The sequence below is a fragment of the Subtercola sp. PAMC28395 genome, from assembly GCF_018889995.1.
Classification (GTDB): Bacteria; Actinomycetota; Actinomycetes; order Actinomycetales; family Microbacteriaceae; genus Subtercola.
The window spans coordinates 2,232,353-2,290,023 of record NZ_CP076547.1 but is presented as its reverse complement, the minus strand read 5'-3'; the positions used below and the strand labels follow the sequence as shown (position 1 = coordinate 2,290,023).

Here is a 57,671-nt window from a genome sequence, read left to right as displayed (position 1 = left end):
GTCCATCTTGATCAACCCGAGCGACTCGCAGGCCGGGTAGTCGAACTGCGTGACGATCTGGCCGTCCTGTTCGCGCTTCATGATCGGGATGATGTCGATCAGGGGGTCGCTCGACATGATCACGCCGGCCGCATGAACGCCCCACTGGCGCTTGAGGTTCTCGATGCCGACGGCTGTCTCGAAGACCGTGCGCGCCTCTGGGTCGGCCTCGATGACAGCCCGCACATCGGCCGCCTCTTTGAAGCGTGGATGATCGCGGTCGAAGATTCCCGAGAGCGGAATGTCTTTGCCCATGATGGGCGGCGGCATGGCCTTGGTGAGCTTCTCGCCCATGCCGTAGGGGAACCCGAGAACGCGCGAGCTGTCTTTGAGTGCCTGTTTGGCCTTGATCGTGCCATAGGTGACGATCTGCGCCACGCGCTCGTCGCCGTACTTCTCGGTGACGTAGCGGATGACCTCACCGCGGCGCCGGTCGTCGAAGTCGACGTCGAAGTCGGGCATAGACACGCGGTCGGGGTTGAGGAATCTCTCGAAGATGAGCCCGTGACGCAGCGGGTCGAGGTCGGTGATGCGCATGGCGTAGGCAGCCATCGATCCGGCACCCGAGCCGCGGCCCGGGCCCACGCGGATGCCGTTGTTCTTGGACCAGTTGATGAAGTCGGCGACCACGAGGAAGTACCCGGGAAAGCCCATCTGCACGATGACGCCGACCTCGTAGTCGGCACGAGCCCTCACCTCGGGTGAGATACCGTTCGGGTACCGCTCGACGAGGCCCTTCTCGACCTCCTTGATGAACCAGGTGTCTTCGGTCTCGCCTGCTGGCACTGGGTACCGGGGCATGTAGTTCGCCGCGGTGTTGAAGGCCACCTCGCACCGCTCGGCGATGAGCAGGGTGTTGTCGCACGCGTCGGGGTGATCACGGAAGATCTGGCGCATCTCTGCGGCACTCTTCAGGTAGAACTCGTCGGCATCGAACTTGAACCGGTTCGGGTCGCTCAGGGTGGAGCCCGACTGCACGCAGAGCAGCGCCGCGTGGCTCGTGGCGTCGTGGGCGTGCGTGTAGTGCAGGTCGTTCGTCGCCACCAGGGGCAGGTCGAGGTCTCCCGCGAGCCGCAGCAGGTCGCTCATGATCTGTCGCTCGATGCCGAGCCCGTGGTCCATGATCTCGCAGAAGTAGTTCTCGGCCCCGAAGATGTCGCGAAAGTCGGCGGCCGCCTTGACGGCCTCGTCGTACTGCCCGAGACGCAGCCTCGTCTGCACTTCGCCAGACGGGCATCCGGTCGTAGCGATCAGGCCGTTGGAGTACTCGGAGAGCAGTTCGCGATCCATCCGCGGCTTGAAGTAGTAGCCCTCGAGCGACGCGCGTGACGACAACCGGAACAGGTTGTGCATGCCGGCCGTGTTCTCGCTCAGGAGGGTCATGTGGGTGTACGCGCCGGAGCCCGACACGTCGTCGCGCCCCGAGTTCGGGCCGCCCCACTTCACCCGGGTCTTGTCGCCCCGGGCCGTGCCGGGCGTGATGTAGGCCTCGGTACCGATGATGGGCTTGATACCGGCCTCGGTCGCCGTCTTCCAGAAGTCGAACGCACCGAAGACATTGCCGTGGTCGGTGACCGCGACAGCGGGCATTCCCTGCTCGACTGCCGCTTCGATCAGGGGTTTCACCCGTGCGGCACCATCGAGCATGGAGTATTCACTGTGCACGTGAAGATGAACAAATGAATCGCTCTGGGGGGGCACAGATTCTCCGGCTAGCTGTCGAGGTCGAGGGATTCAGTTTACCCTCCGGCAGCGAGACTCAGTCGGCCCGGAGTACATCCAGCGCGTGTTGCAGGTCTGCCGGGTAGGTCGATTCGAACGACACGTACTCCCGCGACGATGGATGCTCGAAACCGAGCTTCAGGGCGTGCAACCACTGCCTTTCGAGCCCCAGCCGGGCCGAAATGGTGGGGTCGGCGCCATACATCGCATCGCCGACGCACGGGTGACGCTGGGCCGCCATGTGCACACGGATCTGGTGCGTTCGGCCCGTCTCCAGGTGGATCTCGAGCAGCGATGCGCTCGGGAACGCCTCGATCGTCTCGTAGTGCGTCACCGACGGTTTACCCGAGGCGACGACCGCGAACTTCCAGTCGGATCTCGGGTGGCGGCCGATCGGTGCGTCGATCGTGCCGGCCAGAGGGTCCGGGTGACCCTGGACGACCGCATGGTAGATCTTGTCTACCTCTCGATCGTGGAACAGTCGCTTCAACCAGGTGTAGGCGTCTTCGCTCTTGGCGACAACCATCAGGCCGCTGGTGCCCGCATCGAGTCGATGCACGATGCCGGCACGCTCGGCCGCACCCGACGTGGAGATTCGAAAGCCCGCAGCGGCCAGGGCGCCGAGAACGGTCGGGCCGGTCCAGCCCACGGAGGGGTGCGCCGCCACCCCGACGGGCTTGTCGATCACTACGATGTCGTCGTCGTCGTAGATGACGGTGAGGTTCTCGACCGGCGTCGGGATGATGCGCACCTCTTCCCGGGGCGCCCAGCTGACTTCGAGCCAGCTGTCTGACCGGAGTTTGTCGGATTTGCCGAGCACACGCCCGTCGACACTCACTCCCCCGGCGTCGGCGACCTCTGCGGCGAAGCTGCGAGAGAATCCCAGAAGTCGGGCGAGACCGGCATCCACCCGCATGCCGTCGAGGCCATCAGGCACCGGCAGTTGGCGTGACTCCACGACTAGTCGCGCCCCGTCGTGTCGGCTTCGGTCGTGTCGGATTTGTCGCTGGGAGAAATGACGAACGGCTCAGCCGCCGATTCTGGCGCGGGATCGGTTTCGCGTACGGTCTTACGACCGTCGAGCCCGATCCCCCGGATTGTCTGAATCAGGAAGAGCACCATGGCGGCGCAGATCGCCACGTCGGCCAGGTTGAAGATCGCCGGCAGGAGGGGGATCTTGACGAAGTCGACCACGTGGCCGATTCCGAAACCCGGCTCCCGGAACAGCCTGTCAGTGAGATTGCCGAGTACACCACCGAGCAACAGCCCGAAAACGACCGCCCAGCCGACAGAGCGGATCCGACGCGCAAACCAGACGATGAACACCAGCACGGCCACGGCGAGAACCGAGAAGATCCAGGTATAGGCGCTGCCGATGGAGAACGCAGCGCCGGAATTCGTGACATAGAAGAACTGCACCAGGTCACCGAGAACCGGCACGAACTGGTTGAGAGGCAGATGGGTGACGACCAGATACTTCGCAATCTGGTCTACAGCGAGAACACCCAGCGCCACAATCACAAGAAGGGCCAGCGCCCGGGGGCTGACCCTTCTTACGTGACGTGAATCTGAACTGGCGTTCGCCGTCTCTTCGCTAGGCTCCAAAACTCGAGGCGCCCGAGGTGGCCGAAGCACCCTCTGAACTGTCGGAGTTGCTGGAATCGAGGTCGTGGAGCTGGCCCTCGATGTAGCTGCGGAGCTTCTGGCGATATTCCTTCTCGAAGGAGCGCAGCTCATCGATGCGGTGCTCGATGCCCGCCTTCTCCTGGTTGAGCTTGGCGAGTTCGGTGCGCTGCTTAGTCTCTGCCTCGGCTACGAGTCGGGCGGCCGTGGCCTGGCCCTCTTCGATGAGAGCGGCGCGCTTGTCTTGGCCCTCCTTGACGTGCTCGTCGTGCAGGCGACGGGCAAGCTGCAGAAGGCTCGTCGTGCTTGAAGCATCGTCTGTCTCTGCAAGCGGAGCCGCGGCGACCGGGGCAGGCGTCTCGTCGACGACCTCGACGACGGCAGTCTCGTCGGCAACAGCGGGAGCTGCGGTCTCTTCTGCAGCCTCGGCGCTGCTCTCAGATGCCGCGGCCGGCACAATGCCTGCACGAAGTTCTTCGTTCTCGGAAATCAGACGGCGAAGTTCTACCACGACCTCATCGAGGAAGTCATCGACCTCATCCTGGTCGTAGCCCGCACGGAACTGGGTTTGCGAGAAGCGCTTGTTAACAACTTCTTCTGGAGTTAACGGCATGTTCTTCCACCTTTGAACTAATTGGACTGTACTTGTTGGACTGTCTGGAATCTTAAAGACCGTCGAGGAAACGTTCGGCGTTTCACAAACTACGATACATGGGTCACGCAATCAAGCGGACGTAGCTCGTGATCGAAAGCAGAATGACCACGAGCAACATCACGATGCTCCAGCCGAAGTCGAAGGCGACGGGCCCCACCCGCAATGGAGGGATGACGCGCCGGAAAAACTTGATCGGCGGATCAGTGACCGTGTACGCGACTTCGGCGAGCACGAGGACAGCACCCTGCGGCCGCCACGAGCGCTGGAAGCTCCTCACGAGGTCAAGAATGAACCGGCCCCACATGACGAAGAAGTACAGGAGCAGCGCGAAATACGCGATGGTGGCAAGAATGGCGACGAAGGACACCCGTCAATTATGACTGGACGAAGAACGACGATTCTGCACGTGTCTCAGTAACGGCCTCACCCGACACCGAAACGTGCGACGGGGAGAGCAGGAACACCTTGCTCGTGACGCGTTCGATCTTGCCGTAGAGGCCCTGAGAGAGACCACCGGCGAAGTCGATCAGACGACGAGCGTCGGCATCGGTCATCTGGGAGAGGTTGATGATGACGGGAATGCCCTCGCGGAAACTCTCGGCAATGACCTGCGCGTCTTTGTACTGCTTCGGGTGAACAGTGAGGATTTCATTCATTTCGAGAGGCACCACATTCTTCTGCGCGGAGTTGGACCCCGCGGAGTTTCGACGGAGGGGGGTAACCGGTGCCCGGTTGCCGTTGTTGCCCGTGCTGTGCGCAGCGGCGCTGGCTGCTGAAGGCACAGGGGAGGAGGCCTGCGGGTGTGCGACATGCGCCACCGGTTGGGCTGCGGAGTCTTCGTATTCGAGCTCTTCGTCTGCGAGCCCAAGATAGACCATCGTCTTGCGTAGTGGATTGGCCATTTCGAATCCTCCGGGATTGTCGTGCGGTTGCCTGCTAGAAGATTAACCGGCCACGGCTCTGATTCCGGTGATTGCAGAACCAATTCGAAGGTGTGTCGCGCCTTCAGCGATGGCTTCGGAATAGTCGTGCGACATTCCGGCAGAGATGGCGGATGCCCGGGGAACACTCTGCGTGACCAACTCTGAAACGGCGCGCAGCCGCTCGAAGGCGAAACGCGGCTCTTCACCCAGGGGCGCAACGCCCATCACCCCGCGGAGCCGGAGACCAGGCAGGGCTTCGACATACTCTGCCAGCTCGCGGGCACCGCCGGGAACGACTCCGCCGCGGCCAGTGTCGTCGGTGAGGTTGACCTGGAGGAAGACGTCGGTGGGTCCGGCAGTCGGCCTGACGTCGGCGGCCGAGAGGAGGTCGGCCAGCGAGGGACGGTCGAGGGAGTGGATGACCGAGGCGTACGCTGCGACCTGTTTGGCCTTCTTGCCCTGGAGCTGCCCGATGAAGTGCCAGGCAGCCGGCGTGCCTGCCAGTTCGGCGACCTTCTCCCTCGCCTCCTGGTGTCGGCTCTCACCGAAGTCCGTGACACCGAGGTCCATCAGCTCTCTGACGAGACCTGCGGGGTGGAACTTCGTCACCACGATGAGTGTGATCTCGTCGAGCGGCCTCGAGTTGGCCGCGGCCGCCTCTGCAATGCCCGCACGCACGAAGGCGAGACGACCAGCAAGGTCAGTCTCGCCTTCGCGTTGGATCGTGGTCAATCGGGTTACTTCAGAAAGTCGGGTACGTCGAGATCGAGGTCATCATCGTCTGATGCCGGGTCGAGCGCGACGGTGCCGGTCAGGCTGTGCTCGGTGTTCTGCTTCCACGACGCGGCAGCAGGCTCGTCGACTCGGTCACGGCGCAGGGGTGCCGAACCGGCACGGGCGAAGAGGTCGCTCGCGTCATTGGGCACGGTGAGTGCGCGCTTGGCCTCAGCAGCAGAAGTAGCATCGCCGCTGTCGAACCCGGCAGCGATGACGGTGACCCGCACCTCGTCGCCCAGGGTGTCGTCGATGACGGCACCGAAGATGATGTTGGCCTCGGGGTGCACCGCATCTTGCACCAGCTTGGCGGCATCGTTGATCTCGAAGATACCGAGGTTCGATCCGCCCTGGATCGAAAGCAGCACGCCGTGCGCACCCTCGATGCTCGCCTCGAGCAGGGGCGAAGCGACGGCGAGTTCTGCAGCCTTGATCGCCCGGTCGGCACCACGGGCAGAGCCGATGCCCATGAGGGCCGAACCGGCACCCTGCATGACGCTCTTCACGTCGGCGAAGTCGAGGTTGATGAGCCCTGGGGTCGTGATGAGGTCGGTGATGCCCTGCACACCGGCGAGCAGCACCTGGTCAGCGGTCGAGAACGCCTCGAGCATGCTGATACCGCGGTCACTGATCTCCAGCAGGCGGTCGTTCGGCACGACGATGAGGGTGTCGACCTCGTTCTTCAGGATCGCCACGCCGTCTTCGGCCTGCGACATGCGCCGCTTGCCCTCGAAGCCGAACGGCTTGGTGACGACACCGATGGTGAGGGCGCCGATCGACTTGGCGATGCGTGCGACGACGGGTGCGCCACCCGTACCGGTGCCGCCACCCTCGCCCGCGGTGACGAACACCATGTCTGCCCCGGCGAGGGCCTCTTCGATCTCTTCTGCGTGGTCTTCTGCGGCGCGGCGACCGACTTCAGGGTCTGCCCCGGCGCCGAGGCCCCTGGTGAGTTCACGACCGACGTCCAGCTTCACGTCGGCGTCGCTCATGAGCAGCGCCTGGGCATCTGTGTTGATGGCGATGAATTCGACTCCGCGAAGACCGAGTTCGATCATCCGGTTGACGGCGTTGACGCCGCCGCCACCGATGCCGACGACTTTGATTACGGCGAGGTAGTTCTGGTTTGATGTCACGTCCGGCCTCCGGTAAGCCCTTCATCTTCTCAAAAGGTTTAAACCTCAGGTTGAGGGTTAATGTTCTGCTGAGTATGTATTTCCTGAGATGAACTTACGTGCGAATGGGAGTGCCGCCGATGACGACACACCGCGTGTCGCGATTCAGGTGATGACAGGACTCTCGGGGCTCGAGACGTCGTAGGTCAGCCGGGAGTCGGGATTCTGGGTGCCGATGAGTTTGTCGAGCACGAGCGCCTTGAGCGAGGAGCTCTCTGCGCTGCCCCAGATGACCTTCTGCGCCCCGCCATTCAGCACCAGGGTGACGGAGTCGGGAGTCGCGGCGCTGACCGAGCCAACCTTCGCGAGCAGTTCTGCGGGCAGAGTGCGAAGCACCGTCGTCGATGCGAGAAAGCCGGGTCCCCCCAGCTGTCCTCCGGCCAGGTCGATGACAGGGAAGCCCGCCGTCTGCTGCTCGGTGTGCTGAACGGTGACGCCTGCCGGATCGACCAGGTCGAAGCCGGTGCCACTGGCGATCTGGCCGACCGGTGAGCGCTCGACGATGTGCACGACAAGCGTGTTGGGCAGCTGCGACTCCGTCGAATAGCTCTGGATCAACGGGAACGCTGAGAGGTCGGCCTCGATCGCGCCATAGTCCACGAGGGCGAGCGGTTTGCCGAGCTGAGCAGAGAGAGCCGTCTGAACCGCTGCCGCATCGACCCGCGATGTGCCTTCGATGGCGACCGTGCGCACCGCGAACATCGGCGAATATGCCGTGAACACCACAACGAGAACGAGCGCCACGACGACACCGAGCGAGACGAGCCAGCCCAGGCGGCGCCGGCGGCTGCGCTCGGTGAATCGCCGGGCTTCTGAGCGTTCGTAGTGCCGGCGCTGCCGTTCGGCCGCGCGCATGTCCTTCTCTGCCCTGGCCTCTGCGGCTCTCGCTTCCGCTTCTGCGGCGCGCTGGGCACGCTGGGCGTTCAACGGTGGAGTCGGCGCGGACCTGGGTGCAGACGTCGGCACGGGTTTCGGCGCAGACGTTGAAGCAGCATCGAGTCCGGGGTCACGTGCAGCACCCTGGAGAGCATCCGCCAAGGATTTCTGCTCCCGATTGGGCACAGCTCCCGGCACAGGTTTCTGCAGAGGTTTCTGCTCAGCGATCGGCCGCACGGGTGCAGCAATTCCGGCCGGGCGCTTGCCCGTCACGCGAGTGGGCACCGCCGATTCGGGCGGCGGCACCGGGATGGCGGGGGGCCGTTTCACCGGCTTTCGACCGCCCTCAGTGAGTTGAGCAGCTGGGGAACCAGCAGATTGACGTCGCCGCAGCCCAGCGTGATGACAAAGTCACCCGGGCGCGCGATCGACGCCGTGAAGTCGGCGGCCTGCTGCCAGTCGGAGATGAATGCGACCTTGTCGTGATCGACGAACCGCTCGGAGACGAGGGCACCGGTCACGCCCTCCACCGGATCCTCCCGCGCGCCGCACACGTCGAGAACAACCGTGAAGTCGGCCGTGCGTTCGAGTGTCTCGGCGAAGTCACCCGCGAGCAGCTGGGTACGACTGTAGAGGTGGGGCTGGTGCACCGCGATGATGCGACCGGCACCGACGACCGTTCGGGCGGCGCTGAGTGCAGCATCCACTTCGGTCGGGTGGTGGGCGTAGTCGTCGTAGACGCTGACGCCGCCGATGGTCTCATGCAGTTCGAACCGCCTGCCGGTGCCGTCGAAGGCCCCGATGGCCTCGAGGCTCTGCGTCGGGTCGAAGCCGAGGCCCACGAGCACGGCGAACGCGCCTGCGGCGTTGACGGCATTGTGGATGCCCGGCACCTTCAGCTGGCCCGAATACCGTTCACCCAGATAATCGAGCTCGAACGACACGGGGCCGGTCGACCCGACCGAGTGCACCCTCACGTCAGCGTGATCAGCGAAGCCGAAGGTCAGCACATGCCCAGCCGAGAGTCTCGACCCGACGCGCAGTGCGCCGGCGTCGTCCGCGGAGATGACGACAAGCTCGCTGGCGTTGTCTGCGAAGGTGACGAAGGCGTCTTCGACGGCCTCGGTGGAGCCGTAGTGGTCGAGATGGTCGGGGTCGACGTTCGTGATGAGGGCGACGGCCGTGTCATACAGCAGGAACGACCCGTCCGACTCGTCGGCTTCGAGAACGAAGAGCTCACCCTCGCCCCAGGCAGAACTGGTGCCGAGCGACGAGATGACACCGCCGTTGACGAAGCTCGGGTCAGCACCGAGGCCGATCAGCCCGGTGACGATCATGCCGGTCGACGTGGTCTTGCCATGCGCCCCTGCAACTGAGACGAGCCGACGACGATTGACCAGCCACGCCAGGGCCTGCGAGCGGTGCAGCACCGGCAGTCCCTGCTGCTGGGCACGCAGGTACTCAGGGTTGTCGGGCCAGAGCGCGCTCGTGACGACGAGGGTGTCTGCCGTGCCGACGTTCGCCGCATCGTGGCCGACGTAGACCGTGGCACCGAGGTCGCGGAGCTTCTGTGCCGTCTTCGAATCGGTGCGATCCGAGCCGGTCACTGTGACACCGGCCGCAAGGAACAGCCTTGCTATGCCGCTCATGCCGGCGCCGCCGATCCCCACGAAGTGAACGGCACCGACATCGGCCGGAATCGGGAGGGTCAGGTCGGGTTTGATCACAGGATCGATACTTTCTGTCGGGCGATTCGGTTCGAACAGCAGGGATCCACGTTACGCCGGTTTCGCTGGGTCATACCGGTACCACTGGGGCCTGACGGACTCTCTGGGTCATGACGGCTTCGCTGGGTCATGCCGGCCCCGCCGAGGAGGGCCGTACAGCGAGGTTGATGAGGTCGGCCATCCGTGCAGAACCGTCGCGCACTCCCGTGCCGGCGGCCGACGATGCCATCTGGGTGATGCGAGAGGTGTCGGCCAACAGGGGCAGCAGGGTCGACGCCACCCACTCAGGAACGAATTCGGCGTCGGCCACGAGAATCGCGCCGCCGGAGGCGACGATGTCCTCAGCATTGAAGCGCTGCTCGCCGTTGCCGACGGCGTAGGGCACGAGGGCTGACGCAATCCCGAGCGCGGCGAGCTCCGAAACCGTGGCGGCCCCTGCCCGGGAGACGGCGAAATCCGCCGCGGCGAGGGCGAGTTCCATGCGATCGCAGTAGTGCAGGAGGTGATAGCCCTCGGTCTCCGGGTCGACCAGGCTGGAGCGGTCGCCGACGATGTGCACGATCTGGTACCCGGCACCGAGAATCGCCGGCACCGAAGCAAAGATCGTGGCATTGATCTGTTCTGCGCCGAGTGAACCACCCGTGACCAGAAGCGTCGGCCGGTCATCGCTCAACCCGAAGAATTCCCTCGCCTCTGCACGCGCTGAATCGCGGTCGAGGTTCTCGATCTCTGCTCGGAGGGGCATTCCCACGAATCGCGAGTGGGGCAGCGGAGTGTTCCGGAATGCGACACCGACGAACGGGGTGAATCGGGCGCCGAGCCGATTGGCGAGCCCCGGCTTGGCATTCGCCTCATGGATGACCAACGGGACCTTCGCGCGCCGTGCGGCCAGGTACGCCGGTGCGGCCGCGTACCCGCCGTACCCGATGACCACGTCGACGCCTCGGCTCACCATCAGCGTCTTCAGGTCGGAGATCACCCGTGCAAGGCGTGGGCCGAATGAGACGGCGGCTCGGTTCGGGCGACGGGGAAAGGGCAGTTTGGGAATCGCGACGAGTTCGTAGCCCCTGGCTGGCACCAGGCGTGCCTCGAGCCCGGTCGCGGTGCCCACGACGATGATCTCGGCGTCTGGTTCGCGCCGGCGCAGTTCATCGGCCGTTGCGAGCAGGGGATTGACGTGCCCCGCAGTTCCGCCCCCGGCCAGGAGGTACGTCGTCACCGCTGTGCTCGCTGGCTGCGTGCTGGCTGACGAGGCACTGGCTGGCTGCGTGCCTGCTGACGAGCGACAGGGTTACGCGCAGGCGAGGCCGGCCCTGTCGCGGCCAGGTCGTCGTCGGTGGGCAGGGTCGTCTGCCCCCGCGCGATCGACAACACGACCCCGATGGCAATCAGGGTGGTGATGAGGGCAGAACCACCGGACGAGATGAGCGGCAGCGGAACACCGAGCACCGGCAGAACGCCGAGCACGACGGCGATGTTGATGAACGCCTGGCTGAGGATCCAGACCATCACCGAGCCCGAGACGACCCGCGAGAACATGTCATGGCTTGACCGCACGATGCGAAGGAACGCGATCGCCAGGGCGATGAACAGCCCGATCACGACGAGTGCGCCAATCAGGCCGAGCTCCTCACCGATGATGGCGAAGATGAAGTCATTGTCTGCTGCCGGCAGCCACGACCATTTGGCCTTGGAGTTGCCGAGACCCACCCCGAAGAACCCCCCTGCGGCAAGGGCGTACTTTCCGTGCAGCGACTGCCAGCACTCCCCCGACGTATCGGTGCAGGCAGAGCCGAGAAAGGAGAAGATGCGCGACACCCGGCTCGCGCTGGTGAAGGCGATGACCACGATGCCGAAGGCGCCGAGAATGACCGGCACCGCGAGCATCCGCAGCTTGATGCCGGCGAAGAACAGTGCACCCAGAATGAGGCCGGCCATGATGATGACCGTTCCCAGGTCGCCGCCCATCAGCACGAGCAGAACGGCGGCACCAGCCACCGGGATGATCGGGATGGCCACGTGACCCCAGAGGTTCAGGTACCGCTGCTTCTTGGCGAGAATGACTCCGAGCCAGATGACGAGCCCGACCTTGATCAGCTCGGAGGGCTGCATGTTGAAGCCGCCGATGCCGATCCAGTTGAGGTTGCCACCGACCTCGATTCCGAGTGGTGTGTAGAGCACCAGCAGCTGCAGAAATGCGCCACCGGCGAGTGCGAGCCAGCCCCACCGCTTCCAGAAGCGCATCGGCAGCCGCGAGATGACCAGCATGAGGGGCACACCGATCAGCGCGAACAGGCCCTGGCGCCAGAAGATGCCGAAGAAGCCCTGGCGGGCCGTGTACGAGTCGACCGACGACGACGAGAGAACCATGACGAGGCCGAGAATGACGAGGAAGAGCGTGGTGCCGAGCAGCAGGTAGTAGTTGCTCGACTCCGCCTGAAAGGCCCGGCCCACCGAGATGCGGGCCGTGCGAGCCGGGCGTAGCGTGGTTGTCAGCTGCGCTCACCTCCCAGATAGTCGTTCACAGCCCTGGCAAACTGGGCGCCTCTGTCGTTGTAGTCGACGAACTGGTCCATCGAGGCACCGGCCGGGGCCAGGAGCACGACGTCGCCCGGCTCGGCCACCGAAGCCGCCAGTCGAACTGCAGCCGACATCACTGATTCGGCACTGGTGCCGTCGCCTGCCCCGGAGCCCACTTCGACCCTGGTGCTGCCGTCAATCCCTGTGTCGTCTTCAGTCTCGGTGCCGCTGACCTCGAAGACGGGTACCCCGGGCGCGTGTCGTTGGAATGCGAGCCGCAACTCGGTTCGATCTGCACCGATGAGCACCGCCGCACGCAGCCTTCCGGAGCGTGCCGCGACGAGAGGCCCCACATCGACGCCCTTCAGCAAGCCGCCGGCGATCCAGACGACCGACTCGAACGCCCCGAGCGACGCATCGGCGGCGTGGGCGTTCGTCGCCTTGGAGTCGTTGACCCACTGGACGCCGTTGGCGGTTGCCACGGTCTCGATGCGGTGGTGGTCGAGTTCGAAGCGGAAGAGCGCGCGCCTGACCGCCTCGATCGACACGCCGAAGCTGCGTGCGAGAGCGGCGGCGGCGAGCACGTTCGCCACCATGTGCGGCGCGGCCAGCCCGTGTGCGGCGAGGTCAGCAACCGTCGTGATCTCGAGGGCAGAGATACGCCTGTCGTCGGTGAAGGCACGGTCACACAGAATGCCGTCGACCACGCCGAAGTCGCTCAGCCCCGGCACCCCGAGGCCGAAACCGATGGCGCGGCAGCCCTCGACGACTTCGGCGTTCTCGACCATGGCGAGGGTCCGGGCATCCGATCGGTTGTAGACGCAGGCGACCCTGGTGTTCGTGTAGACGCGCGCCTTTGCCTCTACGTAGGCCTGCATCGAACCATGCCAGTCGAGGTGGTCTTCGGCCACGTTGAGACAGACCGAGGCGTACGGCGACATGCTCGAGGTCGAGTGCAACTGATAGCTCGACAACTCGACGACCAGCACATCGAAGCCCTGCGGGTCGCGGATCGCGTCGAGAATCGGAATGCCGATGTTGCCACAGGGCGCCGCGCGCAGACCGCCCTCGACGAGCATGGTCGCCGTGAGTTGCGTAGTGGTCGTCTTGCCGTTCGTGCCTGTGATGGCGATCCATTCGGCCGGCGTGCCGACCTTGTCACGCAGGCGCCAGGCCAGTTCGACGTCACCCCAGATGGCGACGCCCCGGCTTTCGGCCCAGGCGAGCACCGGATGATCGGGGTGGAACCCCGGCGACACCACGAGCACCTCGGGGTCGAGCTCCACCAGCGCTTCGGGCGGGCCGTCGAGTCTCTCGTCGAGCACCAGGGATGCGCCGATCACGTCGACGAGCTGGATCTGAGATTCGGCCGCCCGCTGGGCGACGACAAGCACGCGTGCACCCAGTTCGGCCAGGGTGTCGGCGACCGAGAAGCCCGTCTTGCCGAGCCCGAGCACGCCGACCCGGAGCCCCGCCCAGTCGGAGTGCCAGCTGGTCAGTGTGTCGAGCCGGTCGGTCACGTCTGCAGGATCCATTCGAGGTAGAAGGCGCCCACACCAGCCGCAACGCAGAGGCCCGCGATGATCCAGAAGCGAACGACGATCGTCACTTCAGCCCAGCCCTTGACTTCGAAGTGATGGTGCAGCGGGCTCGCCCGCCAGATGCGCTTGCCGCCGGTGAGGCGGAAGTAGGTGAGCTGGATGACGACCTGCCCTGCCACGATGACGAAGATGCCACCGATCAGAACCAGGAGAAGCTCAGTACGGCTCTCGATCGCCAGTGCGGCCAGCGCGCCGCCGATCGCGAGGGAGCCGGTGTCACCGAGAAAGATCTTGGCGGGATTGGTGTTCCACCAGAGGAACCCGATCAGCGCCCCCGCGATCGCCGCTGCGATGACCGCGAGGTCGAGGGGCTGGCTGACGTTGTAGCACTTGAACTGCACGTCGGGGTCGAGGGTGAGGCTCGAGCACGACTGGTTGGCCTGCCAGAACCCGATGATGATGAACGAGCCGATCGCCAGGATGGCCGAGCCCGGTGCGAGTCCGTCGAGCCCGTCGGTGAGGTTCACTGCATTCGACGTGGCGATCACCATCAGCACGATCCATACGACGAACGCGAAAAGGCCGATGATCAGGCCCCAGGAGAGGAAGTCGAAGTCGAGGTCGCGTACCACGGAGATGTGCGTCGATGCGGCAGTGTTGCCCCGGGCATCCGGAAAACTGATCGCAAGCAGGGCGAATGCCCCACCGACCACGATCTGCCCGATGATCTTCGCCGTCGGGCCGAGCCCGAGGCTGCGCTTCTTGTGTGTCTTGATGAAGTCATCGATGAAACCGACCACGCCGAGGCCGACCATCAGGAACAACACGAGCAGTACGGAGGTCGACGGAGGGTTCTGGGTGATGAGGAGCGCCACGAAATAGCCGAAGAGCGTGGCGAGAATGATGACGATGCCACCCATGGTCGGAGTGCCACGTTTCACCTGGTGGGAGCTCGGGCCGTCGATGTTGATGTACTGGCCCCAGGCGAGTTTCTTGAAGAGCCTGATGAAGACCGGGGTCATGAAGAGGGAGAAGGCCATCGACAGTCCGCCGGCGGCGATGAGGGTGATCATGCGAAACGCTCCCCCAGCCGGTCGCCCAAGAAGCGGAGGCCAGCGGAGTTCGACGATTTCACGAGCACGACGTCACCGCTTCGCAATTCTGCTTCGAGCACAGCGTATGCCTCGTCGGCCGTTGCGAAGAACACCGACTCGCCATCCCACGAACCCTCCTGGGTGGCGGCGAGGTGCAGAGCCAGTGCTCCGTCGCCCACGACGAAGATCCGCTCGATGCCCAGACGCACGATCGTTCGACCGATGCGGTCATGCTCTTCGAGGGAGAATTCGCCGAGCTCACTCATCTCACCCAGAATCGCAACGCGGCGGATGCCCGGTCCGGAGATCTGCGCAAGGGTCTTCAACCCGGCCAGCATCGAGTCGGGGCTGGCGTTGTACGCGTCGTTGATGATCGTGACGCCCTGCGTACCGTGCAGCACCTCCATGCGCCAGCGCTCGGCGCGGGTGACGGTTTCGAGGGCCTTCACGATCTCGGCCAGTGGCACTTCGAGAGTGTGGGCGACCGCCGTTGCAGCAAGTGCATTCGTGACGTGGTGTTCTCCGAGCACGCCGAAGTGCACACGTGCGGACTCGCCGGTCGGCAGGGTGAGCGTGAAGTCGGTACCGGTGGGCGTTGCGACGAGGGAGGAGGCACGCACGTCGGCCCTCGGGTCGAGACCGAACCAGAGAATGCTGGCCCGGGTCTTCTCAGCCATGCCGACGACACGGTAGTCGTCGAAGTTCAGTACGGCGACATCGGTCGGCAGCAGATCGGTGACCATCTCCGTCTTGGTCTGGAGAGTCTTCTCGATGCCACCGAACTCGCCTGCGTGTGCAAGACCGACCATCAGCACGACACCGATGTCAGGGCGGGCCATACGCACGAGTCTCGTGATCTCGCCCGGTTTGCTGGCACCCATCTCAGCCACCAGGTACCGGGTGTCCGACTCGAGCTTCAGCATGGTCAACGGAGCGCCGACCTCGTTGTTGAACGAGTCCCGGGGTGCAACCGTGGGGCCCCGACCCTCGAGGATCGTGCGGACGAGGTTCTTGGTGGTGGTCTTACCGTTCGAGCCGGTGATGCCGATCACCTTCAGGGTTCCGGCCTCACGGATGCGCCGGACGACTTCGGTTGCGAGCATTCCGAGCGCATCGACGGAATTCGACACGACGATCTGTGGAATAGCCAGGTCATCGAGCACTCGTTCCACGACGACGAGATCCGCGCCATTCTCAACGGCGGCAGGAACATACAGGTGGCCGTCACTGAACTCGCCGGGTTTGGCCACGAAGATGCCGCCGGGCACGATCTCGCGCGAGTCGGTGTCGACGGGGCCATTGACGATCGTCGACTCCGACGTTCCGAGCTGCACAGCGTGGTCACCGAGAACGAGCGTTCCCCCAACGATCCGCGTCACTTCACCGAGCGTGAGATCGATCATGCGACGAAACCGGCCTGGGCCATGGAGGCCGGTAGTTGTGCGGAGGTACGGGTCATGTTCACTGTCAGAGCCATCCAAATTCATGAAGCGCCAGTCGCGCGTCGTCTCGTGCGGAGTAGGGCAGGTGCTTGCCCCCCACTTCGTGGTAGTCCTCGTGGCCGGGGCCCGCGTACAGGATCACATCGGCCGGTGTGGCGACGCTGAGCGCCTGCCGGAATGCCGTGCGCGGGTCAGCCACCTCGTAGATCTCGAGCCCCGGCACCGCGGCTGTGGCCGCGTCGACCAGGACCTTCCTGATGGATGCTGGATCCTCGGTTCTCGGGTGAAAATCGGTGATCACGACCACGTCGGCGAGACGGGCCGCGATCTCGCCCATCTCCTGGCGTTTGCTCGGGTCGCGGTCGCCGTCGGCACCGAAGACCATGATGATCCGCCCGTCGGTGACTCGCCGGAGCGAATCGAGGGTGCTGGTGAAGGCATCGGGGCTGTGGCCGTAGTCGATGAAGACAGCCGGGCCGTCGTTCGCGATGCGCTCGGCGCGCCCCGGAATGTAGACCCGGATTCCCCCGTCGCGCTCGACTGCCGAGGCAATCGCACTGAGCTGCACCCCCGATTCCACCAGCATCACGATCGCCAGGGCGGCATTCTCTGCCATGTGGCGGCCGAGCACGGGAATCGACGTGGTGATGCTCTGGTCGTCGGGGCCGCTCAGAATGAAGCGGGTCTCATCGATCGACTCCCGGAGGATGGCGGCGTACCAGTCGGCCGCCTGCCCCGGGTACGTCGAAACCGTCGTAACGGGAATGGCGGCTGTGCGGGCCAGCCGACGCCCCCACTCGGCATCGGTGATCGCGACACCCCGGCGCGCGCGCTCCGGCGTGAAGAGAGGCTGCTTCGCCTCGAAGTAGTTCTGCATCGTCTGGTAGTCGTCGAGGTGGTCGTGGGTCAGGTTCGTGAACCCGACGACGTCGAAGACGATCCCATCGACGCGGTGGCGGGTCAGCGCCTGCGCTGACACCTCGATGATGACCGCTTGAGCCTCGGCCTCGCTCATCCGGGCGAGCATGGCGTGCACCTCGGTCGCCTCGGGAGTGGTCAGCGAGCTTGTGATGGCGAAGTCGCCGATGCGCCGCTCGGCGGTCGTGCTGAGACCGGCGAGCACACCGAGCTGCTTCAGCAGGGCTTCGAGAATGTAGGCGACGCTGGTCTTGCCGTTGGTGCCGGTGACACCGAACAGGGTCGGAGGGTGCTCGGCCGTGCGGTACACCCACGCGGACAGGGCGCCGAGAGCCGTTCGGGGGTCGTCGATGACCAGCACGGGCAGACCGGAGCGCGCCGCGAGGGTTGCGCCACGGGCATCCGTCACGATGGCGACAGCACCCTTCGCCCGGGCGTCGTCGACGAACTGTGCGCCATGGGCGTGTACGCCGGCCAAGCCCACGTAGAGGTCACCGGGTTCGACGGCCTTCGACGAGAGTGTGATGCCTGAGACGACCAGGCCGGCCACGTCTCCCCTGGCCTCCAGCCCGAAGTGCTCCACCAGGTCACTGACGGGCCTGACTGCCGGATGCTGTGGCCTCAACCGCTTGTTAACCTCTGTCGTCACGGTGGCGGCTCCTGAAGTCTTGGGCTGGGTGTGGGGTGCTGAACGGCGACGTGCTTACCGCGCTCTAGTAGCTGGTCGGGTAGTTGACGGCGGGTGTCGTAGAAGGGAGCACGCGATACTTCTGCAGGACCTGCGACATGATCTTCTGGAAGACCGGGGCCGAAGCCGAACCGTCTTCAATGGTAACGGGCTTCATGATGTTGACCGAAACGACGTACTGCGGAGCCTCTGCCGGAGCCACACCGGCCACGCTCGTCAGGTACCCCCCGCCGTAGGCACCCTGCCCGTTGCTGACCTCGGCCGTTCCGGTCTTGGCGGCGACGTTGTAGCCCGGAATCTTGAGCAGGCTGGCTGCGTAGCCGCCGGTGACCACGCTCTGCATCATGTTCACGGTCTGTTGTGCGGCGTCTGCGGAGATGACCTGCTCGCCCTGGGTCGACGGCGCCTGCGTCATGGTTCCGTCGGCAGCCTTGCAGCCCTGTACCAGCTGAACCGGCATGCGCACACCGCCATTGCCGAGGGTCTGGTACATGCTCGCGACCTGGGCGGCCGTGGTCGTGATGCCCTGGCCGAACGCGGTGTTGTACAGCGTCTGCTCATCCCATTCCTGGGGTGTGCGGAGAATCCCTTCGGACTCGCCGAGGAAGTTCACTTCGGTGTTCTCTCCGAGATGGAACTTCTTCATGTAGTCGTAGCGCTGCTGGTCAGTGAGCATGGCGCTCAGAATGGAGATACCGACGTTCGAGGACTCCTGGATCACGCCAGTGAGCGTCCACTGTGCCGGGTCATGGCCCTCGGAGTCTGTGACCACCGCACCGCCGGGCGACTTGTACCGGTACGGCGTGAGCACCTGGGTGGTCGGTGTGGCCTTTCCCGCATCGATCAACGAGGCGGCGGACTCGGCCTTGAAGGTGGAGCCCGGCTCGAACGGGTCACTGAAGGCGATGGCTCCCCAGTATTTCGAGTCGGTGGCATCGAGATTGTTCGGGTCGGCCGTGGGGTACTGTGCCACGGCGAGCAGCTTGCCCGTCTTCACCTCTTCGACCACGACGCTGCCCCACTGGGCACCGGTCTCGGTCACGCGCTGTGCAAGCACCTGCTGGGAGTAGTACTGGAGGTCGCTGTCGATGGTCGTGACGACAGTGCCCCCGGTGACGGGGGCCTTGTCCACTGTCAGGGTGTTGGGAATGGCGACCCCGTCGGCGCCCTTCTCATACGTCTGGAGCCCATCTGTACCCGTGAGGCACTGGTTCTCCATGGCCTCGAGGCCGCCGGTTCCGGTGGTGCCGGTGGTTCCCGCCGCGGTGCTGTCACCCATGTATCCCACGAGGTTGCCGCCAACGCTTCCGTTCGGGTACACACGCTGAGGGTCTGTGGAGTACTGCAGCCAGGGGATGTCGAGCGCCCGGATCGCGTTGTACTGGTCGAGATTCAGGTCCTTCACGATGAGCGCGTAGCCCGAGGTCTTGTCTGCCGTGAGGAGCGCGTAGACAGCATCTCCAGTCTGGCCGGTGATCGCGCCGATCTGCGCTGCGGCCTCGACGGGGGTCACCGGGGCCAGGTCTTTGCCTGTTGCAGGGTCGGTCGGAACGAAGTCGGCGACCTGCACGGGCGACGCAGTGACCGTGTAGCGGATCACCGTCGTCGCCAGTACCTTGCCGTTGGCGTCGACGATGTCTCCGCGGGGACTGTAGATCGTCTGCGCCATCGACAGGGTGTTGTATGCCTCTTTGTTGAGTGAATCGGCCTGCACGACCTGGATGTCGACCAACCGGACCACCAGCACCGCGACGACAGCCGTGATGATGATGATCGCCACCGCAATGCGATTTCGTGTTGATCGAATACTGGTCACGAATGCATTTCCTTAACGCTTGGGTGCGGCGGTGCTGTGGGGGGGCGCCGTGCGCGCTCAGTGGGTCGTCGGCGACGGCAGGTCTCCCTGCCACGCTACGCTCGGCGGCGGCGTGGTCGCGGTAGGCGCGCTCGGCGCAGCAGCAGTTGCCGGCACAGCTGCGGCAGCCGTCCCCGCGGTCAGGGCGTTCGGAGTGAGTGACGACTGCCCACCCGTCAGCGAGCCGGTTGCCGCCGTTGCTGCCTTTGGCGTGCCGAGAACCGCGCCGTCAGACAGCCGGAGGTACACCGGATTGACGTTGGTCACCATTCCGAGCGACTCCGCACTGGCCGCGAGATTCTGCGGGGACGAGAGTCCATCGAGCTTCTCGCTCAGCGATTCATTCGACCGCCCGAGATCTTTCTGCTGGTTCTGCAATGACTCGATCTGGTACGCGCCGTTCGACAGTCCGATGCTCAGGAGCAGCTGGGTCACCACAATGGCGAAGACCCCGACGACGACGACCGCGGCGTATGCGAGACGAGGCTTGCGCCGCCTCAGAACTGCAGTACTGGCCAGTGTCAGGGTCGAACGCGCTCGCGAACCGGAAGCGGGTCGGCTACTGGTCTCGGGAAGATCGTCGAACGGATCAGTGAAGGTCGACGGTGCCGTGTTGCTCATGCTGATCTTCTCGCTCGTTCTGATTTCGCCGCACGTTCAGCCAACGCCTGTGGCGCTGCCTTCGCCACACGTTCCGCTGCCCGCAACCGCACCGGCGTGGCCCGGGGGTTCGATGTCTTCTCAGCGTCGTCGGCCAGCTCCGCTCCCCGAACCAGGAGTTTCAGCTGTGCCTGGTGATCGGCGAGCTCGACCGGCAGACCCTGTGGAGTGGAGGAACTGCTCGCTGCATGAAGCGCTCGCTTGACGATCCGGTCTTCGAGGGACTGGTACGAGAGCACAACCATTCGGCCGCCGAGCGCCAGGGCATCGATGGCCGCCGGCATCGCTCGCTCGAGGGCCACCAGTTCCTGGTTGACTTCGATCCGCAGCGCCTGGAAGACCCTCTTCGCCGGGTGGCCCTGCCGGGCAAGGGCTGCGGGTGTTGCCTTCGAGATCAGGTCCACGAGTTGGGCCGAACGCACGAGCCGGTTCTCGGCCCTCCGCTCGACGATCCGCTTTGCGAACCGGGAGGCCAGGCGTTCCTCGCCGTATTCCCAGAAGATGCGTCGGAGGTCGGCCTCGCTGTACTCAGCCAGAATCTCTTCGGCGGTGAGTTCAGCCGTGCCGTCCATCCTCATGTCGAGTGGGGCGTCCTTCGAATAGGCGAAGCCCCGTTCGGCACGATCGAGCTGCATCGACGAGACGCCGAGGTCGAAGAGGATGCCCTGGGCTTCGTTGTAGCCGAGGCTCTGCAGTGCATCCAGAATCTCGTCGTAGACGCAGTGCACGAACTTCGCACGATCACCGAAGGGCGCGAGTCGTTCGGATGCGATGGCAAGCGCTTCGGGGTCGCGGTCGAGGCCGACGAGCGTGAGTTCGGGAAAACGGGAGAGGAACGCCTCGGCGTGCCCACCCATGCCGAGCGTTGCATCGACGAGAACGGCACCGGGCGCACCGATGGCGGGCGAAAGCAGCTCGATGGTGCGTTCGAGCATGACAGGGGTGTGGATTTTGGAGAGATCCATAGGTTTCAGGGATGACAGTCTTCGTGTCCCCTGATCCCCATCCATTACAGACCTGGCACCGGGGAAGTGTGCCAGGGCTGAACGGCTGGGAGTCACAGGAAACGACGGCTAGAAGAGTCCCGGGATCACCTCCTCCGAGGTGTCGGCGAAGGTGGCTTCCTGTTCGGCGAGGTAGGTCTCCCAGGCCTCAGCGTCCCAGATTTCGGCGCGGGTACCCGCCCCGATCACGACGAGGTCACGATCGAGGCCGGCGTAGGCGCGAAGTGGTGCCGGCACTGTGACCCGGTGCTGGCTGTCGGGGTTTTCCGCACTCGCGCCAGACAGGAAGACGCGGAGATAGTCACGCGCCTGCTTGCTGGTCACGGGAGCTTCGCGGATCTTGTCGTGCAAAGTCTCGAACTCACGGGTACTGAAGACGTAGATGCAGTGTTCCTGGCCACGGGTCATGACGACTCCGCTGGCCAGCTCATCGCGGAATTTGGCCGGCAATACGATTCGCCCCTTGTCGTCGAGCTTGGGGGCGTAGGTACCAAGGAACATGCTCCACCTCACCCCTCATTTCCGGCCAGACTGCGGGTATGCCTCCACTTTACTCCACTTTCCTCCACTCAACAATGAAAATGCCCGAATTCGAGGCCGCACCCTCCCCGATGCATGGCCTGAAGACGATGTGGGCACAGAATCCGGGCACAAAAAAAGGAGACCGGCCACGCGGGCCGGTCTCCTTGAAGTCTGTTCTGGTTGGTGCTGTCTGAGGGTTGTTACTCGTTCTTCTCGTCGCGGTTGTCCCAGCGGTCGTTCAGGCGATCCATGAACCCAGCCTTGCTCCGGGACGAACCGCTCTTCGATGAGCGCGCACCGGCACCACGTACCGCAGAGAGTCGTGATCGCTTCAGCGCGACCAGCACTCCCGTGAACATCACGGCGAACCCGAGAATGCCCACAATGGGGGCGTGGATGACGACGCCGACGATGACCACTCCGAGGCCCACGATGGCCAGGAGGATGCCGAGAACGAGCGAACCGTAGTTCAGCCTTCCCCTTGCTCCACCCACGGCCGAAACGAAATCGGCATCGTTGTGGTAGAGACTGCGCTCCATCTCATCGAGGAGCTTCTGCTCTTGCTCCGATAGCGGCATTTTCTTCACCTCAGGTTCGGTATGGACCACGATCATAGTCTGCCGACTGTAGCTAGGCTAGGCGCGTGACTGAAAGAACGCACCTGACGAAGCTAGTCGACTCTCACATCGCTAACTTCATCACAGATCGTGAACCTATTCTGGCCTCTATCGCACCCGATTTGGCCCCTTTTGGCGAATTCTCGCGGAATCTTCTCAGCGGCGGCAAGCGATTCCGCGCCCAATTCTGTTATTGGGGTTGGCGAGCCGTATCTGACGACGTCTTTTCCGGCCCGAACGGCCAATCCGCGCGGGCCGAACAGGAATTCGCCGCACTCGTCGAGCTCTGCACAGCGCTTGAGTTCTTTCACGCTGCAGCCCTGGTTCATGACGACATCATCGACAGCTCCGACACCCGTCGAGGTGGCCCTGCCGCACACAGGCGGTTCGAATCCGTTCATTCCTCCGGTTCGTTCTCCGGAAGTGCCTCCGCATTCGGTATCGCCAGCGCCATCCTCATGGGCGACCTGCTGCTCGCCTGGAGTGACGAGCTCGTCGGCGACGCACTGGGGCTCCTGGATTCGAGTGCGTCGACGAAGACGAGGGTCGAGTTCAATCGCATGCGCTTCGACGTCACGGTGGGCCAGTACCTCGACATCTTCGAAGAGAACGCCTGGCCGGTTGTACCCGAGTCCCAGCACCTCGACCGCGCCGAACGGGTGATCGTGTACAAGTCGGCTAAGTACAGCGTCGAATCACCCCTGGTGCTCGGTGCACGCCTGCACGGGGCATCCGAAGCCCAGCTCGACAGCCTGCGAGCCTTCGGCCTGCCGCTGGGTATCGCTTTCCAGCTGAGAGACGACCTCCTGGGTGTCTTCGGCGACAGCAGCCGTACCGGCAAACCGAGTGGAGATGATCTTCGGGAGGGCAAGCGCACCGTACTCATCGCCCTCACTCGACAGACCCTCTCTCCGGGCAGCAAGCGCATCTTCGACGAGATGCTGGGGGATCCCGAGCTCACTGCCGAGCAGATCAGCACCCTGCAGGCGACGATCACCGACAGTGGCGCAGCCGATCGGGTCGAGGAACGCATCACCGCCTACGTCGACACCGCATTGCGTGCGCTTGCGGCGGCAGATTTCAGCGAGCCGGCGAAGGTCGAGCTCTCGAGGCTGGCCGGCGCAATCACCCAGCGCGACGCCTGACGGGCGTGGGTCAGGCCAGCGCCTGGGCGACGCGACGCACTTCGGCCTTGCGCCCGGCGAGCAGTGCGTCAATCGGTGCCGCATCGAGCGAATCCTCGGGTTCGAGCAGCCACTTCATCATCTCGTCGTTCGAGAAACCGCTGTCACCGAGCAGGATGATCGTGCCCCGCAATTCGCTCAGCGGAAGGTTCCCCGCGAGAAAGACATCTGGCACAGACAGAACCCCGTCACGGCGGATCGCCAGGAGGGCGCCCTCTTCAATCAGCTTGCGAACCTTGCCCGGCGTCGATCCGAGTCGTTCAGCCAGGTCGGGAATGGTCAGCCACGTTCTGGGCGAAGAAATGTCACTCACACAACAAGAGTGCCACGTTTCACCGGCGGGCCGCACTCCCCCGGATGTTTCGACCTGAAGTCGTTTGGCACCCTTGATGTTTCGATTCGGCAGCGGTATCGCTATTGGCAATGTCTATGCAGGGTTCGCGCCGCTCGGCAATTTAGAATCATGGCGTGACCAGCGCGCCCACCGATCCCATGACAGGCCGTCTCATCGACGGCCGTTACGAGGTGAGGTCGCGCATTGCCCGGGGCGGAATGGCCACGGTCTACGTTGCGAACGACCTGAGGCTCGATCGCCGGGTTGCCATCAAGATCATGCACGGGCACCTCGCAGACGACGAGGCCTTCCGCGAGCGATTTGTCCAGGAAGCTCGCTCTGCGGCCCGGCTCGCCCACCCGAACGTGGTGAGCGTCTTCGACCAGGGCTCAGACAGCGACATGGCCTACATGGTCATGGAATATCTACCCGGCATGACCCTGCGGGACCTTCTCAAAGACTACGGTCGCCTCACCACCGAGCAGACGCTCGACATCATGGAGGCCGTGCTCGGCGGTCTTGCTGCTGCTCACAAGGCCGGAATCGTTCACCGCGATGTGAAGCCCGAGAACGTTCTGCTTGCCGATGACGGCCGCATCAAGATCGGCGACTTCGGCCTGGCACGGGCCGCAAGCGCCAACACTGCTACCGGCCAGGCGCTGCTCGGCACAATCGCCTACCTCTCCCCCGAACTGCTCACCAGGGGCGTGGCTGATGCACGCAGCGACATCTACGCCTCCGGAATCATGATGTATGAGATGCTCGTGGGCGAACAGCCCTATCTCGGTGAGCAGCCGATGCAGATCGCTTTCCAGCACGCGAACGAGACGGTTCCAGCCCCGAGCGTGAAGAACCCCTCGGTGCCACTCGAAGTCGACGAGATCGTCGTCTGGGCGACTTCGCGCGATCCAGAAGCCAGACCGCACGACGCGCGGGAGATGCTCGACGCACTGCGCGACGCTGAAGAGAACACGAGCGCATCCATCAGGGCGACGGCAGCGCTGCTGCGCACCTCGGTCATGCCTCCGATGTTGACGAGCGCCGTATCGGAGGCGGAGACACAGGTACTGGGTCGCCAGAGTCGGCCGTCTGGCGGTTATCCCCCCGGTTCATATCCCTCCGCTTCGTATCCCTCAACCGCCTATCCGACGGCTGCCGGCGTCACCGCTGCGACGGCCGCAACCGTGGCATTCGGTTCGCAAGCCGCAGTCTCGGCGGTTGCAGCCGGTTCCCTGGCCGGAACGGCAGCGCCGGCTCCGACTGCGGCGCCGGCCGGAGCTACAACGCCTGCCGGCGCAAAGATTCCAGCGAACCCCGTCGAGAAGCTGACCCAGAAGAACACGAGGCGCCGCCGCAGGGGCTGGTGGATCTTCGCTCTCGTCATCGTGCTCGTGGCCGGCGCGGGCGGCACGGGCTGGTTCTTCAGCGCGGGCCCCGGCGGCCAGCTCACGATCCCGACTGTCAGCGACAGGTCGCCCGACGATGCAAAGGCCGCGCTCGTCGCGCTCGGCCTGACGGTCACACCGGGTACAGCCACCAACCCGACCGTACCCACCGGCGCAGTGATCGGTACAGATCCGCCGGCTGGCACGTCAGTACTGAACGGCACCCAGGTCACGCTGGTCACATCGATCGGGCCGGCCCAGCTGCCGGTACCCCCACTGGTCGGCCAGAACGCAGATGCGGCAAAGCAGGCGGCCACGGCGGCCGGGTTCACCGTCGCCGACCCGCAGCAGACACAGTTTTCTTCGTCTGTCGCTGCCGGAACGGTCATCCAGGCCTCGGGGGCCGACGGCCAGCCGCTCGGTGCGACGTACGGCGAACAGCAACCCATCACCCTCCTCGTGTCGTTGGGCGGCATTCCCGACGTGGTCGGCAAGTCGGCGGGTGACGCAAACGCTGCGCTCGTCGCCGTCGGTCTGGTCAGCGCAGCCGGCTCCGATGACTACAGCGACACCGTCGCGAAGGGCGATGTGATCTCGGTCAACCTCCCGGCAGACCCTGTGCACCTGGGCGCCACGGTCACCCTTAACACCTCGCGTGGTCCGGAGCCCGTCACGGTACCCGACGTGACAAGCAAGTCCTGGAGCGACGCGAAGGCGGCGCTGCAGAAGCTGGGCTTCTCCCTCGCCTACAACGGTCTTGCAGACCTGGCGCCCGATGCGTTCACCGTGCGGGCCACCGACCCCGCGGCGGGTGCGTCACTCGACAAGGGCTCGAAGATCACCGTCAGCTTCAGCGGCTTCTGAGCCGCTTCTGACGGCTGAGCCGCTGGCACGCAGCAGGTTTCGACTCGCCGCGCCGCGCCGCGCTGAAAGCGAGCTCCCGTTCAGGGAGCCCGCCGCGCTCGACGCGCCGCGCTGAAAGCGAGCTCCCGTTCAGGGAGCCCGCCGCGCTCGCCTATTGCTTGGCGTTACGAAGCTCTTCGGCCACCAGGAACGCCAGTTCGAGCGACTGCATGTGGGCGAGCGCAGCGGGCGCCTTAGACAGGCGCACGCCCCAAACGCGGCGCGTCGAGCGCAGCGGGCGCCTTGAACAGGCGCACGCCCCCAGCGCGGCGCGAACGCAGCACTTGGAGAAAGCTCTATTGCTTGGCGTTACGAAGCTCTTCGGCCACCAGGAAGGCAAGTTCGAGCGACTGCATGTGGTTCAGGCGCGGGTCGCAGAGTGACTCGTACCGGGTCTCGAGAGTGTGCTCGTCGATGTGCTCCGAGCCGCCGAGGCACTCGGTGACATCGTCACCGGTGAGCTCCACGTGGATTCCACCCGGGTGCGTTCCGACGGCACGGTGAGACTCGAAGAAGCCCTTGACTTCGTCGACGACGTCGTCGAAGCGACGCGTCTTGTACCCGTTTGGCGTGGTCAGCCCGTTGCCGTGCATCGGGTCGGTCACCCACAGGGGTGTGGCGTCGCTGGCCTTGATCGCTTCGAGCAGCGGTGGCAGGGCATCCCTGATCTTCCCTGCCCCCATGCGCGTGATGAACGTCAGGCGCCCGGGCTCCCGGTTCGGGTCGAGCTTGTCGATCAGTTGCAGCATGTCGTCGGGAGACGTCGACGGGCCGATCTTCACTCCGATCGGGTTGCGCACGCGAGACAGGAAGTCCACGTGGGCGCCGTCGAGGTTGCGAGTGCGCTCACCGATCCACTGGAAGTGGCTCGAGGTGTTGTACGGCGTACCCGTGCGCGAGTCGATACGCGTCATCGGGCGTTCGTAGTCGAACAGCAACGCCTCGTGCGCCGTGTAGAACTCGGTGCGTTTGAGCGCTTCGAAGTCCGCGCCGCACGCGATCATGAAGCGGATGGCGCGGTCGATCTCGCGCGCCAGGTCTTCGTAGCGCGCGTTGGCCGGGTTCGAGGTGAAGCCCTTGTTCCAGTGGTGCACCTCGCGCAGATCGGCGAAGCCGCCCTGCGTGAAGGCACGAATGAGATTGAGGGTCGACACCGAGGTGTGGTAGCCCGCGACGAGTCTCGCCGGGTCTGCGGTTCGCGACTCGGGAGTGAAGTCGTAGCCGTTCACGATATCGCCGCGGTACGCCGGCAGCGTCACGCCGTTGCGCGTCTCGGTGTCGCTCGAGCGCGGTTTGGCGAACTGCCCCGCCATGCGGCCCATCTTGATGACGGGCATCGAAGCGCCATAGGTCAGAACGACAGCCATCTGCAGAACCGTCTTGATGCGGTTTCGAATCTGGTCTGCCGTGGCTCCGGCGAAGGTCTCGGCGCAGTCGCCGCCCTGGAGAAGGAACGCACGACCGGCTGCCGCATCTGCGAGGCGATCGCGAAGAGTGTCGACCTCACCGGCGAAGACGAGCGGCGGGAGCTTGGAGATCTGGGCAGACGCTGCTTCGACCGCTGCCCGGTCAGGCCACTGGGGCTGCTGCTTGGCCTCGAGTGTGCGCCAATAGTCCAGACCATCAATCACGGAAGGCAGAGCTTCGATGACACGTTCGGACAGATCTATCACGGCAACACGTATTTTCTGTTTGTTCAGCCCCGCGGCAGTTCAGCCGTAGCGCTAGCGCGCGGCTTTCGCGCGTTTCTCCTTTACCGAAGTCGCGTACACGTCGGAGTATTCCTGCCCGCTGATGCGGTGGAGCTCGTACATGATCTCGTCGGTAATCGATCGAAGCACGAATCGGTCTGATTCCATGCCTTCGAACCTAGAGAAATCTAGTGGTTCCCCGAACACGATGCCAATTCGGCGGATTCTGATCGGCTGCCCGACGCTCATCACCTTCTCGGTGTCGATCATGGCAACAGGGATGATCGGAACCCCTGCCTCGAGAACCATGCGTGCCACGCCGGTGCGTCCACGGTACATCTTTGCGTCTGGGCTGCGCGTTCCCTCGGGGTAGATGCCCAGCAGGTCGCCCCGGCCGAGCACCTCCAGACCCGTGTTGAGTGACGCCTCCGATGCCTTGCCGCCCGACCTGTCGATGGGCAACTGGCCGGTGGCCGTGAAGAACAGTTTCGTGAGCCAGCCCTTCAGTCCCTTGCCGGTGAAGTAATCGCTCTTGGCCAGAAAACTGATGCGGCGTTCCATCATCAGTGGCAGAAACACGGAGTCGGCGAACGAGAGATGGTTGCTCGCGAGGATCGCCCCGCCCGTCTGGGGGATGTTCTCGGCTCCTCGCACCCAGGGCCGGAAGACGGCCTTCACGATCGGGCCGGCCACGAGGTACTTCATGAACCAGTAGAACATCAGATCGACTCCGCATACAGCCGCGCGAGGTCGGCAGCGCCGACGACCCCGGCATCGTTCACGAGTTCCGCGATCCGGAACTCGGGTTCGGGGTGGAATCCGCGGGCCGGCAGAACGTCGAGATAGGCCGAACGGATCGGGTCCAGGAGCAGGTCGCCGGCCTGGGCCACTCCCCCACCGATGACGAAGAGCTGCGGATCGAGCACCGCCCCGAGACTGGCGGAAGCCTGCCCGAGCCAGTGGCCGAGCGTGCGCAGGGCGAGAAGCGCTCCGGGGTCGCCGGCCTGGATCAGATCACTGACGTCGAGCCCGGTGAGGGTACCGACGCGGGAGCGCACCTCAGCGAGCCCGATTCCGACGCCGCCGGCATCCGCGAGTTCGTTGGCGGTACGAAGAAGAGCACGCCCGGAACCGTATTGCTCGATGCACCCTCGAGCGCCGCACCCGCACGGCAACCCGTCAGGTACCACCCGCAGGTGGCCGAGCTCTGCAGCCGCTCCGAAACCGCCGCGGAAGAGCTTGTCACCCGACACGATCGCGCCACCGACACCGGTGCCGATCGTGAGGATCACCATGTCGCTCACGAGCCTGCCGGCGCCGAAACGGAACTCGGCCCATCCGGCCGCGTTGGCATCGTTCTCAATGATGATGTGCATGCCGAGGCGCTGCTGGAGCTTCTCACGGAATGGCTCGTTGCGCCAGGAGATGTTGGGCGCGTAATAGACGATCGACTGGGAGGCATCGATGAAGCCCGCGGCGGCCACTCCGACTGCCCGAACATCGACGCCCTCAGAGAGGCGCTTGACCATCGACACGACCGCGTCCTCGATCAGTTGAGGGTTGCTGGCCATTGTCGGCTGGCGATCCGATCGCAGAATGGTCCCTAGCTCGTCGACGAGGGCGCCCGCGATCTTGGTTCCGCCAATGTCAATTCCGATGGCATGCACGCACTTATCTTGTCCCAGAGGCGAAGCCGTGTCTAATTGCAGGGCTGCAGTGTCCGTCTTGAAGGGCTGCGCTGTTCGTTGTCGCGCCCCGACTCGCCTGCCCGGCATCGTCGAAGATCGACCACGTACACTTGTCGAGAAGGAACCGAAGGAGTTGCCGTGGACCAGATCTTCACCCCTGCCGTCGTGCAGGCCGACCCTCTGGCGAACGCCACCGATCTGCTGTTGAAGCGCGTGGAGCTCACCCCCGACCAGCCACTGTTCGCCATTCCGTCGAGCAGTGCATCCGGCTGGTCAGACATCACGGCGGCCGAATTCCTTGCACAGGTTCGCGCCCTGGCCAAGGGATTCATCGCCGCCGGCATCGAACCGGGCGACAAGATCGGCCTGATGTGTCGCACACGTTACGAGTGGACGTTGATCGACTTCGCCGTCTGGTTCGCGGGAGCCGTGCTGGTGCCCGTATATGAGACCTCAGCTCCAGCCCAGGTGCAGTGGAGCCTCAGCGATTCTGAGGCGACGGCTGTCATCGTCGAAACGCCGGACCACTTCTCCCGGTTCGACGAGGCGTACCCAGACCTCCCGCTCATCGCCAACGTCTGGCAGATCGACCTCGGCGACCTCGACAAGCTGATCGCGGGCGGAACAGACGTCAGCGACGATGAGGTCGAACGCCGCCGATCGCTTGCCATCGGCAGCGACATGGCCACGCTGATCTACACCTCGGGCACGATGGGCCGGCCGAAGGGCTGCATTCTCACGCACTCGAACTTCGTCGAGCTCTCCCGCAATGCCGCCGTGAAGCTCAGCGACGTGGTGAGCCCTGGCGCTTCCACCCTGCTCTTCATCACGACGGCTCACGTCTTCGCACGGTTCATCGCGATCATGTGCGTTCACGGCGGTGTGAAGGTCGGCCACCAGGGCGACACCAAGCAGCTTCTGCCCGCCCTCGGTTCGTTCAAGCCGACCTTCCTGCTGGCTGTGCCGCGCGTTTTCGAGAAGGTCTACAACTCGTCAGAACAGAAGGCGGAGACGGGAGGGCGCGGCAAGATCTTCCGCGCAGCGGCCGATGTTGCCATTGCCCACTCCGAGGCCCTCGACGCTGGTCACGTTCCGTTCGGCCTGAAGGCGAAGTTCGCTCTCTACGACCGTCTGGTCTTCTCGAAGCTGCGCGCCGCGCTCGGCGGCCGCACGAAGTTCGCCGTCTCGGGCTCTGCGCCTCTCGGCCATCGCCTCGGGCACTTCTACCGCAGCCTCGGCATCACGGTTCTCGAGGGTTACGGACTGACTGAGACGACTGCTCCCGCAACGGTGAACCTGGTGGACAAATTCAAGATCGACACCGTCGGTCCGCCTCTGCCCGGAGTGGGCATCCGTATCGCCGCCGACGGCGAAGTCCAGGTCACGGGCATCAACGTCTTCGCCGGCTACTGGAACAACGAGAAGGCGACCGCTGAAGCCATGGACGGCGAGTGGTTCAGGACTGGCGACATCGGCTCGCTCGACGACGACGGTTTTCTGACGATCACCGGCCGCAAGAAGGAGATCATCGTGACCGCCGGGGGAAAGAACGTGGCCCCCGCCGTGCTCGAAGACCCCATCCGGGCGAACTTGCTGGTCGGCCAGGTCGTCGTCGTCGGAGACCAGAAACCGTTCATCTCTGCCCTGATCACTCTCGACCCCGAGATGCTGCCCGTGTGGCTGGCCAACAACGGCCAGAGGGCCGAGCTGAGCCTCAGTGAAGCGTCACAGAACCCAGCTGTGCTCGCCGAGATCCAGAGGGCGGTGGATGCTGCCAACAAACTCGTCTCGCGCGCCGAGTCGATTCGCAAATTCGTGGTGCTCTCGCAGGAGCTGACCGAGGAGAGTGGCCACCTCACCCCCAAGCTCACGATCAAACGCGCGGTCATCGTCAAGGATTTCGCACCGACGATCGAGAGCATCTATTCGAGCGCCCCGTCGACGTCAGGCGAGTCACTCGTTCACTGAGCGGGTCACGCTGAGCCGCCTCGGCGTCAAAACCAGTCACTCTCGCGTACTTGGCGCATCGCGTCGCGCCTGGTCTCCTTCTCGAGCCTGTCGAGGTAGAGCATTCCGTCGAGGTGGTCGACCTCATGCTGCAAGGCCTGGGCCAGCACTCCCGTGCCCGAGATCTCGACTGTGTTGCCATCGAGATCGAGGCCGACGGCGGTTGCTGAGGGATACCGCTTGGTCTTGAACCAGAGGTTGGGCACCGAGAGGCAGCCCTCGTCCATGTACTCCGGCTCACCCGAAAGCTCGGTGATCCGCGGATTCAGGAGATAGCCCACCTCGCCGTCGACGTTGTAGCTGAACGCCCGCAGGTTCACACCGATCTGCGACGCTGCCACACCTGCACGCCCCGGCAGGAGCACGGAGTCGACCAGGTCGGCGACGAGCGCGCGTACCCTGTCGTCGATCTGTCCGATCTCGTCGGAGACCGTCTTCAGTACGGGGTCACCGAAGATGCGGATCTCTCGCACGCTCACTCAACCACCACCAGGAGATCGCCGGCTTCGACCTGCTGCGTCGTCGGAATGGCGAGCCGGCGCACCGTACCCGCAACCGGCGACGTGATCGCTGCCTCCATCTTCATGGCCTCGATGGTCGCGACAGCATCTCCGATCGCCACCGCGGTACCCTCCGCGACCTTGAGCGTGACGACCCCGGAGAACGGCGCAGCAACGTTGCCCGGCTTCGACTGGTCTGCTTTCTCTGCCTGAGTGGCCGTGACCGTGACACTGAGGTCGCGCACCGAGACAGGCCGAAGCTGACCGTTCAGAATTGTCATCACCGAACGCATGCCCTTGTCGTCGACCTCGCCGATGGCTTCCAGCCCGACGTGCAGCCGGACTCCTCGGGAGATCTCGACCACGCGCTCCTCACCCTGAGACAGGCCGAAGAGGTAGTCGGCCGTGCTGACGGTCGACAGATCTCCGTAGGTCTCACGGATCTGTTCGAACTGGGCTGTCGGGCCGGGGAAGAGCAGGCGGTTGAGGGTGCTGCGCCTCTCAGCAGAAGTGCCGCCGAGCAATTCGTGGTCTGCCGCACTGACCTCGGCGACTCCGATCTTGACCGTCTTGCCCTCGAGCGCCTTGGTTCGGAACGGTTCCGGCCAGCCACCGGGAAGGTCACCGAGTTCGCCGGCCAGAAAACCGATCACTGAGTCGGGGATGTCGTAGTTGCCCGGGTTCTCGGCGAAATCGACGGGGTCGGCTCCGACGGCCGCGAGGTGGAGGGCGAGGTCACCGACCACTTTCGATGACGGAGTCACCTTGGGAATACGGCCGAGGATCTGGTTCGCGGCAGCATAGAGGTCTTCGATCTGTTCGAAGTGGTCTGCGAGACCGAGAGCCTTGGCCTGCTGGCGGAGGTTCGAGAGCTGGCCGCCGGGAATCTCGTGCTTGTAGACGCGGCCAGTCGGCCCCGGCAGGCCGGATTCGAACGGACGGTACAGCTCGCGGACGGCCTCCCAGTACGGTTCGAGGTCGGAGACCGCCTGCAGGGAGATCCCTGTGTCGCGCTCCGTGTGCGCGAGGGCGGCCACCAGAGCAGACGCAGAGGGCTGACTCGTTGTTCCCGACATGGGCGCACTGGCCACGTCGACCGCATCAGCGCCCGCACGGCTGGCCGCGAGCAGCGTGGCGAGTTGCCCGCCCGCGGTGTCGTGGGTGTGGACGTGAACCGGCACGTCGAAATTCTCACGGAACGCGGTGACGAGTTTCTCTGCGGCAAATGGTCGCAGAAGCCCCGCCATGTCTTTGATGGCCAGGATGTGGCAGCCGGCGTCGACGATCTGCTCAGCCAGACGGAGGTAGTAGTCGAGGGTGTAGAGGTTCTCTGCCGGGTCGAGGAGATCACCTGTGTAGCAGACCGCGACCTCCGCGATGGTGGTGCCGGTCGACAGCACCGACTCGATCGCGGGCCTCATCTGGCTGACATCGTTCAGCGCATCGAAGATCCGGAAGATGTCGACGCCGGTCGACGCCGCCTCGCGCACGAAGGCGTCGGTCACCTCCGTCGGATAGGGCGTGTATCCGACCGTGTTGCGGCCGCGCAGCAGCATCTGCAGGTTGATGTTCGGCAGGGCCTCGCGAAGGCTCGCCAGGCGTTCCCACGGGTCTTCGCCGAGGAAGCGCAGGGCGACGTCGTAGGTGGCCCCTCCCCAGGCCTCGACCGAGAGGAGTTGCGGGGTCAGACGGGCGACGTACGGAGCCACCTCGAGGAGGTCCTTGGTGCGGACCCTGGTCGCGAGAAGCGACTGGTGGGCATCCCGGAACGTGGTCTCTGTCACCGCAAGCGCGGTCTGGGCCCGGAGTTCGGCAGAGAAGAGTGTCGGGCCGAGTTCGAGAAGCCGCTGGCGGGAGCCGTCTGGCGCTGGTTCGGTCAGGTCGATCGCTGGCAGCTTCGTCACCGGTTCGACTGTGCCGACCCGTTTGCCGTTGGGCTGGTTCACCGTCACCTCGGCGAGCCAGCTCATGATCTTCGTTCCTCGGTCTTGCGACACATGGGTGGAGAACAGCTGCGGGCGTTCGTCGATGAACGAGGTGCTGAGATCGCCAGCGACGAAGGCCGGGTCGTCGAGCACCGCCTGGAGGAAGGGGATGTTCGTCGACACGCCGCGGATGCGGAACTCGGCCAGTGCACGCTTCGCGCGGCGCACGGCCGTCGGAAAGTCGCGACCCCGGCAGGTGAGCTTGGCCAGCATCGAGTCGAAGTGCGGGCTGATCTGCGCGCCAGAGGCGACAGTGCCCCCGTCGAGCCGCACTCCGGCCCCACCGGGCGAACGATAGGTCGTGATCTTTCCCGTATCCGGCCGGAACCCGGCGTTCGGGTCTTCGGTCGTGATGCGGCACTGCAGGGCCGCACCGCGCAACACGATCGTGTCCTGCGTCAGGCCGAGTTCGGCGAGCGACGCCCCGAAGGCGATCAGCATCTGCGACTGTACGAGGTCGACGTCTGTCACTTCTTCGGTGACCGTGTGCTCGACCTGGATGCGGGGGTTCATCTCGATGAAGACGTGTTCCCCGGCGCGGTCTCCCACCGTGTCGACCAGGAACTCAACCGTGCCCGCGTTGATATAGCCGATCGACTTGGCGAATTTGATCGCGTCGGCGTGCAGGGCATCGCGCAACTCGTCACTGATGTTCGGGGCCGGCGCGATCTCGATGACCTTCTGGTTGCGACGCTGCACAGAGCAGTCGCGTTCGAAGAGGTGCAGGGTGCTTCCGTGGGTGTCGGCGAGGATCTGCACCTCGATGTGCCGGGGCCGGAGCACAGCCTGCTCGAGGAACATCGTCGGGTCACCGAATGCGCTGTCTGCTTCGCGCATGGCGGCGTGCAGCGCCTCGAGAAGGTCGTCACGTGACTCGACGCGGCGCATGCCACGGCCACCACCCCCGGCGACAGCCTTGGCGAACAGCGGGAAACCGATTCGCTCGGCACCGGCGAGCAGTTCATCCACATCTTTCGATGCCGGGGTGGAGCGCAGCACCGGCACGCCGGCCGCGATCGCATGTTCTTTCGCAGTGACCTTGTTGCCCGCCATCTCGAGAACGCTCGTCGGCGGCCCGATGAACGTGATTCCGGCCGCCGCGGCTGCCGAAGCCAACTCCGGGTTCTCCGACAGGAAGCCGTACCCGGGGTAGATCGCGTCTGCGCCACTCTCTTTGGCCACGCGGATGATCTCGGTTACGTCGAGATAGGCACGAACCGGATGCCCGATCTCACCAATCTGGTACGCCTCGTCAGCCTTCTGTCTGTGCATCGAATTGCGGTCTTCGTAGGGGAAGACCGCAACGGTCTTGGCCCCGAGTTCGTATGCTGCGCGAAAGGCGCGAATGGCGATTTCACCACGGTTGGCGACCAGAATCTTGGCGAACATGGAGTCCTTCCTCAGAGCTGCGTGGCATCCATGCGGCACACAGGAGACGGTTAGGTTCTCCCAGCCTAGTGAAGGTAACGTAGACGATTGTGCATGTACTCAGCGTTAGCTCACTCAAGGGCGGTGTCGGTAAGACAACCGTTACCCTCGGTTTGGCTTCGGCGGCCTTCGCGAAGGGCCTGCGCACCCTCGTTGTCGACCTCGACCCGCAATCCGACGTCTCGACAGGCATGGACATCAACGTCGCCGGCCATCTGAACGTGGCCGACGTTCTGGCCTCGCCCAAGGAGAAGATCGTGCGGGCGGCCATCGCGCCCAGCGGGTGGACGAAGGATCGCGGGGGCACCATCGATGTGCTCATCGGATCGCCGTCTGCGCTCAATTTCGACGGGCCCCACCCGAGCATCCGTGACATCTGGAAGCTCGAAGAAGCTCTCGCAACCGTCGAGAACGACTACGACCTGGTACTCATCGACTGCGCCCCCTCTCTGAACGCACTCACCAGAACCGCGTGGGCCGCCAGCGACCGCGTCGCCGTCGTGACCGAACCCGGGCTCTTCTCCGTAGCCGCAGCCGACAGGGCCCTGCGGGCCATCGAAGAGATCCGTCGCGGGCTCTCGCCCCGGCTTCAGCCTCTCGGCATCATCGTGAACCGCGTGCGCTCCCAGTCACTGGAGCACCAGTTTCGCATCAAAGAACTTCGCGATATGTTCGGCCCGCTCGTGCTCAGCCCGCAGCTTCCCGAGCGAACCTCGCTCCAGCAAGCCCAGGGTGCGGCGAAACCGCTGCACGTCTGGCCCGGCGAAGGCGCGCAGGAGATGGCCCGCAACTTCGACCTGCTGCTCGAGCGTGTCATGCGCACCGGCCGCCTGGGCGACTACGCCGACGCCGTGAAGGCACCCGCAGAGCGCTGACTGAGCCCACTGTGACCGCAGCCGGTTGAGTAGCTCCACCGGAACGTAGCGCAACCTCCGCGGTAGCGTAGCGGTACCTCCGGGGGGTAACGGAATTTCCGGGGGGGGGGGTAACGGAACCTCCGGGGGCGTAGCGGAACCCACATGCAACCGGCGTCGCTAAAGCAGCTCCGCGCCCCAACCCGACGAGTGAGCGTCAGGCATACGTCACGCGCTCTGGAGCCTGGACCCTGAGCCTTGACCCTGAGCCTTGCCCTTGAGGGGTGTTACGCGCTCCGAGCAGCGCGACGTGCAGCCAGCTCGTCCATCGGGTCTGCAACGTCGGTACCGAGTTCGACGAGGCTGGATTCGACCTCGCGAAGGACTTTGCCCACGGCGATGCCGAAAACTCCCTGGCCTCGGCTGACGAGGTCGATGACCTCGTCGTTCGACGTGCAGAGGTAGACACTCGCCCCGTCGCTCATCAGCGTGGTCTGGGCGAGGTCGGTGACGCCGGATTCCCGCAGCTGTTCGATAGCCGTGCGAATCTGCTGAAGTGAGATGCCGGTGTCGAGAAGGCGCTTCACCAGCTTCAGAACGAGAATGTCACGAAACCCATAGAGTCGCTGCGAACCAGACCCAGCGGCTCCACGCACTGTGGGTTCGACCAGGCTGGTGCGTGCCCAGTAGTCGAGCTGGCGATAGGTGATTCCGGCCGCACGAGCGGCGACTGCACCGCGATAGCCCGCCGCATCGTCGAGTTCGGGCAGGCCGTCGGTGAAGAGCAGGCCCTGGTCGAAACGAGCTTGCTCGCCATGGACGTGCTCAGTCATTGTTGTGCCCTTCTCAATTCGGCCGGCAACGAGTTCACCACACCGAAATTCCACTCATACGCCACGCTAGCGAGGTGCGTGCCAGCGATCAACGACATTCGACGATCTCCCCCGGCGTGTCGCGCCCCCGCGTGCATTTCACACGCATTTCACCCGGCGTTGTTCGCGCCGTGACAGTCCAGCTTACGGCGCAAGTCGTCCCAGTGCCGAACGAATCAGACTTGTTCGCACCAGCTCGAGCTGCTGGGAGATCTCACTGGCCCGCTCGGCGACCTGCGCCCGGCTCGACACGGTGTTGCGGCGAGCCACGGGTACCAGAGCACTCTCGATGAGCCCGACTTCGCGATCCGCTGCTGCACGGAAGCCCCTGAGATGGCGTGGCTCGATGCCGACACGCTGCAGTTCTACGAGCGCCTTGAAGACCGCGAGGGCGTCGTCGCCATACGTCTCGGTTGCAGGGAGGAGAGAAGCGCTGATGGCATCGTTCAACAGCCCGGTACTGCCGTGCGACTGTTTCACGAGATCGTCTCTGGAGTATCGCCTGGCACCACCGAGCATCGATGGTACGGTCGCTGTCGTTGCTCCGGGCATCACCGGATTCAGACCGGCATCCACGTCGGCGAGGTACTTCTTGATGACGTTGAGCGGCAGGTAACAGTCACGCTGCATGGCCAGGATGAGTCGCAGGCGCTCAACGTCGGCTTTGGCGAACTTGCGGTAGCCCGACTGTGTTCTCGCGGGAGTAACCAGCCCACGTTCTTCGAGGAACCGGAGCTTCGACGGAGTCACGTCGGGAAACTCTGAAGTGAGGATCGACAGGACCTGGCCGATGCTCAGTAGCGCGCCAGCGCCGCGGGCGGGCGGCGCCGACCGGGCTGAAGACGAACTTGTTGAGGTGGATCGCGCTGACGACGATCGGGAGGCGGCCGGCACTAGCTGGCGGAGTGTGCCACGACATCGCGGCGCGAGGGGTAGAACGTGAGACGGAACTTGCCGACCTGGATCTCCGAGCCATCGCTCAGCAGCGCGTCGTCAACCCTGACCCCGTCGAAGTACGTGCCGTTCAGCGAGCGCAGATCACGAACGACGAAGGTGGTGCCCGACCTCGAGAACTCGGCATGGCGGCGCGAAACCGTCACATCGTCGAGAAAGATGTCGGCTTCAGGGTGCCTGCCGACCGTCGTGGTGAGCTTGTCGAGCAGAAAGCGGGCCCCAGCATTGGGGCCCCTCCGCACGATCACCAGCGCCGAGCCAGAAGGAAGTGCGGCTATCGCGTCGCGTTCCTCGGGAGAAACGCCGCCTTCGAGCGCTGCGAGTTGCGCCGCGAATTCCCCAGTGAGGTTCAGAGTGGTGTCGTTGACAATGGTCTCGTGCGCACCTGATGCGCCCCGTGTTATGCGCTCTGAACGCGATTCGCGGTCTAAACCGGACTCATCCAAGCCAAATTCCGTGGGCATAGCCGAACCTCCTTACTTCCTCCCAGCGTAGCCGATAGCGCTGGGGCAAAATCCAGCCGTTCACGCAACTCAGCGGTAACTCTGCAGCACCTTTCGGCCAGATGAGGGGGTTCTGGCGGAGGGATCTGTACGAGTACTGTGTGGGCATGGGTCCCCTCGGCGTGTGCCTGATCGTGAGCGCAGCAGTCTGCGCAGTCGTGTGGATCCTGTCGGTGGCGACGCGCGAGTATTCGTGGGTCGACCGCCTGTGGTCCGTAGTGCCTGTTGCCTACGCGTGGATCTTCGCCGGCGCCGCAGGGTTCACGGATGCCCGGCTCACAGTCGTCGCCTCGCTCATCACTCTCTGGGGCATCCGTCTCACCTTCAACTTCGCTCGCAAGGGCGGCTATCGCGCCGGAGGCGAGGACTATCGCTGGAAGGTCCTGCGCTCTCAGATGCCTCCCTGGCGGTTCCAGCTCTTCAACGTGTTCTTCATCACGCTCTACCAGAACGTGATCCTGCTGCTCATCACCCTGCCGATGCTCACGATGTTCACCCACCGGGGCACGGAGTTCGGCCCGCTCGACCTGGTCGCCACCGTCGCCTTTCTCGGCTGCCTGGTCGGGGAGACCGTGGCAGACCAACAGCAATGGCTGTTCCAGCGGGAGAAAGCCAGAACGCTGGCCAGCGGCAATGTTCCGGCCCGTGGTTTCCTCACGACGGGTCTCTTCAGTGTGTCGAGGCACCCCAATTTCTTCTTCGAACAGTCCCAATGGTGGGTCGTCTTCTTCTTCGGTTGCATCGCCGCCGGTTCGATCTGGCAGTGGACCATCCTCGGTGCCGTGCTCCTCACCACGCTGTTCCTCGGGTCGACCAGGTTCACCGAGGCGATCAGCAGTTCGAAATACCCAAACTATGCGCTCTACCAGGCACGCACATCGGCGCTCATTCCCTGGTTCCCCAAGCGAGGTGCCGCGGCTGAAACAGCATGAGCCTGTAACGTCGTCGAGGTGACATTCGATCGATATGGTTCAGACGTTCTCGCCGACTTCTCACGGCGGCCGGCACGAAAGCCTGTCGCCTCGCAGGAGGCTCAGGCCGGCCTGGTCTTCGAAGACGTGGCCAGCGACTTCTGCGGCTCAGTGACGCACGTCGAGGGCAAGATGGTCGAACTCGAAGACCGTCACGGGCGCCGCCGCATGTTCCCGCTCGGCGGCGGTTTTCTGTACGAGGGCACCCCGGTCATCCTGATCGCCCCCGGGGTGCAGTCGCCACAGCCCCGCGCTGCGCGCACAGCATCAGGGTCGATCAAGGCACCGGATGCCCGGGCTCGCGTCGCGCGAGCCAGCCGCATCTTCGTCGAAGGTCGCCACGATGCCGAACTGGTCGAGAAGGTCTGGGGAGACGACCTGCGCTCCGAGGCCGTCGTCGTTGAGTATCTCGAAGGAGTCGATCACCTCGACGAAGTGTTGAAGGATTTCGCTCCCACCGCCGAACGCCGGGTCGGTGTTCTGGTCGACCACCTCGTCTCCGGTTCGAAGGAGAGTCGCATCGCCGACTCTGTCATGAGATCCCAGAAGCCGGGGTCGGTCCTGATCGTCGGCCACCCCTACGTCGATGTCTGGCAGTCGGTCAAGCCGGGCCGTCTGGGCCTTCCTGCGTGGCCCGTTGTGCCGAGATCGATCGAGTGGAAGCACGGGATCTGCGAAGCACTCGGCTGGCCGCATGCCGAGCAAGCCGACATCGCTGCAGCCTGGCAACGAATCCTGGGTAGGGTTCGAACGTACACGGACCTCGAACCCGAGCTCCTCGGCAGAGTGGAGCAGCTCATCGACTTCGTGACGGCGCCTGTTGAGGCAACGACAGTGCACACGACCCGGAATGGGGGCCGCTGATGCAGAACGAATTCTCGCCAGCCCTGCTTGTGCTGCGCGACCCTCTCGGATCGGGGTCAGGTGAGTCTGGGTCAAGGTTTGACGCAGCAGATCCAGACGCCCTCGTTGTGAGCGCACTCGATCTGGGCGTGACCCGGGGCGACGGAATCTTCGAGACGATCACGGTCGTGAACGGCATGCCCCAGGCACTGGATGCCCATCTGCACCGTTTCGCACGTTCAGCAGGAATGCTCGACCTGCCTACTCCCGCGCACGAGACGTGGAAGAAGGGCGTGTTCGCCGCCGTCGATTCGCGTCCGACAGTCGACGAGGCATTCGTGAAACTCGTCTACACGCGCGGAATCGAAGGTTCGGGCATCCCTACCGGCTGGGTCTACCTGCAGCAGAGCCCAGACTTCACCGCTGAACGCACCGAGGGTATCAGCGTGGTTCTGCTCGACCGGGGCTATTCAAGCTCGGTGCAGCGCACCTCACCGTGGCTTCTCCAGGGCGCCAAGACGCTGTCGTACGCCATCAACAAGGCCGCTGCGCGTGAAGCACAGCGTCGCGGCGCAGATGACGTCATCTTCGTCAGCAGTGATGGGTACCTGCTCGAGGGCCCGACGGCCACGATTGTGCTGAAACTCGACGACCGCTTCGTCACCCCGCGCACCGAGAGCGGAATCCTGCCTGGCACCACCCAGCAGAGCATCTTCGAGATCGCGGCGGTGAATGGATATCGCACGGCCTACGAGATGCTCACACCGGCCGATCTTCGGCGTGCCGAGAGCTCGTGGCTCGTCTCGAGCGTGCGCAACGCCGCTCCCATCCGCGAGATCGACGGTGAGGCTCGGCCCTTCGACGCCGGACTGACCGAGGCGATCAACGCAGGATTGGCTGCCCGGACAATCTGAGGGTTCGGTCGCCTGAACAGCAGAACGGCAGCTCCCCTGAACGGCAGAACGGGCCATCGGCAGCATTTCTGCGTGCCGATGGCCCGTTCACACCAGAGTCGGCCCACTTGCGGGCCCTGCCGGTGTTGCGGATCCGCGGTCTAGGCGACGGGGCCTTCTACGAGTGTCACGGAGGCGGAGTGGCTCGCGCCGTTGGCGTCTGTCCAGCTGATCGTCACCGAATCACCGGGGTTGTACGACTTCATCGTCTTCGTGAGGGTCGAGCCGGAGTCGATGGTCGTGCCGTCGACCTTGGTGATCGTGTCGCCGGCGACAAGCCCTGCTGTTGCTGCCGGGGTACCGTCGATGACGCCGGCCACGGTTGCGCCGGCCACGGTGGAAGTACTGCCACTGGAGCCCCGGGATCCGAGCCCCGAGGAGCCTGTTCCCGATGTCGCACTGCCGATCTGCACCCCGAGGAAGGCCGGGTATCCGATGGTGACGTTGCCGCTCTCGGTGCCCGATTCGATCTGCTTCGCGATCTTCAGTGCGGTATTGATGGGAATCGCGAAGCCGGTGACAGTCGCGCTGCCGCTCGATGCAGCAGTGTCGATGCCGATGACCTCGCCCTGCGCGTCATACAGGGGCCCGCCGGAATCACCGGCCTGGATGTCGGCTTCGATCTGGATCATTCCATCCAGCGTTTCGCCGGCCGCACTCCCCTCAGCCTGTGTCGTGACCGACTGGTTGAGACCGGTGACTGCACCAGCAGCCGCAGAGAGACTTCCGGTGCCGCCGGCATTGCCGACTCCGGTGACGGCGTCGCCCACAGCAACAGAAGAAGAGGTGTCGAGGGTGGCTGTAGTGAGCCCCGACGCGCCGTCGAGTTTCAGCACGGCGACGTCGTCGACGGCGTCGGTGCCGACGACCTTGGCCGTGTAGGTCTTTCCCGTGGTCGCAATCGTCACCGAGATACTCGTCGAGCCCTCGACAACGTGGTTGTTGGTCAGAATGGTGCCGTCAGAGCTCAAGATGATTCCGGTGCCGGCCGCAGCTGCATTCTGATAGTCGAGCTTTGTGTCGATGAGCACGACGCCCACGGCTTGGGCGTCGGTTGCGGCTGTCGCCGAGTCTGTGGCCGTGCCCGAGCCCGAAGCACTGCCCGAACCGTCGTTGCCCTGACCGAAGCCGAAGCCGTTTCCGGAGCCATACCCATTGCCGTACCCATTGCCATGTCCAGGAGAGGTTGCGCTGCCTCCTGAGCTGGTGCCCCCACTGCCAGCACTTCCCGACCCGGTGCCGCTGTCACTTGTGACCGGGCGATCAAGCGTCGACGTCGACGATGATGCTGCCTGAATGGCAAGAGGAACTCCGACGGCCATCGTCACACCGACACTGACGCCGGCGATGGCGATCGCAGCGGCCGCTGCACCCAGAATCAGAAAGTTGCGCGGTCGCCAGATGCGGTGCTCGTGCGAATACTGCTGCTGCGAATCCGCACTCGCGGTCTGCGACCACTCCTGTGGGGTGTGCTCAGCGGGCCTGAACCCGGAAACCGGCTGAACTTCTTGGATCGGGAGCATCTGCTGTACAGGCTGAGTCGGCTGGATCGGCAGTGTCGGGTGGACGGGCTGAATCGGCAGAGTCGGCTGGTCAGCCTGAATCGGCTCGATCTGCCCTTCGGGCTGTGATGCGCTGGCGTTCGGCTGCGTGGCGTCGCCGGCTGACTCCGGCTGCTCAGAATCGGGGGTGTGCATGTTTTCCTCTCGGCTGCCCGCTGTGGGCTGTGCAGACAACACAACTCCCGAACCTTATGAACGAGCTATGTAGGGCGCTTGCGAAAGCTGGGAGTCGCCTTCGCGCTTGCTGTGCCACGAAGACGCTCGAGTTCTCAGCTGCCTCGGTGACTCCCTCATACGGCTCACGTTTGTCTCATCAGTGTCGGCGACTACTCTGGTTTAACGACGGTCACCACCGAAATCTTTGACGACATCTGGAACACCCACGAGGAGCACCATGACTGACGACTCCACGCCCGACATCACGACCGACTCCACACCCGAGATCGAAGTCGCCCCAGCATCCGACTTCCAGCCCGAATCCGAAGCCGCCCCACCATCCGACTTCCAGCCCGAATCCGAAGTCGACCCCGGACCCGACAGCGGCTACGTGCTCACCCGCCGTGACCGAACAGCCGTGATGTTCATCGACTGGGCCGTGAAGTTCGGCACTCCCGACTTCCAGCAGCGCTATCGCCCTGTCACCGATGAGCTCTTCACCCACCATTTCATCGACCCCACAGCAAAGCCGGCATTCGTGCCACCCGCGTTGGCCAGCGTTGAGGAACTCGATGCAGAGAGCGACCCGTTGGAGATCATCCGGTCGCATCTCGGCCTGGTTGTCGACGATCGTCGTGCGCGCGACAAAGCACGGCTCGACGCATTGGAGCACTACGAGACAACGCGCCAGGAGCTTTTGACGCTCAGAACTCACTCCACAGACGTCGAAGCCCAACTCGCCGATACTGCCGAACGGCTCCAGCTCGCCGAATCCCAGGTCACCTCGCTCAGCCGCCAGCTCGAAGACGACATCTCCGGCCTTCACTCCACACACCAGGCAGAGCTGGCAGACACGAGCGCACGCCACGCATCGACGATCGCCGAGCTCACCGCCGAACGGGATGCAACGGTATCGGAGCTCTCGGCACAGCGAGACGCGACCGTCGCCGATCTCACGGCACGCAACGAGGCCGAGGTGTCAGCCATCAGGCAACAACTCGAGACCGACACCGGCGCGCAGCGAACCGAACATGAGGCCGAGATCGCCGGGCTCCTCGCCGCGCACGAAGCCGCCCTTGCATCGCTGGCCAACGCTCATCAGAACGGTGTCGACGAAGCGGATGCCCGGCACCAGAGTGCCGTCGCGGCGATGGAGACCGAACACCGCAACGCTCGTGAGGAGCTCCAGGCCAAGCTGGCTGAAGCCGTCGCCGCCGCTGCCGCCATCACGGTCCAGCTGAACGAGGCTCGCCTCGAGGCGGGTTCCCTCACTGCCCAGCGCGACCGCGCTGTCGCGGCCAGCTCCGAATGGCGCAGCCGGGTCCAGACCATGGTCGCTGGCCTCTCGGGCTCAGCGTCTGTCGGCGAGTGGTCGAACACGAATGCATCGGATGACCGGCTCATCGATTTCGTCGAGCAGACCCTGCTCACGCTGAGCTCAGAACTCGAACTCGCCCGTGCCACCCTCGACGAGATCGAAGACGTGGCGAATGCCCAGCTGGTCGACGAGACAGAGACCGGGGACTACGCCATCGGCGCCAACGACGCGGCTGTCCTGGTGCTCAATTCGCTGTACGGGGGTAACGACGACACCGGCGACACTGACGACACTGACGACACTGACGACACTGACGGGACCGAAGCTCCCAGCGAAAGCAATGCTGGCACTGGCACTGGCACTGGCACTGGCACTGGCAGCGGCAGCGGCAGCGGCCACTCCCCCTCCCCCGCCCCCGTCGGACCGCTCGCGCACAGCGAAGACGCAGACGCCGAATTCGCGAAGGATCTCTCTGATGACGTCGATGTCGAATACACATCGCGCTCATAGCGACGTTTACCGGGGTCTGGGCAGAGTGTCACTGCCGTTCGCGGCGACCCGAGCCATCGGACTCCTGTTCGTGTGCTGCCTGTGACCGGAGCTCCGGGAGATGCCGGTGTGTCCAGTGCCCGCATCGACAGCTGGGCATTTGCCGTTCGGCTGTTCAAGACCCGGTCCGCAGCCACGACCGCCTGTCGCGCAGGCCACGTCCGTGTGAACGGCGAGCGGGTGAAGGCCGCGCAGGCGCTGCACGTCGGCGATGAAGTGCGCATCCGCGCCGCCGGCTTCGATCGCATTGTGGTCGTCGCTCGACTGGTCCTGAAGCGGGTGGGAGCTCCCGTGGCCGCTGAATGCTTCGTCGATCTGACACCACCACCACCGCCACGTGAGACCATTGCTCTCGTCGCCGTGCGCGATCGGGGCGCCGGGCGACCCACCAAGCGTGAACGCCGCGAGCTGGACAAGCTTCGCGCCCTCGACGAATAGACCCCTCGACTAACAGACCCATCGACGAAAAGTCCCGTCGGCGAACAGCCCCCTCGACGACGAGAAATCACTCAGCTGTCGCGAAACTCTCTGCTCGCGCGATCGAATCGACAAGGCGAGTACGCAGAATATTCGATCGGGCGGCGAAGTCGTGCTGGAACGTGGAATATTCGGCTTTGCCCTCCGCTGTTTCGATACGGATGGCACTGAGCCCAAAGCTCGAGACGTCGTACGGCGACGCTCGCATGTCGACCTGCCGAATCTCCCGGGCGAGTTCGAACGAGTCGAGCAACAGCACGCCGGGAACAATCGGGCCGAGTTTGATTGCCCATTTGTAGACATCCATCCCTGCGTGCAGGCACCCGGCCTGTTCGAAGGACTCTTGGTTCTCTCTCGACGGCAGCAGGCTGTTCCTGCCTCTCGCCTCGGGTGTGAAGAAGCGAAACGCGTCGAAATGGGAGCAACTGATGCGATGGGACTCGACGACCTTGTCCGTCTGTTCTGCCGTCAGTCGCAGGGGAATGGATTCGTGCCGCACGTGGCCATCGGCGACCTTGTAGACCATCGCCCATTCATGCAGGCCGAAGCAACCGAACTGGGCTGGGCGCAGAGCCGTTCGCTGCATGAGACGCGAAATGAACGCGATTGACTGCGCCCGGGCTTCGAAGAGCTGTCTGGCGTCGACCATCAGATCAGTACCACGGCTCTGCCTGTACCACTTCCATTCCGCGCGATCGAGACCCGCTGCTCCTTCGAGGCGTACACCAGCACCGGGATGCCATCGGCGCAGGAGCGCCGGCTTGAACGGGTAGTACGTGAACATGAAGTCATCCACGGCGTGAGTCTCACCCACACTGCGGCGTTCCCTCCAGCCCGACGTCAATGCGTCGGCACGCTCCTGGTGCGCCAACTGTGCTGCCTCCAGCTGCGCTTCGCTGAGTCGAATCTCATCCGCTCGAATCTCATCCGCTGGAATTTCACCCGCCCGAGTTTCATCGGTTCGAATTTCACTCGCCCGAATATCACCCGCCCGAATATCGCTGACCACGAAATCCACCCTACGCCACCCCTTTTCCCGCCCTTTCACGTCTTGCAGTCCCTGCTCCCCTTCTGGTCAGGGCACACGAAGCTCACGAAGCGGCTCCCGGGTCGATGCGATCAGTGCAGGAATGACCGCTGCACCGAGACTCGTGACGAGAGCGAGCACGACAACGGCGGTGCAGAAGGCAGGGGACGGCACAGGACTGCCCTGCATGACGAGGAGCGCCAGGGCCACCACGCTGCCGACGATCGAGCCGGCCATAGCCTGTAGGCCGACGGTTGCGAGCAGCAGCCCGATGACCAGTCTGCGAGAAGCACCGAGAGCGCGTCGGCGACCGAAGTCCCTTCTTCGCATCAGGACAAGGCCCGAGAGAATCATGGCCACGAGAGCCGCGCCGACAAGAAACACCACCAGCACAAAAGCGTGGCCGAACACCCCGAGTTGGGAGCCGACTCTCTCACGAAGCTGAGCCAGTTGTTCGCCAGAGGTGACCGTGACCTTGGTGGCGTCGTCGACAGCAAGAAGCGAACTCACCGTCGAGGTGAGGGCCTCAACCTGCGCTGCTGTTGAAGCGATGACGATGAGTACCGAGACCGGACGAGGATCAGCGATCGACGGTTCAGGCACCAGAACGGCCGGGCCGACGAAATCGAGATACTCGGGCAGCGGCACAGAACCGATCACGTCGACGTTCTCGTCACTTTGGACGTCTCTCACAACGCCGACTCCGTCGCGCAGGCCGAGAAGCCGCCTTGCGTCGACGGTTGTCACCGCCCTTCTGGATCCGGGTGGCACCACGCCGGGGCCGCCGATGCCCATGATTGGCCATCCGGTACCATACGCAGGCCGAAGCGCGACTCTTGTGCCTCCTTCGATGGCGGCATTCGTCACATCGCTCGCGGGTCCCAGCGCTCCGATCCATTCGACTCCATGCAACGGTGCCAGGCGGTCGAGTACTCGGGTGTCGAGGCCCGATGCCGCCTCTGCACGCACCAGGAGAATACGCGTTCCCACGTGGTCGATGTTGGCCAGCACCGCATCGCTTTCGGCGATGTTGCGCCCGGTCGTGAGCATCACCGTGAAACACAGCGTCGCAACGACTCCGACTGTCGTCATCGAAACGACTCGCAGGCCGAGCATGGATGCAATCGCCTCACGAAGAAGAGCGCCGGCGCACCGAAGCGCCGAGCGGTTGGCGGCCCGATGTGTGGACGCTGGTCTCACGGCTCGCCTCACAGCACGACGTGGCGGTCGCAGAGTGCGACGAGCGTCGAGTCGTGGGTGGCGACGACGACGATCGCGCCTGCAGCTGCTCGCGCACGGAACGCTTCGGTCACAATCGCCGCAGAAGCATCGTCGAGATTACCCGTCGGCTCGTCTGCCAGGATGATCGCCGGATCATTCAGGAGTGCCCGGCAGAGTGCTATGCGCCCGGCCTGGCCACCCGAGAGCCGTGCCGGCCTCGATTCAGCGTGGCTCTCGACACCGAAGGACTCCAGAAGGGCCAGCGCCCTGCTCCGGGCCGCGGATCGCGGTTGAGAGCGATAGAGGCACGTCTCCAGCACATTGTCGATAATCGTCCGCGTCGAATCCAGGCACGCGTCCTGGAAGACGAAGCCGATCAGATCGGCTCGAAGGTGTGCCCGTGCCGCGTCTCCGAGCGAGGAGGCGTCGGCGCCGTTGATAACGACGGCGCCCCGGTCGGGTTTCATCATGAGTCCGAGCAGGTACAGGAGGGTCGATTTGCCGCGGCCGGAGCAGCCGGTGAGAGCCACCATCTCTCCTGCTGCGAAGGACTCGGTGTACCCGTCGAAGAGGGACGACCTCTGGTCATAGCCGAACCCGAGTTCCCTGGTTTCGAGCATGCGGCCGGTCACTGCGGCGCCACTTCGGGAATACGAATCGCGAGTCCGGGCGTGATGCCCGTCACCACTGACTGCCCGTGGGCCTGTGCACGCACAGTGACGGGGTGAGCCACCCCGGATTCGTCGACAACCGAGAGTGCCTGCTGGGCATCGGTCTGCAGCGCTGCAGACGGAACGACGGTGCCGGTGACGGCGGGCACAATGACAACGCGCGAGGTGAGAAGTGTCTGCCCATCGAGTGCCACCACGTCACACTCGGTGCCGCACACCTCAGCACTGCCGTCAGGCGGAATGACCGAAAGGGTCACTGAACCGGATTCAGGAGATGTTCGGTCGCCGACAATACCGTGCCAGGTGCGCCCCCCGTCATCGATCTCCACACCGCTCGACTTCGGTATGGTGGCGGATTGTGCCTCACTCACCGGGAGCGTGAACTGTGGCGCATCTCCGAGACCGAGAAGGACCTGCTCGCCGCCGACCAGGGTGACCCCTCGAAAAACGGTCTCAGCCCTGACCGCGAGTCGACCAGGAAGATTGGGAACGAAGATGACATCTGCGGGCAGCACCTCGCCGGTCGGCACGAGACCAAGAGACGACTGCCACAGGGAGACGGCCTCGACGGTGCCTGCTCCTGCGAAACCGTCAGGTTCTGCGTCGAAGAATCCTTCCGCACGCAACATCTCCTGAAGCTGGGAAACATCGGCTCCGCGCGAGCCTCTTGCGATCATCCGGAAGGCCGGCACGTCGCCCGAGGCCACGACGACCGGCCGGAGATTCACCGAATACACCTGCGTACCCTGGGCAACCGGCTGGCCGGGAACAAGATCGACCGTTGTGACGATGCCCTCAGCTCGATTCACACCAAGGAGCGAGGTAGGCCACGAGGCAGAGACGTTGAGGGTGAGGTGAGCGCTCACTTCACCCTCAACAGCATCGGCAATGGCATACCCTGCCTGCGCGGGGCCCGCGTCTACGGGCGCTGCGACTGTCACAGCTGCCCAGGCAGTGACCGAGCACGCACCCGCGAGACCGACGACGGCGATCGCCACGAGGGCCCACGGGCGTGCTGCCCGAGCGGTGCGGTAACTCATGAGTTTGACCCCCCTGCCCTGCGGATGATGGCCGCCAGGACCCACACCACCTCCGTATCGAAGGCGCTGACCTCGTCGAGTACCCGCCTGTCGAACCGGCCGAGCGAAACGCCCGCTTCTGCACAGGCCAGCTGCAGCGCGTGAGCCCGGCCGACGGGGCTTCGCCGCGCGCTGGTCGTGGCATCAGCCAGTGTCTCGAAAGGCCCGTCATTCCTGGTCGTCATTCCCGCTCTCATTCACGCTCATCATTCGTGATGCTTGTTCAGGCAAACTGATCATCGGGTGGGTCGCTCGTGCGATCTCCCCAGCGGTGTGCGCAGACACCAGGCCTCAGAACGACCCGTCTGCGCACGAGAATGCGTAGCCCGTCTCCGTGCCGGTGGGAAAACTGATCTGCATCGTGACGACCCCATTTCCCGAGGAGAAGCGGTGAAATCCCGCCCCGAAGGTGCGACTCGACCAGTCGACCGCGTTGGCCTGGTGATGATGGATGCTCGTGCCGTTCACATAGGCGGTCGAGGCTGCCGACGGACCACCGAATCCGCACACCTGCGAGCCGAAATTCGCCGAGTTCGCGTTCGCGCCCGCAGCGCCGCAGAGCACCACGGTGCCAGTGATGGCAAGCACCGCTAGAGCGCCTGGAATGATCTTCATTGTTGTTCCTTTCGTTGCCCACTGCTGGCCGCGCCACAGCGCTCCCGACGACCGTCCTGCGGAATAAGCCAGGGCTAGGCAGAGGGTTGACGGTGGGTGAATTCAGTGGGATTCTGGTGGTGATGAATCCTCACTATATGCCTCATGCTTTTCCGCCACAATCATCCGATCGGCGCGTCGCCAGGCAACCCAGCAGAGCGCTTCGCCCTGCCGGTAATGCAGTGCTCACCGGCTCCCTAACGCTCACCGGCGCCGCAGTGCTCGCTGCTGTCGCCATCCTGACGGGCTGCGCGAGCACAGCGCCCGCGCTGTCGCCGTCAGAGCCCGTACCGGTCATTCATGATCCGACAAGACTGACCATCAGTGGCTCACCGGTCATCGATGCGCTCTACCACTGCCTCACCGAACACGGTTGGCAGGTTACCGTGACCGACGACGGGGCAATCGAAGCGTCGAGCGCCACGATCCCCGCCGAACAGTATGAGCTCTACGTGAAAGACACCTGGCAGTGCAACCAGGTTGTCACGGCCGAATTCCCTGTCGATGCCCGGCAGAAGAATCTGCTCTACGAAGCCGAACTCGCCGAACGAACGTGCCTTCAGAATCACGGGTACACCGTCGGTGAACCGCCGACCCTCCAGACATTCCTCGACGAGTACGACACTCACCCGTGGTCCGCCGTCGCGGGGTCAGACCTCGCGACGCTCAGTCAGAACATGCCCGAATCGGAGTGGGCGGCCATCAACAGGCAGTGCCCCCAGCCTGTCCCCGGAGGCCTCAGGTGAGTGGAGTGCGGTTTGAACCTGGCTCTGAGGGTGAGGTGCTGACGACAGCTGCTGAGGCTCACGCCTGAACCACCTGACGGCTGCGCTAGTTGCCGAGGCTCACGCCTGCGCTAATTGCTGAGGCTCACGCCTGCGCTAGTTGCTGAGGCTCACGCCTGCGCTAGTTGCCGAGGCTCACGCCTGCGCTAGTTGCCGAGGCTCACGCCTGCGCTAATTGCCGAGGCTCACGCCTCGGGCAGCACCGAAGTCGATGTGAAGGTGGGTGCAGGTGTCGTCGAACTGCACCATGTTGCTCAACGAGATCGAACGGCCGCATTCGGCCTGGCCGACATTCGTGCCGGCAGGAACGAGCGGGTCGAGAAGCCGGATGAGCTTGAGCGAGTCGGCATCTGCGCCGGTGAGTCCGTGACCGTTCAGAATGTAGAAGTCGACCGCGTGACCGCCACCGTTGGCATAGTGGGACGACGCTGTGCCCGCCCCCTCGATCTGGCCCGTGCAGTGGCGATTGATGTCACTCACGCCGACCTTGCTGAAGTTGTCCACGGCCACTTTGATGGTCTGAAGCACACGGTAGTCAACCCCGCAGCCGTTGACAGCCTGACCGTTCGCGAGGTTGCGGATCTCCTTGATGTGATCAGGAACCGAACCGACCAGCTTGCCGGCAGCCACATCGGCGACCAGTTCGGCCGCCAGCGCCTGCACTGTGGGAGAAACGGTGGAACCTGTGGTGGAATCCATGGCGGCAATGTCGCCGGTTGTCGTGTACCCGTCGCGAAGCGACGTCTGGCCGTTGATACCGGAGACGGTGAGGCTCTGGATACCGAGCTGGCTCGACGCAGAGAGGTTGGCATTGGTCACGGAATTCGAATCCGAGTAGGCGTAGGCCGGAAGTGCCAGGGTGGCGACCAGACCGGCCGTTGCCACCATGACGACGGTGCTCGCGATTGTGCGCTTGCGATCCCGTGGACCGGCACCGCGATGCTTGTGATTGGGCCGGGCCGCCGGCCCCGGGGCAGTGTGGCGAATGGACGCTCCAGCCCGGCGGGGCTCTGTCGCGCCAGTCAGTCTCTCGATCCGGGGCGCGGCGGCGGATGCAGCTGCTGTCGCTGTCGGCATCGAGGCGATCGGCGCTGCCGAGATCGACACGCTGACGGTCGGCACGGCGGCCGTGGCTACCGCAGCTGTCGGCACGGCAACTGTCGGCGCAGAATCTGTCGGTACTGAAGCCGTGGGTACTGAAGCCGTGGGCACTGCGAAAGTCGCCGCTCGTGGAAGAGCTCGTGCAGTTGCGGGAATCTCGGTTGCAAGAATCTCGGGCACCGAAATCGCAGTCACCGGAGTCGCAGCGGCGGGTGCCTCAGAGAGAGCCGAAGCCGCTGCCGACATACCCGCCAGCTCGCGCATTCGACGTTCACGCCGCGTCTCGGCTGCGGGCGCACCGGCCGGAGCAATCGGCGCCGCCGTCACGGAGTGGGCGAGTTCACGCATGCGGAGTTCTCTGCGGCTCACCGTCATTCCGGCATCAGTGGCCCTGAGAGCAGGGATCGCATCACTGGGAGCATCGATTCGAGTTGTTGGTACCAGATGCCTGAGGCCTTCTGGTATTTCGCTCGAATCAGTCACGTGTAGATGTCTCCTGGTGCATGGCGGTGCGATGGTGCTGCGCGCGAGGTGGGTCTCACCGGCACACGCGGGAACGGCGAAAAGGGCAGCCGTACCCGTCGTTTCTCTCTTCGGGTGAAAGAAGCGACTCCTCGAGGTTATGCGTTCGTTACCAATTTGTCACATCGTGACGCGAACTTTCAGGTTCTGTTGAGGTGCCCCAGGATGCGGCGCGAAGCGAGTACACGAAGCAAGTACACGAAACGACTGGACGAAGCGACTAGACGAAGCGGATGGAATCCTGCAGTCGCGAGCGCAACTCGAAGATGCGGTCAACGCTCGCCCGCTCCGGCCCGCCACGCCCGCCCGGAACAACGCCGGAGACCCCGTTCCGCAGCAACTGCGGCAGAACAGAACGGCGTACGACGACCGCTCCGGCGATACGCCCGCGCTCGACCTGGGCGTACCCCACTGCCAGATCTTCGTCGGGCACGACCACCACGAGAGCGGTGAATTTCACGCCGAGCGACTTCGAGAGCATCCGTGAGCTCTGGCCCAGGTTCCTGAGAGGCTCTTCGTCGTCGGCGATGTCGTCACCGACGAGTTCGGACTTCGACAGGCGCACCTCACTCCCCCAGTCATGCGAGGCGATTGCGAACAGTCCCGCCGGCCCCAGTACCACATGGTCGATGTTCTCGCCGGTCCGACCGACCAGCACGTTGTTCCAGACTGTGAACCCGATGCCCATCGTCGAGACGATCCGTGCCGTCTCCTCCTCGGCGATGGCTTTGGCGAGCCAGCGGCGAATCTCCCGCGGGGCCGACCGCACCAATGCCGGGTCGTACGGGTCCTTCAGTTCAACTCCCCTACCGACCCATTCGCGCATCAGCGTGAGGTAGTGCACACGCTCGTCTCCGCCGGGGTGCCCGAACGATCGCGCTTTCAGGGTCGACGGTGTGCCCTGCGAGGCACCGGATGCTCGGCTACCCATCCCCGAGCCCGCACCTCCGCCTGAACCAGAGCCCCGTCCAGCCCCCGTTTCGCCACCAGATCGGTCGAAACGGTTGCCGGAACCTGCGTCGTAGATCGCACGGTCGGCGGCTGTGCCGATGCGGCTCCACGCTACTTGGACAGCCTGAAACTGCGTGGCGCTTCCGCCGGTGTCGGGGTGTGTCTCGCGCAGTCGCAGCCGGTAGGCGCGACGGAGCTCGTCTTCCGTCGACGTCGGGCTCACACCGAGTACGTCGTAGGCGCTCTGGGCTGCCGGGCTCTCGGGCATCGCTGGGACTCAACTCACTTCTCAACAGGGATATCACGGCAACCGGGATATCGCGGCACTGGCTTCACAGCAGGCACGCACAACTCGTACAGACAGACGATAGCTGCCTAAGCTTGAAACATGACGACAAGCGCTGCCAACTCTGCTGTTCCCAACTCCGCTGTTCCCACCTCCGCTGTTCCCACCTACCCGCTGAACAACGGCACCGACATTCCCCAGCTGGGATTCGGGGTGTTCAAGGTCGACCCCGACAAGACGAGCCGCATCGTCACCGATGCACTGGAGGTCGGATACCGTCACCTCGACACCGCTGCCATCTACCGCAACGAAGAGGGGGTCGGTCACGCCATTGCCGAGTCCGGCATCCCGAGAGACGAACTCTTCATCACCACCAAGCTCTGGAACACCGATCAGAACAGCGCCGCATCCGCCTTTGAGAAGAGTCTCGCCCGCCTGAAGCTCGACTACGTCGACCTCTACCTGATCCACTGGCCGACGCCGGCGAACGGCACCTTCGTCAAAGCCTGGAAGAGTCTCGAGGCGATCAACGCCACGGGCCGGGCGAAGGCGATCGGCGTCTCGAACTTCATGATCCCGCACCTCGAAACCCTTCTCGCCGAGACGTCGATCGTTCCTGCCGTCAACCAGATCGAGTTGCACGTCGATCTCCAGCAGACCGAGCTGCGCGCCTTCCACGAGGCCCACGGCATTGCAACAGAGGCCTGGGGTCCCCTCGGCCAGGGCCGGATCAACTCCTCGACCGAGTTGCTCGCGATCGCCGAGGCACACGGAAAGACTGTGCCCCAGGTCATCCTCCGGTGGCACCTGCAGCTGGGCACCATCGTCATTCCGAAGTCGAACAACCGAGACCGGATGGCCGAGAACTTCGACGTGTTCGACTTCGAACTCACCGATGCCGAGCTCAGCGCGATAGCCGGGCTCGACCAGGGTGAGGCCGGCCGGGGCGGCAGTCATCCGCTGGCAGTGAATTGAGCGTGCCCGAAGCGACACCCGGATCGCTCACCCCGCGAACCGTGGTCATCACGGGCGCGAGCGACGGCATCGGCGCGGCCGCAGCACGATTCCTCACACGGCGCGGCGACAACGTCGTGATCGTGGGCCGGTCGCCCGGCAAGACCCGGGCGATCGCCGGCGAGCTCGCGAGTGACTACGTCATCGCCGACTTCGCCCGCCTCGACGACGTTCGCAGCCTCGCCCAGACCCTCCGCGAGCGCTACCCGGTCATCCATGTTCTCGCCAACAACGCCGGCGGCATCATGTCGAAGCGCGAAGACACGGTCGACGGCCATGAAAAGACGCTGCAGGTCAATCACCTCGCGCCGTTCCTGCTGACCAACCTGCTCATCGACCGTCTGTCAGCGAGCAGAGCGATTGTGATCAACACCGCGAGCGTGGCGAACAGCCTCTATGGGCGCCTCGACCTCTCTGATCTGGATGCCCGGCAGAAGTACTCGCCGAACCGCGCGTACGGGAATGCGAAGCTCGCGAACATCCTCTTCACCAGGGAGCTCGACTTCCGGTACCGCGATTCCGGCCCAGAATCTGCAACACCCGGGGCGATCGCCACCGCGGCATTCCACCCCGGCATCGTGGGCACGAGCTTCGCGGCCGACTCCACCAGTCACCTGCGCTTCGTCTACCGCACTGTACTCGGTCGGCTCATGCTCACTCCAGACCGCGGCGCAGACACCCTGAACTGGCTCGCCACCACGAGACCCGGCATCGACTGGGTTCGCGGCGAGTACTACGAGAAGCGGATGATCCAGAAGGCGAACAAACGGGCCTACGACACGCTGTTGGCCCACGATCTGTGGGAGCTGAGTGCCGAGATGGTCGGGCTGCCCTCCGAACGGGCAGGGCAGTCCGCTCTGGAGCACTGAACTAGACGGTCACCCCTGATGACGCTGCAGCCGGCGCCCCACCCTGTGGCTGAGCGTCGAGTTCAGCGAGGCGTTCGCGCACCTGGGGCACCACGCGCGTTCCGTACAGCTCGATGTTCTTCATCATGCTCTCGTGCGAGAGGGTTCCCGCTCCGTACTTCATGTCGAACCTGTTGACGCCGAGCGCAGCAACGTTGCGGGCAATCTTCTGAGCGACCGTGTCGGGTGATCCGACATAGAGCGCCCCTTCCGGGCTCGCCTCGGCGTCGAACTGCAGCCGCGTCAGGGGCGGCCAGCCGCGGCTGGCACCGATTCGCGCGTGCATGGCCTGGTAGTGCGGGAAGAATTCATTGCGTGCATCGACATCGGTGTCGGCGACGAATCCGGGAGAGTGCATGCCGATCGGCAGCAGGGGTGTCTCGAGCTGAGCAAGCGCCTGCTTGTACAGGTCGACATACGGCGCGAACCGCACAGGCGAACCACCGATGATCGCGAGCATCATCGGCATGCCATAGCTCGCAGTGCGAACAACCGATTCCGGGCTTCCGCCCACACCGACCCAGGTGCGAAGCGAGCCGCTCTCCGTGAGCGGAAAGACCGACTGGTCGGTGAGCGAGGCACGAGTGGTGCCGCTCCACGTGACCGGCTTCTCAGTGATGAGCGAAGCGAACAGTTCGAGTTTCTCCTCGAACAGGCGCTCGTAGTCAGCGAGGTCATAACCGAACAACGGGAACGATTCGGTGAACGAACCGCGCCCCAGAATCACCTCTGCACGGCCGTTCGAGATCGCGTCGAGCGTTGAGAAACGCTGAAACACCCGCACGGGGTCATCAGAGCTCAATACCGTGACCGCAGAACCGAGATGGATGCTCGACGTGCGTGCAGCGATGGCGGCGAGTACCACGTCGGGGGCAGACACTGCGAAGTCTTCGCGGTGGTGTTCACCGACTCCGAAGAAGCTGAGGCCGACCTGGTCGGCGAGCACGCCTTCGTCGACGACGTTGCGGATCACCTGCGCCTGGGAGACGGGCCGGCCGTCTGGCGTCTGGGTGACATCACCGAAGGTGTCGAGGCCGAACTCGATCTCGGCCACCGTTGTCATCTCGGCCACTGTTGTCATCTCAGCCTGCTGCGTCATTGTGCTTCTCCATTCGCTCTTCTGCGTTGCAAGACTACATATTCATGCGTTTGCATGCAGTACAACGTGCTGCAACGCGATTTATTCCGCCCGTCCTTCCGCGTCCTTCGGCGCCCTTCCCCACCGTTCAGCACCCTTCCCCACCGTTCAGCACCGTTCAGCACCGAGTGAGGCGAATTGCTGCGGGAGTAGTCTGGGACCACGATGCAGCCTGTGAGCGAACACGAGTACCGATCATCGCTCGGCGGCACCCTTCCACAGCCCGGATCACTGGCACCCGGTGTCTTCGTGGTGCCACAGCCCATTCCCTCGAGCCACGTGCCGTACACGCTGAGCTACTTCATTGTCGACTCTGCCGGGGCCGTTCACATCATCGACCCCGGGTGGGACTCCGACGACAACTTTGCCCGTCTCAGGGCGGCCCTCACCTCGTTCGGCTCGACAAACGATGCCATTGAGTCGATCATTGTCACACACCTGCACATCGACCACCTCGGAATGGCAGCGCGACTCCGAGCCGCGACCGGTGCCCCGATCGTGATGCACGAGAGCGAGCGCGTCGCTCTGCAGGCGGTCCTCGCTCAGCAGGCTGTTCTCGATCAGCAGAACAGTAGCGGCAGTGACCCGGCAGACGATCCCGAGCGCGCCATTCTCCTGCACTCGTGGGGCGTCCCCGCGGATCGCCGGCCGGAACTCCTCGCTGCACCACGACTCGGCTCAGCGATTGCGCCGACACCAGCCGATCGCGGCGTCGTTCACGCCGAAACGATCGACATTCCCGGGCACGAGCTGCTGGTCATCCATACACCCGGTCACACGCCCGGCCACATGTGCCTGGTGGATGCCCGGCACAGGCTGATC

53 protein-coding genes (2 of these 53 running past the window's edge) are annotated in these 57,671 nt (G+C 64.3%); 13 read left to right on the top strand and 40 right to left on the bottom strand.

The features are described from left to right. The 21 genes from dnaE to KPL76_RS10475 all read right to left on the bottom strand — a co-directional run. Positions 1 to 1,686, bottom strand: partial view of a DNA polymerase III subunit alpha gene (gene dnaE, locus KPL76_RS10575; protein ID WP_216333176.1) — the 5' portion only. It extends 1,782 nt beyond the left edge of the window; the window shows 1,686 of its 3,468 coding nt (coding positions 1-1,686); the start codon lies at positions 1,684 to 1,686; the stop codon falls past the left edge of the window. Between the two features lie 112 nt (positions 1,687 to 1,798). Then, a complete protein-coding gene (locus tag KPL76_RS10570) occupies positions 1,799 to 2,719 on the bottom strand; it encodes an RluA family pseudouridine synthase (protein WP_216333174.1) in 921 nt (306 codons plus the stop codon). Between the two features lie 2 nt (positions 2,720 to 2,721). After that, complete coding sequence (lspA, locus tag KPL76_RS10565) at positions 2,722 to 3,294, bottom strand: signal peptidase II (RefSeq protein WP_216336382.1); 573 nt, start codon at positions 3,292 to 3,294, stop codon at positions 2,722 to 2,724. A 61-nt stretch (positions 3,295 to 3,355) separates the two neighbouring features. After that, on the bottom strand, positions 3,356 to 3,997 hold the full coding sequence (locus KPL76_RS10560; RefSeq protein WP_216333172.1) for a DivIVA domain-containing protein: 642 nt from the start codon (positions 3,995 to 3,997) through the stop codon (positions 3,356 to 3,358). A gap of 103 nt (positions 3,998 to 4,100) precedes the next feature. Continuing rightward, the gene (locus tag KPL76_RS10555; protein WP_216333170.1) at positions 4,101 to 4,406 is read right to left on the bottom strand and encodes a YggT family protein; all 306 of its coding nucleotides are present in this window, start codon (positions 4,404 to 4,406) and stop codon (positions 4,101 to 4,103) included. A 7-nt stretch (positions 4,407 to 4,413) separates the two neighbouring features. Beyond that, positions 4,414 to 4,941, bottom strand: a complete 528-nt coding sequence (locus KPL76_RS10550; RefSeq protein WP_216333154.1) for a cell division protein SepF — start codon at positions 4,939 to 4,941, stop codon at positions 4,414 to 4,416. A 42-nt stretch (positions 4,942 to 4,983) separates the two neighbouring features. Further along, positions 4,984 to 5,694: a YggS family pyridoxal phosphate-dependent enzyme gene (locus tag KPL76_RS10545; protein ID WP_253202007.1), complete on the bottom strand. Its 711-nt coding sequence runs from the start codon at positions 5,692 to 5,694 to the stop codon at positions 4,984 to 4,986. A 5-nt stretch (positions 5,695 to 5,699) separates the two neighbouring features. Beyond that, positions 5,700 to 6,872 (bottom strand): cell division protein FtsZ, encoded by a 1,173-nt coding sequence (gene ftsZ / locus KPL76_RS10540; RefSeq protein WP_216333152.1) that lies wholly within the window; start codon positions 6,870 to 6,872, stop codon positions 5,700 to 5,702. Between the two features lie 144 nt (positions 6,873 to 7,016). Further along, entirely contained in the window at positions 7,017 to 8,117 is a 1,101-nt protein-coding gene (locus KPL76_RS10535; RefSeq protein WP_216333151.1) for an FtsQ-type POTRA domain-containing protein, read from the bottom strand. Next, complete coding sequence (murC, locus tag KPL76_RS10530) at positions 8,114 to 9,514, bottom strand: UDP-N-acetylmuramate--L-alanine ligase (protein WP_216333149.1); 1,401 nt, start codon at positions 9,512 to 9,514, stop codon at positions 8,114 to 8,116. The genes KPL76_RS10535 and murC overlap by 4 nt, the downstream gene beginning before the upstream one ends. A 127-nt stretch (positions 9,515 to 9,641) precedes the next feature. Then, positions 9,642 to 10,733, bottom strand: coding sequence for a glycosyltransferase (locus KPL76_RS10525; RefSeq protein WP_216333147.1), 1,092 nt, complete (start codon positions 10,731 to 10,733; stop codon positions 9,642 to 9,644). Then, positions 10,730 to 11,968 (bottom strand): putative lipid II flippase FtsW, encoded by a 1,239-nt coding sequence (ftsW, locus tag KPL76_RS10520; protein ID WP_253202006.1) that lies wholly within the window; start codon positions 11,966 to 11,968, stop codon positions 10,730 to 10,732. The genes KPL76_RS10525 and ftsW overlap by 4 nt, the downstream gene beginning before the upstream one ends. A gap of 38 nt (positions 11,969 to 12,006) precedes the next feature. Next, positions 12,007 to 13,569 carry a UDP-N-acetylmuramoyl-L-alanine--D-glutamate ligase gene (gene murD, locus KPL76_RS10515; RefSeq protein ID WP_216333145.1) on the bottom strand — a complete coding sequence of 521 codons (1,563 nt, stop codon included), beginning with the start codon at positions 13,567 to 13,569 and terminating at the stop codon, positions 12,007 to 12,009. Beyond that, a complete protein-coding gene (gene mraY, locus KPL76_RS10510; protein WP_216333143.1) occupies positions 13,551 to 14,648 on the bottom strand; it encodes a phospho-N-acetylmuramoyl-pentapeptide-transferase in 1,098 nt (365 codons plus the stop codon). The genes murD and mraY overlap by 19 nt, the downstream gene beginning before the upstream one ends. After that, positions 14,645 to 16,072, bottom strand: coding sequence for a UDP-N-acetylmuramoyl-tripeptide--D-alanyl-D-alanine ligase (gene murF / locus KPL76_RS10505; protein ID WP_216333141.1), 1,428 nt, complete (start codon positions 16,070 to 16,072; stop codon positions 14,645 to 14,647). The genes mraY and murF overlap by 4 nt, the downstream gene beginning before the upstream one ends. A 64-nt stretch (positions 16,073 to 16,136) precedes the next feature. Beyond that, a complete protein-coding gene (locus tag KPL76_RS10500) occupies positions 16,137 to 17,678 on the bottom strand; it encodes a Mur ligase family protein (RefSeq protein ID WP_216333139.1) in 1,542 nt (513 codons plus the stop codon). A 64-nt stretch (positions 17,679 to 17,742) separates the two neighbouring features. Continuing rightward, the gene (locus KPL76_RS10495; RefSeq protein WP_253202005.1) at positions 17,743 to 19,533 is read right to left on the bottom strand and encodes a penicillin-binding protein 2; all 1,791 of its coding nucleotides are present in this window, start codon (positions 19,531 to 19,533) and stop codon (positions 17,743 to 17,745) included. A gap of 57 nt (positions 19,534 to 19,590) precedes the next feature. Then, a complete protein-coding gene (locus KPL76_RS10490; RefSeq protein ID WP_216333138.1) occupies positions 19,591 to 20,193 on the bottom strand; it encodes a hypothetical protein in 603 nt (200 codons plus the stop codon). Then, entirely contained in the window at positions 20,190 to 21,197 is a 1,008-nt protein-coding gene (gene rsmH, locus KPL76_RS10485) for a 16S rRNA (cytosine(1402)-N(4))-methyltransferase RsmH (protein ID WP_216333136.1), read from the bottom strand. Before rsmH ends, KPL76_RS10490 begins: the two co-directional genes overlap by 4 nt. A 108-nt stretch (positions 21,198 to 21,305) precedes the next feature. After that, on the bottom strand, positions 21,306 to 21,737 hold the full coding sequence (mraZ, locus tag KPL76_RS10480) for a division/cell wall cluster transcriptional repressor MraZ (protein ID WP_205109102.1): 432 nt from the start codon (positions 21,735 to 21,737) through the stop codon (positions 21,306 to 21,308). A 221-nt stretch (positions 21,738 to 21,958) separates the two neighbouring features. Further along, positions 21,959 to 22,336: a DUF3040 domain-containing protein gene (locus KPL76_RS10475; protein WP_216333134.1), complete on the bottom strand. Its 378-nt coding sequence runs from the start codon at positions 22,334 to 22,336 to the stop codon at positions 21,959 to 21,961. A 65-nt stretch (positions 22,337 to 22,401) separates the two neighbouring features. On the opposite strand from KPL76_RS10475, the gene KPL76_RS10470 reads away from it, so the two are divergent. Continuing rightward, positions 22,402 to 23,520, top strand: a complete 1,119-nt coding sequence (locus KPL76_RS10470; RefSeq protein ID WP_216333132.1) for a polyprenyl synthetase family protein — start codon at positions 22,402 to 22,404, stop codon at positions 23,518 to 23,520. A gap of 10 nt (positions 23,521 to 23,530) precedes the next feature. Here the strand turns inward: KPL76_RS10470 and KPL76_RS10465 are convergent, their stop codons facing one another. After that, positions 23,531 to 23,872, bottom strand: coding sequence for an Rv2175c family DNA-binding protein (locus KPL76_RS10465; protein WP_216333130.1), 342 nt, complete (start codon positions 23,870 to 23,872; stop codon positions 23,531 to 23,533). A gap of 179 nt (positions 23,873 to 24,051) precedes the next feature. Here KPL76_RS10465 and pknB point away from each other — a divergent pair, with 179 nt between their 5' ends. Continuing rightward, positions 24,052 to 26,142 carry a Stk1 family PASTA domain-containing Ser/Thr kinase gene (pknB, locus tag KPL76_RS10460; RefSeq protein WP_216336366.1) on the top strand — a complete coding sequence of 697 codons (2,091 nt, stop codon included), beginning with the start codon at positions 24,052 to 24,054 and terminating at the stop codon, positions 26,140 to 26,142. 335 nt (positions 26,143 to 26,477) lie between these two features. Here the strand turns inward: pknB and KPL76_RS10455 are convergent, their stop codons facing one another. The 3 genes from KPL76_RS10455 to KPL76_RS10445 are packed head-to-tail and all read right to left on the bottom strand — an operon-like array spanning position 26,478 to position 29,539. Further along, positions 26,478 to 27,854 (bottom strand): class II 3-deoxy-7-phosphoheptulonate synthase, encoded by a 1,377-nt coding sequence (locus KPL76_RS10455; RefSeq protein ID WP_253202003.1) that lies wholly within the window; start codon positions 27,852 to 27,854, stop codon positions 26,478 to 26,480. Positions 27,855 to 27,905: 51 nt separating this feature from the next. Further along, positions 27,906 to 28,592, bottom strand: coding sequence for a 1-acyl-sn-glycerol-3-phosphate acyltransferase (locus KPL76_RS10450; RefSeq protein WP_205109114.1), 687 nt, complete (start codon positions 28,590 to 28,592; stop codon positions 27,906 to 27,908). Next, positions 28,592 to 29,539, bottom strand: a complete 948-nt coding sequence (locus KPL76_RS10445) for an ROK family glucokinase (protein ID WP_216333128.1) — start codon at positions 29,537 to 29,539, stop codon at positions 28,592 to 28,594. Before KPL76_RS10445 ends, KPL76_RS10450 begins: the two co-directional genes overlap by 1 nt. A 159-nt stretch (positions 29,540 to 29,698) precedes the next feature. On the opposite strand from KPL76_RS10445, the gene KPL76_RS10440 reads away from it, so the two are divergent. Beyond that, positions 29,699 to 31,528 carry a long-chain fatty acid--CoA ligase gene (locus tag KPL76_RS10440; RefSeq protein WP_216333125.1) on the top strand — a complete coding sequence of 610 codons (1,830 nt, stop codon included), beginning with the start codon at positions 29,699 to 29,701 and terminating at the stop codon, positions 31,526 to 31,528. A gap of 26 nt (positions 31,529 to 31,554) precedes the next feature. On the opposite strand, the gene def is transcribed toward KPL76_RS10440, so the two are convergent. Beyond that, positions 31,555 to 32,046 carry a peptide deformylase gene (gene def, locus KPL76_RS10435; protein ID WP_216333123.1) on the bottom strand — a complete coding sequence of 164 codons (492 nt, stop codon included), beginning with the start codon at positions 32,044 to 32,046 and terminating at the stop codon, positions 31,555 to 31,557. After that, positions 32,043 to 35,441, bottom strand: coding sequence for a pyruvate carboxylase (locus KPL76_RS10430; protein ID WP_216333121.1), 3,399 nt, complete (start codon positions 35,439 to 35,441; stop codon positions 32,043 to 32,045). Before KPL76_RS10430 ends, def begins: the two co-directional genes overlap by 4 nt. 89 nt (positions 35,442 to 35,530) lie before the next feature. Between KPL76_RS10430 and KPL76_RS10425 the strand changes: the two genes are divergently transcribed. After that, positions 35,531 to 36,355 carry a ParA family protein gene (locus KPL76_RS10425; RefSeq protein WP_216333119.1) on the top strand — a complete coding sequence of 275 codons (825 nt, stop codon included), beginning with the start codon at positions 35,531 to 35,533 and terminating at the stop codon, positions 36,353 to 36,355. A gap of 266 nt (positions 36,356 to 36,621) precedes the next feature. Here KPL76_RS10425 and KPL76_RS10420 read toward each other — a convergent pair whose 3' ends face one another. The 3 genes from KPL76_RS10420 to KPL76_RS10410 form a co-directional block, all read right to left on the bottom strand. Beyond that, a complete protein-coding gene (locus KPL76_RS10420; RefSeq protein WP_205109127.1) occupies positions 36,622 to 37,167 on the bottom strand; it encodes a MerR family transcriptional regulator in 546 nt (181 codons plus the stop codon). Between the two features lie 183 nt (positions 37,168 to 37,350). Beyond that, positions 37,351 to 38,004, bottom strand: coding sequence for a MerR family transcriptional regulator (locus KPL76_RS10415; RefSeq protein WP_253202241.1), 654 nt, complete (start codon positions 38,002 to 38,004; stop codon positions 37,351 to 37,353). Positions 38,005 to 38,099: 95 nt separating this feature from the next. Further along, positions 38,100 to 38,624 carry an FHA domain-containing protein gene (locus KPL76_RS10410; RefSeq protein ID WP_216333115.1) on the bottom strand — a complete coding sequence of 175 codons (525 nt, stop codon included), beginning with the start codon at positions 38,622 to 38,624 and terminating at the stop codon, positions 38,100 to 38,102. 146 nt (positions 38,625 to 38,770) lie between these two features. Here KPL76_RS10410 and KPL76_RS10405 point away from each other — a divergent pair, with 146 nt between their 5' ends. The 3 genes from KPL76_RS10405 to KPL76_RS10395 are packed head-to-tail and all read left to right on the top strand — an operon-like array spanning position 38,771 to position 41,391. Next, positions 38,771 to 39,595, top strand: coding sequence for a DUF1295 domain-containing protein (locus KPL76_RS10405; RefSeq protein WP_216333113.1), 825 nt, complete (start codon positions 38,771 to 38,773; stop codon positions 39,593 to 39,595). An 18-nt stretch (positions 39,596 to 39,613) separates the two neighbouring features. Then, positions 39,614 to 40,498: a DUF3097 domain-containing protein gene (locus KPL76_RS10400; RefSeq protein WP_216333111.1), complete on the top strand. Its 885-nt coding sequence runs from the start codon at positions 39,614 to 39,616 to the stop codon at positions 40,496 to 40,498. Next, positions 40,498 to 41,391, top strand: a complete 894-nt coding sequence (locus KPL76_RS10395) for an aminodeoxychorismate lyase (RefSeq protein ID WP_216333109.1) — start codon at positions 40,498 to 40,500, stop codon at positions 41,389 to 41,391. Before KPL76_RS10400 ends, KPL76_RS10395 begins: the two co-directional genes overlap by 1 nt. 140 nt (positions 41,392 to 41,531) lie before the next feature. Here KPL76_RS10395 and KPL76_RS10390 read toward each other — a convergent pair whose 3' ends face one another. Further along, positions 41,532 to 43,127 (bottom strand): trypsin-like peptidase domain-containing protein, encoded by a 1,596-nt coding sequence (locus tag KPL76_RS10390; protein WP_253202002.1) that lies wholly within the window; start codon positions 43,125 to 43,127, stop codon positions 41,532 to 41,534. 259 nt (positions 43,128 to 43,386) lie between these two features. Between KPL76_RS10390 and KPL76_RS10385 the strand changes: the two genes are divergently transcribed. Next, positions 43,387 to 44,976 carry a hypothetical protein gene (locus KPL76_RS10385; RefSeq protein ID WP_216333107.1) on the top strand — a complete coding sequence of 530 codons (1,590 nt, stop codon included), beginning with the start codon at positions 43,387 to 43,389 and terminating at the stop codon, positions 44,974 to 44,976. A 108-nt stretch (positions 44,977 to 45,084) separates the two neighbouring features. Next, the gene (locus KPL76_RS10380; RefSeq protein WP_216333099.1) at positions 45,085 to 45,453 is read left to right on the top strand and encodes an RNA-binding S4 domain-containing protein; all 369 of its coding nucleotides are present in this window, start codon (positions 45,085 to 45,087) and stop codon (positions 45,451 to 45,453) included. Positions 45,454 to 45,520: 67 nt separating this feature from the next. On the opposite strand, the gene KPL76_RS10375 is transcribed toward KPL76_RS10380, so the two are convergent. From KPL76_RS10375 to KPL76_RS10350, 6 genes are all read right to left on the bottom strand, one after another. Next, positions 45,521 to 46,288 (bottom strand): 3-methyladenine DNA glycosylase, encoded by a 768-nt coding sequence (locus KPL76_RS10375; protein WP_371733893.1) that lies wholly within the window; start codon positions 46,286 to 46,288, stop codon positions 45,521 to 45,523. A gap of 279 nt (positions 46,289 to 46,567) precedes the next feature. Continuing rightward, positions 46,568 to 47,611: an FtsX-like permease family protein gene (locus KPL76_RS10370; protein WP_216333097.1), complete on the bottom strand. Its 1,044-nt coding sequence runs from the start codon at positions 47,609 to 47,611 to the stop codon at positions 46,568 to 46,570. Positions 47,612 to 47,727: 116 nt separating this feature from the next. Further along, positions 47,728 to 48,372 carry an ABC transporter ATP-binding protein gene (locus tag KPL76_RS10365; protein ID WP_253202001.1) on the bottom strand — a complete coding sequence of 215 codons (645 nt, stop codon included), beginning with the start codon at positions 48,370 to 48,372 and terminating at the stop codon, positions 47,728 to 47,730. Then, positions 48,369 to 49,451 (bottom strand): peptidoglycan-binding protein, encoded by a 1,083-nt coding sequence (locus KPL76_RS10360; protein ID WP_216333088.1) that lies wholly within the window; start codon positions 49,449 to 49,451, stop codon positions 48,369 to 48,371. Before KPL76_RS10360 ends, KPL76_RS10365 begins: the two co-directional genes overlap by 4 nt. Then, positions 49,448 to 49,675 (bottom strand): hypothetical protein, encoded by a 228-nt coding sequence (locus KPL76_RS10355; protein WP_216333086.1) that lies wholly within the window; start codon positions 49,673 to 49,675, stop codon positions 49,448 to 49,450. The genes KPL76_RS10360 and KPL76_RS10355 overlap by 4 nt, the downstream gene beginning before the upstream one ends. A gap of 106 nt (positions 49,676 to 49,781) precedes the next feature. Then, positions 49,782 to 50,105, bottom strand: coding sequence for a hypothetical protein (locus tag KPL76_RS10350; protein ID WP_216333083.1), 324 nt, complete (start codon positions 50,103 to 50,105; stop codon positions 49,782 to 49,784). Between the two features lie 221 nt (positions 50,106 to 50,326). Between KPL76_RS10350 and KPL76_RS10345 the strand changes: the two genes are divergently transcribed. Beyond that, positions 50,327 to 50,890: a hypothetical protein gene (locus KPL76_RS10345; RefSeq protein ID WP_216333081.1), complete on the top strand. Its 564-nt coding sequence runs from the start codon at positions 50,327 to 50,329 to the stop codon at positions 50,888 to 50,890. Between the two features lie 210 nt (positions 50,891 to 51,100). On the opposite strand, the gene KPL76_RS10340 is transcribed toward KPL76_RS10345, so the two are convergent. Both KPL76_RS10340 and KPL76_RS10335 read right to left on the bottom strand, forming a co-directional pair. After that, on the bottom strand, positions 51,101 to 52,405 hold the full coding sequence (locus KPL76_RS10340) for a hypothetical protein (protein WP_216333079.1): 1,305 nt from the start codon (positions 52,403 to 52,405) through the stop codon (positions 51,101 to 51,103). 367 nt (positions 52,406 to 52,772) lie between these two features. Continuing rightward, positions 52,773 to 53,771: a DnaJ domain-containing protein gene (locus KPL76_RS10335; protein ID WP_216333077.1), complete on the bottom strand. Its 999-nt coding sequence runs from the start codon at positions 53,769 to 53,771 to the stop codon at positions 52,773 to 52,775. Between the two features lie 120 nt (positions 53,772 to 53,891). On the opposite strand from KPL76_RS10335, the gene KPL76_RS10330 reads away from it, so the two are divergent. Both KPL76_RS10330 and KPL76_RS10325 read left to right on the top strand, forming a co-directional pair. Beyond that, a complete protein-coding gene (locus KPL76_RS10330; protein ID WP_216333075.1) occupies positions 53,892 to 54,764 on the top strand; it encodes an aldo/keto reductase in 873 nt (290 codons plus the stop codon). A gap of 2 nt (positions 54,765 to 54,766) precedes the next feature. Then, a complete protein-coding gene (locus KPL76_RS10325) occupies positions 54,767 to 55,672 on the top strand; it encodes an SDR family NAD(P)-dependent oxidoreductase (RefSeq protein WP_216333074.1) in 906 nt (301 codons plus the stop codon). 1 nt (position 55,673) lies between these two features. Here KPL76_RS10325 and KPL76_RS10320 read toward each other — a convergent pair whose 3' ends face one another. Continuing rightward, entirely contained in the window at positions 55,674 to 56,810 is a 1,137-nt protein-coding gene (locus KPL76_RS10320; protein ID WP_253202000.1) for an LLM class flavin-dependent oxidoreductase, read from the bottom strand. 213 nt (positions 56,811 to 57,023) lie between these two features. Here KPL76_RS10320 and KPL76_RS10315 point away from each other — a divergent pair, with 213 nt between their 5' ends. Next, on the top strand, positions 57,024 to 57,671 hold the 5' portion of the coding sequence (locus tag KPL76_RS10315; RefSeq protein WP_216333072.1) for an MBL fold metallo-hydrolase. It continues 492 nt past the right edge of the window; only the first 648 of its 1,140 coding nucleotides appear in the window; its start codon is at positions 57,024 to 57,026; its stop codon lies off the right edge, out of view.

Excerpts from the sequence above, each read along its gene's own strand:
- KPL76_RS10560 (WP_216333172.1), bottom strand. The coding sequence starts at position 3,997 with ATGCCGTTAACTCCAGAAGAAGTTGTTAACAAGCGCTTCTCGCAAACC.
- KPL76_RS10550 (WP_216333154.1), bottom strand. The coding sequence starts at position 4,941 with ATGGCCAATCCACTACGCAAGACGATGGTCTATCTTGGGCTCGCAGAC.
- murD (WP_216333145.1), bottom strand. The coding sequence starts at position 13,569 with ATGGATCCTGCAGACGTGACCGACCGGCTCGACACACTGACCAGCTGG.
- mraY (WP_216333143.1), bottom strand. The coding sequence starts at position 14,648 with ATGATCACCCTCATCGCCGCCGGCGGACTGTCGATGGCCTTCTCCCTC.
- murF (WP_216333141.1), bottom strand. The coding sequence starts at position 16,072 with ATGATCGATCTCACGCTCGGTGAAGTGACGCGGATCGTTGGGGGAACG.
- KPL76_RS10490 (WP_216333138.1), bottom strand. The coding sequence starts at position 20,193 with ATGAGCAACACGGCACCGTCGACCTTCACTGATCCGTTCGACGATCTT.
- rsmH (WP_216333136.1), bottom strand. The coding sequence starts at position 21,197 with ATGGATCTCTCCAAAATCCACACCCCTGTCATGCTCGAACGCACCATC.
- mraZ (WP_205109102.1), bottom strand. The coding sequence starts at position 21,737 with ATGTTCCTTGGTACCTACGCCCCCAAGCTCGACGACAAGGGGCGAATC.
- KPL76_RS10475 (WP_216333134.1), bottom strand. The coding sequence starts at position 22,336 with ATGCCGCTATCGGAGCAAGAGCAGAAGCTCCTCGATGAGATGGAGCGC.
- pknB (WP_216336366.1), top strand. The coding sequence starts at position 24,052 with ATGACAGGCCGTCTCATCGACGGCCGTTACGAGGTGAGGTCGCGCATT.
- KPL76_RS10450 (WP_205109114.1), bottom strand. The coding sequence starts at position 28,592 with ATGTTCTACTGGTTCATGAAGTACCTCGTGGCCGGCCCGATCGTGAAG.
- KPL76_RS10430 (WP_216333121.1), bottom strand. The coding sequence starts at position 35,441 with ATGTTCGCCAAGATTCTGGTCGCCAACCGTGGTGAAATCGCCATTCGC.
- KPL76_RS10420 (WP_205109127.1), bottom strand. The coding sequence starts at position 37,167 with ATGACTGAGCACGTCCATGGCGAGCAAGCTCGTTTCGACCAGGGCCTG.
- KPL76_RS10410 (WP_216333115.1), bottom strand. The coding sequence starts at position 38,624 with ATGCCCACGGAATTTGGCTTGGATGAGTCCGGTTTAGACCGCGAATCG.
- KPL76_RS10405 (WP_216333113.1), top strand. The coding sequence starts at position 38,771 with ATGGGTCCCCTCGGCGTGTGCCTGATCGTGAGCGCAGCAGTCTGCGCA.
- KPL76_RS10395 (WP_216333109.1), top strand. The coding sequence starts at position 40,498 with ATGCAGAACGAATTCTCGCCAGCCCTGCTTGTGCTGCGCGACCCTCTC.
- KPL76_RS10390 (WP_253202002.1), bottom strand. The coding sequence starts at position 43,127 with ATGCACACCCCCGATTCTGAGCAGCCGGAGTCAGCCGGCGACGCCACG.
- KPL76_RS10385 (WP_216333107.1), top strand. The coding sequence starts at position 43,387 with ATGACTGACGACTCCACGCCCGACATCACGACCGACTCCACACCCGAG.
- KPL76_RS10370 (WP_216333097.1), bottom strand. The coding sequence starts at position 47,611 with ATGACGACAGTCGGAGTCGTTGCGACGCTGTGTTTCACGGTGATGCTC.
- KPL76_RS10360 (WP_216333088.1), bottom strand. The coding sequence starts at position 49,451 with ATGAGTTACCGCACCGCTCGGGCAGCACGCCCGTGGGCCCTCGTGGCG.
- KPL76_RS10355 (WP_216333086.1), bottom strand. The coding sequence starts at position 49,675 with ATGACGACCAGGAATGACGGGCCTTTCGAGACACTGGCTGATGCCACG.
- KPL76_RS10350 (WP_216333083.1), bottom strand. The coding sequence starts at position 50,105 with ATGAAGATCATTCCAGGCGCTCTAGCGGTGCTTGCCATCACTGGCACC.
- KPL76_RS10340 (WP_216333079.1), bottom strand. The coding sequence starts at position 52,405 with ATGACGGTGAGCCGCAGAGAACTCCGCATGCGTGAACTCGCCCACTCC.
- KPL76_RS10335 (WP_216333077.1), bottom strand. The coding sequence starts at position 53,771 with ATGCCCGAGAGCCCGGCAGCCCAGAGCGCCTACGACGTACTCGGTGTG.
- KPL76_RS10330 (WP_216333075.1), top strand. The coding sequence starts at position 53,892 with ATGACGACAAGCGCTGCCAACTCTGCTGTTCCCAACTCCGCTGTTCCC.
- KPL76_RS10320 (WP_253202000.1), bottom strand. The coding sequence starts at position 56,810 with ATGACGCAGCAGGCTGAGATGACAACAGTGGCCGAGATGACAACGGTG.